Raw genomic sequence first — 54,786 nt, forward strand, 5'->3', positions numbered from 1 at the left:
TGCCCATGGGCGTGCTGGTGGACCGGCTGTTCGAGCACAAGCGCAAGGGCTTCGCCTTCGCCATCGTCACCAACGGCACCTCCATCGGCTTCATCGTGCTGTCGCCACTGTGGATCGCGCTGCAGCCGCGCCTGGCTTGGACCGAGGCCTTCGCGGCGGTGGGCGTGCTGCTGGCGGGGCCGGTGGCGCTGCTGGCCTGGTTCGGCGCGCGCTCGATGCAGCAGTCCGGCCTGGCCCAGCCGCCGGCCATCGCCGCCAGCCAGGGCGGCGTGTGGCGCCAGGTGTGCCGGGACCCGGGCTTCTACGTCCTGGGCCTGGGCTTCCTGGGTTGCGGCGCGACCATGGCCTTCATCGACGTGCACCTGGTGGCCTTCTGGCAGGACGGCGGCGCGCCGCGCGCGCGCATGGGCCTGAGCCTGAGCCTGCTGGGCGTGCTGGAGCTCGCCAGCGGCCTGTTCACCGGCTGGCTGGCCATGCACTGGAAGAAGCACTCGCTGCTGGCGGGCTTCTATCTGATGCGCTCGGTGGCGATGCTGCTGCTGCTGGCTAGCGGCAGCGAGTGGCAGACCGTGGGCTTCGCGGTGGTGTTCGGTGCCAGCTACCTCGGCACCGTGGTGGTCACGTCGATGTACTGCTTCGAGCGCTACGGCGCGGCCATCAAGGGGCAGGTGTTCGGACTGCTGTTCCTGATGCACCAGGTCGGCGCCTTCGCGTCGGTGCAGCTGGGCGCCTGGGGCTACGACCGCGGCGGCAACTACGACGGCGTCGTGGCCGCGCTGGCCCTGCTCACGGCGCTGGGCGGGCTGGCGAGCTTCCTCGGCCTGCGCGACCGCGCCGAGGCCGCCGCCGGGCGGCCGGTCCTGGCGCGCACCCGCACCGAGTAGCGGCCGGCCCTGGCTTTCGTCTTCCGTCACCACTTCCCACCCACTGGCAGGGGTCAGACATGAACGCATACCGCAGGGCCACCCGGGCCGTCCACGAGGCGCATTACCAGGATCTGTCCGACGCGCATTGCGAGCCCGTCGCCATGACGTCGGCCTACGTCTTCCGGTCGGCGGCCGATGCCGCGCGCAAGTTCAACGGCAGCGCCAAGGGCAACGTCTATTCGCGCTTTTCCAACCCGACGGTGCGCGCCTTCGAGCAGCGCCTGGCCGCCATGGAGGGGGCGCAGGACGGCGTGGCCTTCGCCTCGGGCATGGCGGCCATCGCGGCGCTGGGGCATGCCTGGCTGGAGGCGGGCAAGAACGTGGTGGTCTCGCGCGACGTGTTCGGCACCACGCTCACGGCCTTTCGCAACTACTTCGGCAAGCTGGGCGTGCAGGTGCGCACGGTGGACCTGACCAAGCTCGACGCCTGGCGCCGCGCCATCGACGCCAACACCCGGCTGGTGTTCCTGGAGTCGCCCTCCAACCCGTTGCAGCAGGTGGGCAACATCCGCTCCATCGCGGCGCTGGCGCATGCCTGCGGCGCGCTGGTGGCGGTGGACAACACCATGCTCACCCCGGTGTTCCAGAACCCGCTGGAGCAGGGCGCCGACGTGGTGGTGCACTCGGCGGGCAAGTACATCGACGGCCAAGGCCGCTGCGTTGCCGGCGCCGTGCTGGGCAGCGAGCGGCTGATGGCCGAGCTGCGGGGCGTGCTGCGCACGCTGGGCGGCACCCTGAGCGCCAGCAACGCGTGGATGCTGCTCAAGAGCCTGGAGACGCTGGAGCTGCGCGTGCGCGGCGCCAGCCGCAGCAGCGAGCAGCTCGCGCGCTGGCTCGGCGCGCACGGCCGCGTGGCCCGCGTGTACTACACCGCCATGGCCGAGCACCCGCAGCGCCCGCTGATCCTGCAGCAGCAGAGCGGGCACGGCGCGGTGTTCAGCTTCGAGGTGGGGCAGTCGCAGGAGGACGCCTGGCGCTTCGTGGACGCGCTCAAGCTGGTGGCCATCGCCACCAACATCGGCGACACCCGCTCCATGGTCACGCACCCGGCCTCCACCACGCATTGCCGGCTCACGGCGGAGGAGCGGCGGCTCAGCGGCATCCGCGACAACCTGGTGCGGCTGTCGGTGGGCCTGGAGGACGCGGCCGACCTGATGGCCGACCTCGACGAGGCGCTGAGCGTGGTGCCCATGCGCGAGCCCGAGCCCGACGAGTACGAGCGCGGCGCGGCGGCCTGCATGGAAGAGGAGGAGGACGGCCTGCACGTGCCGTCCTGAGCCCGGGGTCGCGCGATGCTGCTCGAAGCCCTGGTCAGGCTGATGCTGGCGGCCAGCCTGGCGCTGCCCTTCCTGCTGCCCGCGCGGCGCTGCCGCTCACCGCGGCACGCGCGCGCCTGGCTGCTCACCATGGCGCTGGCCTTCGTGGCCGGGCTGCTGGTGGACCCGCTGGCGCTGGGCCGCCTGCGGGCGGACGACGGCGTGCTGATGCGGGCGGCTTGCGCGTATTGAGCGTCGTCATTCCGGCGAAAGCCCAGTGCCGTCTCTGGCCCAGCACCTGGCCCAGGCGCGGCGCGATCAGCCGCGCCATCATGTCGGCGCCGCCGCCAGGCGGGTAGCTCACGACCAGGGTGACGGGCTTGCCGCCGGCCGCGCGCGACAGTCCGGGAGCGGCCTGCAAGGCGGTGGCGGCCAGCAGGCGCCGGCGCGAGCGGGAAGCGGGGGCAGCCTTTCCTGTCAGGCGCCGGGCATCGCCTCCCCCGGCAGCCACAGCTCGAACACCGCCCCGCTGTCCCCGTCGTCCCGGTTGCGCGCCCGCAGCGCTCCGCCGTAGCGCTCCACCAGCCCGTGGCTGATCCACAGCCCCAAACCCGTGCCGTCGTGCTTGGTGGTCATGAAGGGCTTGAACAGGTCTTGCAGCACCTCCGGCGCCAGCCCGGGGCCGCTGTCGGTCACGGCCAGCAGCACGCCGTCGCTTTCGTCGCGGGTCGAAAGCGTGAGCACGCCGCCGTGGGCCATGGCCTGCAGCGCGTTGAGCAGCAGGTTCACCAGCACCTGCTGCAGCTCCTGGCGGTTGATGGCGGCCGTGCGGGTGTGGCTGAAATCCTTGCGTACCTGCACCCCGCTGCGCGCGAGCTGCGGGCCCACCAGGCGCAGGCAGTCCTGCAGCGCCTGCGAGGGCTCCACCGCCTGCACGTAGCCGGCGTACTCGGTGGGCCGGGCGAACTGCAGCAGCTGCGCCACGATCAGCCGCATGCGCTCGACCTGCTCGTCGGCCAGCTTCAATTCGTCGCGCACGCTGTCCACGTGCTCGCCCAGCAACTCGCGCATCAGGTCCAGGTTGCCCTGCAGCACGGCAATGGGGTTGTTGACCTCGTGCGCGATGCTGGCCGTGAGCTGGCCGATGGCGGCCATCTTCTCGCTGCGCAGCAGCTGCCGCTGCGCCGCCTGCAGCTCGCGCGTGCGCGCCTCGACCTTGGCGTCCAGCTCGGCATTGGCCTCGCGCAGCGCGCGCGTCTGCGCGTCCACGGTGTCCAGCAGCCCGTCCAGGTGCGCGCCCAGGGCATCCAATTCCTCGCTGCCCTGCAGCGGCCCCACGCGCGCCGGCTGGCCGGCCTGCACCGCGCGCATGGTGCGCGTCATGCGCCCCAGCGGCCGGTACAGGTCGCGCGCGCGGCGCAGCGACAGCCAGGCCGCCGCGCCCATCACGGCGAAGAACAGCACGCCGATGCCCAGCAGCGCGCCCGCCTTCAGCCGCGTGAAGGGCTGCTCCAGGAAGCCCACGTACAGCATGCCCACGCGCCGGCCCTGCCCGTCGGTGAGGGGGGCGTAGGCCGAGACGTACCAGTCGTCCACCACGAAGGCGCGGTCCAGCCAGGTGCTGCCGCGGCCCAGCACCGCCTCGCGCACCTCCCGCGACACGCGCGTGCCGATGGCGCGGCGCGCGCCGTCGCCGTCGAAGAGCCGCACGTTGGTGGTCACGCGCAGGTCGTCCAGGAACAGCGTGGCCGTGCCGCGGCTGCCGAAAGGCAAGGCGCCCTCGGGATAGACGATCTCGTTGAGGTGGTCGATGAAGTCCAGGTTGCGGTTGAGCAGCAGCCCGGCTTGCAGGTAGGCGCGCACGCGGCCGCGCTCGTCCGTCACCGGCGCGCGGCCCATCAGCACCAGGGCGCGCTCCTCGGCCGTACGCTCCGTGGGCGCGGCGTTGCGCGTGGGCAGCAGCGGCACCGCCACGCGCGACTGCAGCGTGGGCGCGAGCAGCCCGAAGTCCTGCGGCGCGAGCACCTCCACCGCCGCGCGTTGCGCCGGGCCTTCGAACCAGCCGGCGCGGCTGTCCACCGGCGGCGCGCCGAAGTCCGTGACCAGCAGCCGGCCCTCGGCGTCGCGCAGGTTGACGAAATCCAGCTTCTCGCGCGCCTTGAAGCGCTGCAGCAGCGCGCCGAGCTCCGCCGTCGAGGCGCCGCGCGCCAGGGCCGAATGCAGCGCCTGCGACTCCGCCAGCGCCGTGGCGCTGCCGCTCATCTCGGAGCGCACGCGCTCGAAGTAGCCGTGCGCCACCGCCAGGTCCGAGCGCACCTTGGTCACCAGCAGGGCATCCAGCGCCTGGTTGCCCCACAGCCACAGCGCCAGCCCCAGCAGCGGCAGCGCCACGCCCGCGGGCAGCAGCGCCAGGGTCAGGAGCTGGCGGCGGATGGAGGGGGGGTGAGTCATGCGGGCGGCCGTATGACCGAATTGGCCGAAGCGCACATGTCGTCATCCCGTTGCGGGCCCATGGCTGTCTGGGGCAGGTGGGCGGCTGTAGTCAGTTCGTGCATGACGATGCTTTTTCTCCGGCCCACCCTACGGCGCGCGGTTGGCCCTCACACCCCCGCCTGCCACTCCGCCCAGCGCCGCTCCAGCGTGCGCCGCGAGATGCCCAGCAGCGCCGCCGCGCGCGTCTTGTCGCCGCCCACGGACTCCAGCACCGACAGGATGTGCCGCTTCTCCAGCGTCTGCAGGTCGGTGGGCGCGGCGCCGGAAGCCGTGCCAGCGCCCGCGCGCGGCTGCGGCGCGGGCTCCAGCCCGGGGTAGAGCGCCTGCACGTTGAGCGCGCCCAGGATCAGCGAGCGCTCCACCAGGTTGCGCAGCTCGCGCACGTTGCCCGGCCAGTCGTACTGCAGCAGGTAGGCCATCTGCGCGTCGCTGACCTCGATGGGCTCCAGCCCCAGCTGCGGCGCCAGCGTGGCGATGAAGTGCGACACCAGCGCCGGTAAATCCTCCTTGTGCGCGCGCAGCGGCGGCAGCGTGATCTCCATCACCTGCAGCCGGTAGTACAGGTCCTTGCGGAAGCGCCCGGCGCGCACCTCCTCGGCCAGCGCGCGGTTGGTGGCCGCGACGATGCGCACGTCCACCGGGATCTGCTGCTCGCTGCCCACGGGGCGGATGCGCCGCTCCTCCAGCACGCGCAGCAGCGCCGCCTGCTGCGGCAGCGGCAACTCGCCGATCTCGTCCAGGAACAGCGTGCCGCCCTGCGCGTAATAGAACAGGCCGTCGCGCGCCTTGGCCGCGCCGGTGAAGGCCCCGCGCGCGTGGCCGAAGAGCTCGCTGTCGATCAGCTCGGGCGAGAGCGTGGCGCAGTTCACCGGCACGAAGGGCCCGGCCGCGCGCGGGCTGCGCGCGTGCAGCGCCAGCGCCGCCAGCTCCTTGCCGGTGCCCGATTCGCCCGACAGCAGCACGGTGCTGGGCACCGCGGCGGCCCGCTGCAGCGCGTGCTGCAGCGACGCCATGGCCGTGGAGTTGCCCACGAAACCGTCCAGCGGCGAGGGCGGCGTCTTCTCCGACAGCGTGCGGCGAAGGATGAAGTTCTCGCGCGCCAGCCGGGAGCGCTCCAGGCACTGCGCCATCGCGTTGAGGATCTGCGCGATGCGAAAGGGCTTGAGGATGAAGTCCGATGCGCCGGCGCGCAGGGCTGCGATGGCGGTGTCGAGGTCCGCGAAGGCCGTGATCAGGATGACTTCGCCGGAGTGGCCCTGCTCGCGCAGCTCCCGCAGCAGCTCGATGCCGCTCTTGCCCGGCAGCGCGATGTCCAGGATCAGCAGGTCGAAGCGATGCTGCGCGCAAAGCTGCGCCGCCTCCTCGGCGCTGCCCGCGGCCAGCACCTGGCCGCAGCGCGTGGCCAGCGTTTTGGTCAGGAAGTTGCGCATGCCTTCCTCGTCGTCCACCACCAGCACGCTGGCCAGCGGCCAGCGCTCGGCGGGGGAGGGAGGCAGGGAATCAGGGGTCACTTCAGAACTTCAGGAAAAGCCGGCAGGCGGTGAAAGGGAGGGGCGCCGGGGCGCGCCGCGGCGGGCCGGATTGTAGGAAGCCCCCCCGAAATGGGTAGCCGGGTTGGCGCAACGGCGCCGGGACGCGTCGCGACAACTTGTCGCGCGCCATCGCGCCAAGTTGTCGCGCTGCTGCGCCGCAGCAAGCCTTGAACCGCCGCAAGTCCTTGACGCCAAAGGGCTTATGGGCCGCACGCAACTTGGTACGGGCCGTGCAACAGCTTCCGTCGCCAACCTGCCGCCGCCTCTTAGGCACGGCCTTGCATAGCCCTGAACCCCGCCGCGCCCCGTGCCTGGAGCGCGGCACACCGAGACGGCCCAAGCCCGATGCGCTGCCGGCCGCACCCCGAACGACGAACCGCCGAGGAGAAGCCATGAGCGAGCCCCAATCCAAACTGTCGCGCCGCCGCGCGCTGGCCGGCGCCGGCACCGTGGGTGCCCTGGCCGCCGCTGCGGCCGTGCTGCCCAAGGGCGATCCCGCGCCCGCCCCGGTGGCCGCTGCGCAGCCCGCCGCCGAGCCCGCCAAGCGCGACGGCTACCAGGTCACGCCGCACGTGCTGCGCTACTACCAGACGGCGCGCATCTGATCCGGCTCCCGGATCGCAGCTGAAACATTTCCTCGTCATGCCCGCGCAGAGCCTGCCCCCGTGCAGGCGGGGGCGGGCATCCACGCATCGCCGGGATGCAAGCCCGGTCCACGTGGACACCCGCCTGCGCGGGCGTGACGGGACATTGAAGAGGTCCCTCTCCATGTTGCTCACGCGCAAGAGCGCCACGCCGGCCGCCGCCGGCCAACCGTCCTCGGGCCTGGTCTCCAGCCTGACCCGTGGCATCGACGCCTTCAACCGCCGCGCCATCGGCACCCTGGACCGCCGCGCCTTCCTGCGCCGCTCGGGCCTGGGCGTGGGGGCGGGCATTGCCGCCTCGCAGCTCAGCCTGGTGCAGAAGGCCCAGGCCGCCGACAAGCCCGCCGCCGCCGCGGCCGACGGCAGCCGCAAGGTGGAAGTCAAGCGCACCGTGTGCGGCCACTGCTCGGTGGGCTGCGCGGTGGACGCCGTGGTCGAGAACGGCGTGTGGGTGCGCCAGGAACCGGTGTTCGACTCGCCCATCAACATGGGCGCGCACTGCGCCAAGGGCGCCGCGCTGCGCGAGCACGGCCACGGCGAGTACCGGCTCAAGTACCCGATGAAGCTGGTGGACGGCAAGTACCAGCGCATCAGCTGGGACCAGGCCCTCGACGAGATCAGCGCCCGCATGCTGGAGCTGCGCAAGCAGAGCGGCCCGGACGCGATGTACGTCGTGGGCTCGTCCAAGCACAACAACGAGCAGGCCTACCTGCTGCGCAAGTGGATGAGCCTGTGGGGCAGCAACAACTGCGACCACCAGGCGCGCATCTGCCACTCCACCACCGTCGCGGGCGTCGCGAACACGTGGGGCTACGGCGCGATGACCAACTCCTACAACGACATGCAGAACGCCAAGGCGGCGCTCTACATCGGCTCCAACGCGGCGGAAGCGCACCCGGTGTCGATGTTGCACCTGCTGCATGCCAAGGAGAACGGCTGCAAGGTGATCGTGGTCGATCCGCGCTTCACCCGCACCGCGGCCAAGGCCGACGAGTACGTGCGCATCCGCTCGGGCACCGACATCGCGTTCCTGTTCGGCGTGATGCACCACATCTTCAAGAACGGCTGGGAGGACCAGCAGTACCTCCACGACCGCGTCTACGGCATGGAGAAGGTGCGCGAGGAAGTGCTGGCCAAGTGGACGCCGGACAAGGTGCAGGAGGTCTGCGGCGTTGATGGCGAAACGACCTTCAGGGTCGCCAAGACGCTGGCCGAGAACCGCCCCGGCACCATCGTGTGGTGCATGGGCCAGACCCAGCACAGCATCGGCAACGCCATGGTGCGCGCCTCGTGCCTGCTGCAGCTGGCGCTGGGCAACGTGGGTAAATCGGGCGGCGGCACCAACATCTTCCGCGGCCACGACAACGTGCAGGGTGCCACCGACGTGGGCCCCAACCCCGACTCGCTGCCCGGTTACTACGGCCTGGCCGAGGGTGCGTGGAAGCACTTCGCCAAGGTCTGGGGCCTGGACTTCGAGGACATCAAGAAGCGCTACGCCCCGGGGATGTTGACCAAGCCCGGCATCACCGTCTCGCGCTGGATCGACGGCGTGCTGGAGAAGAACGAGCTCATCGACCAGGACCCGAACCTGCGCGGCGTGATCTTCTGGGGCCACGCGCCCAACTCCCAGACCCGCGGCCTGGAGATGAAGCGGGCGATGGACAAGCTCGACCTGCTGGTCGTGATCGATCCCTTCCCCAGCGCCACCGCCGGCATGGCGGCCATGCCGGGGCGTCCCGAGGACGCCAACCCCAACCGCGCCGTGTACCTGCTGCCGGCGTGCACGCAGTTCGAGACCAGCGGCTCCTGCACCGCCTCCAACCGCTCGCTGCAGTGGCGCGAGAAGGTGATCGAGCCGCTGTGGGAGAGCCGCACCGACCACATGATCATGGCCCAGCTGGCCGACAAGCTCGGCTTCGGCAAGGAGTTCACCCAGGGCTACAAGATGGTCCCGGGCAAGGGGAACATGCCGGAGATCGAGCCCGAGTCGGTGCTGCGCGAGATCAACCGGGCCGTCTGGACCATCGGCTACACCGGCCAGAGCCCCGAGCGGCTGAAGGCGCACATGCGCAACATGCACGTCTTCGACGTCAAGACGCTGCGCGCCAGGGGCGGCATCGACAAGGCCACCGGCTACAGCCTCGACGGCGACTATTTCGGCCTGCCCTGGCCCTGCTACGGCACGCCGGAACTGAAGCACCCGGGCTCGCCCAACCTCTATGACACCAGCAAGCACATCATGGAGGGTGGCGGCAACTTCCGCGCGAACTTCGGCGTGGAGCGCGAGGGCGTGAGCCTGCTGGCCGAGGACGGCTCGTATTCCAAGGGCGCCGACATCACCACCGGCTACCCCGAGTTCGACCACCTGTTGCTCAAGAAACTGGGCTGGTGGGGCGAGCTGACCGAGGCCGAGCAGAAGGCCGCCGAGGGCAAGAACTGGAAGACCGACCTCTCCGGCGGCATCCAGCGCGTGGTGATGAAGAACCACGGCTGCCACCCCTTCGGCAACGCCAAGGCGCGCGCCGTGGTGTGGAACTTCCCCGATCCGATCCCGCAGCACCGCGAGCCGATCTACTCCAACCGCCCGGAGCTGATCGCCAAGTACCCGACGCACGACGACAAGAAGGCCTTCTGGCGCCTGCCCACGCTCTACAAGAGCGTGCAGGAGAAGAACAAGGACATCGGCCAGCGCTTCCCGCTGATCATGACCAGCGGCCGCCTGGTGGAGTACGAGGGCGGCGGCGAGGAGACGCGCTCCAACCCGTACCTGGCCGAGCTGCAGCAGGAGATGTTCGTCGAGCTCAACCCCAAGGCCGCCAACGACCGGGGCATCCGCAACGGCGAATTCGTGTGGGTGAGGACGCCGACCATGGAAGCGGTGCCGGGCTTCAAGGGCATCCGCGTCAAGGCGCTGGTGACCGAGCGCGTCAACGAGGAGACGGTCTTCCTGCCCTTCCACTTCTCCGGCCGTTGGGGTGGCATCGACCTCGCGCGGTACTACCCGCAGGGCGCCATGCCCGTGGTGCGCGGCGAGGCGGTCAACACCGCCACGACCTACGGCTACGACAGCGTGACCATGATGCAAGAGACCAAGACGACGCTCTGCCAGATCGAGCGCGCCTGAGGCCTGCAGCCATAGAAAGAAGGACCTGACATGGCCCGAATGAAATTCCTGTGCGACGCCGAGCGTTGCATCGAGTGCAACAGCTGCGTCACCGCCTGCAAGGCCGAGCACGAGGTGCCCTGGGGCGTGAACCGCCGCCGCGTGGTCACGCTCAACGACGGCGTGCCCGGCGAGAAGAGCATCTCCGTGGCGTGCATGCACTGCTCCGACGCGCCGTGCATGGCGGTGTGCCCGGTGGACTGCTTCTACCGCACCGACGAAGGGGTGGTGCTGCACGACAAAGACGTGTGCATCGGCTGCGGCTACTGCAGCTATGCCTGTCCCTTCGGCGCGCCGCAGTTCCCCACCAACGGCACCTTCGGCCTGCGCGGCAAGATGGACAAGTGCACCTTCTGCGCCGGCGGCCCCGAGGCCAACGGCTCCGAAGCCGAGTTCGAAAAGTACGGGCGCAACCGTCTGGCCGAAGGGAAGCTGCCGATCTGCGCCGAGATGTGCTCGACCAAGGCGCTGCTGGGCGGCGACGGCGACGTGGTGGCGGACATCTTCCGCCAGCGCGTGGTGCAGCGCGGCAAGGGCAGCGAGGTGTGGGGCTGGGGCACGGCCTACGGCAAGCCCTCGCAGCCGCAGCAGGGCAGCGGCGGCCCCAAGGCCGAGCCGGTGAAGGCGGAGGTGAAGTCGTGAGCGCGCGCCTGATGCTCATCGTGGCCGCCGCGGCGGCGCTCTCGGCCCTGGCGGCCTGCGGCGAGCGCTCGCAGGAGCTGGGCGCCAAGCGCGTCAAGGCCGACACGCCGGCCCACACCGGCGGCCAGGCCGCGTACAACGCCCCGGGCTGGAACGCCGGCGAGCGCGCCAGCTGGGAGCAGCAGCTGCGCACCCGCGCCCAGGGCCAGAACGAGTATTCGCGCTCGCCCGCCGCGGCGCCGCAGCAGTGACGCCATCCAAGGAGAGGCCATGCGAGGCTTGATCCAGAAACTCCTGCTGGCCGTGGCGCTGGCCGGTGCCGGCCTGCCGGCGCTGGCGCAGTCCGCGGCCGGCGCGGGCGCCTCGGCGCCGGCCGGCTTCGTCGCGCCGGCCGAGCCGCGCGCCGATGAAACCAACGCCGAGCGCGCCAGGAGCCAGCCCGGCAACAACGCGCCGATGTGGCGCGGCGTGCGCGAGAGCGGCGTCGTCGAGGGCTTCACCACGCTGCCCGGCGTGGAGAAGGGCGTGCTGATCCAGCGCTTCACGCAGTACCCGGGCTCGACGCTGACCAACGCCGGCGAGGCCTGGCGCCAGGTGCGCAACCGCTGGCTCATCCCCTACGGCGGCTCGCTGCTGCTGATCGTGGCGGTGGCCATCGGGCTGTTCTACTGGAAGCGCGGCCCCATGGGCCACGACGACCACGCGCCCCCGACCATCGAGCGCTTCACGCCGCTGGAGCGCGCCACGCACTGGGTCAACGCCGGCGCGTTCCTGCTGCTGGCCGTCTCGGGCATCGTGATGGCCTTCGGGAAGTTTTTCCTGCTGCCCGTGATGGGCACGGCGCTGTTCGGCTGGCTCAGCTACGCGCTCAAGACCGCGCACAACTTCGCCGGCCCGGCCTTCGCCGTGTCGATGGTGGTGATGCTGCTCATGTTCGCGCGCGACAACTGGCCCAGGGCCTGGGACTGGCAGTGGGCGCTCAAGGGCGGCGGGCTCTTCACCGGCCGGCACGTGCCCTCGCACCGTTTCAACGCCGGCGAGAAGACGCTGTTCTGGGTCGGCATGTTCTGGCTGGGCAGCATGGTGGTGGGCTCCGGGCTGGTGCTGGACAAGCTCATCCCGGACATGGACTACACGCGCGGCCAGATGCACTGGGCGCACATGCTGCACGCCGCCTCGACGATCCTGATCATGTGCCTGTTCATGGGCCACATCTACATGGGCTCGATCGGCGTGAAGGGCGCCTACCGCGCCATGCGCACCGGCTACGTCAGCGAGGACTGGGCGCGCGAGCACCACGAGCTGTGGTTCAACGACGTCAAGGCCGGGAAGATCCCCGCGCAGCGCTCGGCCGGCGCCACGCCGCCCGCGACCCCCATCGCCACGCCCCGCGCGTGATGCGTTCAGGAATCCAGACCATGAAGAAAGCATTCATTCCCGCCCTGGCGCTGAGCCTGGCCGCCGGGGCCGCATGGGCCAAGCTGCCGCCGCCGTCCGACGAGGCCAAGGCCAAGGCCGAGGAAGCCAGGGCCAAGGCGGCGTGGAGCGACAAGGTTGCCGCTTATCAACTGTGCAAGGCCAGCGACCGCGTGGCCGCGCGCACCCTGGACGAGCAGAAGAAAGCCGGCAAGCCGGCGGGTGAGGTGGTGGCGACACCGGCCTGCGCCGACCCGGGCCCCTTCGTGTACACGCCGGCCGAGGCCGCCGCTGCCGCACCCGCGGCCCCCGCGACGACGGCTGCTGCAGCGCCCGCCGCCCCGGCAGTGCCCCCCCAGAAGCCCTGAAAGCCGAGGGCCCGTAGCATGGCTGCCATGCAACCCGTCTCGAAGATGCCCTTGCTGCCGCGCCTGACCGACACCGGCGCGGCGCTCACGCGCGAGGTCGAGGTGCTGGACGAGTACGGCCAGCGCCGCGTGCTGCACATGCCCAACGAGCGGGCGCTGACCGTGTTCGTGGACAAGCGCGAACTGGTCACGCTCATGACGCTGGGCGCGGCGCCGGAGCTGCTGGTGCTGGGCTACCTGCGCAACCAGCGCCTGGTGGCCTCGGTGGAGGAGGTGGAATCGATCACGGTGGACTGGGAAGTCTCGGCCGCCGCCGTGAGGACGCGCGAGGGCGTGCGGGACTTCGAGCGCAAGACGGCCAAGCGCATCGTGACCACCGGCTGCGGCCAGGGCACGGTGTTCGGCGACGCGATGGCGAGCTTCGAGGAGCTGCGCCTGCCCTCGGCGGCGCAGGCGCGCATCCGCCAGTCCACGCTGGCGGCGCAGCTGGAGCGCATGCGCCAGATGCAGATGGAGAGCATCCACCGCAAGGCGGGCTCGGTGCACGGCTGCGCGCTGTTTCGTGGCAGCGAGCTGTTGTGGTTCGTGGAGGACGTGGGGCGCCACAACGCCATCGACGCCATCGCCGGCTGGATGTGGATGCATGGCGTGGACGGGGCTGACAAATGCTTCTACACGACCGGGCGGCTGACCAGCGAGATGGTGATGAAGGCGGCGCAGATGGGCGTGCCCATCGTGGTGAGCCGCAACGGCGTGACGCAGATGGGCCACGAGCTGGCCACGCGGCTGGGCATGACGCTCTTCGGGCGCGCGGCCAACCGCCATTTCCTGTGCTACTCGGGCTTCGAGCGCTTCGACGCCGAGCCCGAGCCCGCGCCGCCGGTGGCGCGGGTGGTGCGGTCGAGCTGAACCGCACCCGCAGGCCCAACGGGCCTGCCTGACATCACATCCAGCACTCGCCGGGGCATTCGGCCCGGCAAGGTCGCACGGAGCGCTGCTCCCGCGCCGTGCTTCGGCTTGCTGTTCCCGCGCACCCGCGTCGAACGCGGCTGCAGTCGCTTTGGCGGCTGCCGATCAAGTCCCGTCCCAATGGCGCACTTCTCGGGTGCATTCCTGGCCGTGATTTGCATCAGCCAGCCAAAGCGCTGGTAGCCTTGCTTACACCTCATGTATCCAAATGAGTTTGTCAAATTTCACACACGGCAGCGCGTTGCCAAGAGATATGCAGGGGGAAAAGACACCAGTACGGCTTTACGATGCAGCATTCCAGGGTGCTAATATTGATACTGAAGTATCCATTTAGTATCAGCACTGGCTTTTACTAACAATCCCCCCTGCATCCCTGCCTCTGAGGACTTTGCCCATGTTCATCTGCAAGAAAGCCCCGCTCGCTGCTGCCGCTGCCCTCGTTGTCGTTGGTCTCGCCGGATGTTTCGGTGGGGGCGGGGATGGCCCGGCCCATACGGAAGGTTGGATGGTCGATGGCTACGTCGAGGGTGGCACGGTCTTCTGCGACCTGGACAAGGATGGCGTGCTCGACTCCGGCGAGCCCTCCACCACGACCGACGCGAATGGCAAGTTCGCAGTCCATTACTGCGAAGCGCCCCTTGTGGGCTTCGGTGGCAAGAACACGGACACCGGCTTCGACTTCACCGGCGTGATGAAGGCCCCCGCGCAGAGCCAGTACCTCACGCCGCTGACCACGCTGATCGTCGAGGGCGTGAAGGAAGAAACCCTGGTGGCGCTGCTGGGCCTGCCCCCTGGCACGAAGCTGACCGCCACCGACCCGACCACGAACCTGGCGGTCTACACGGCCACGCTGGCCGTGCAGCAGTACATCGCCCAGCTGGCCGCGACGCTCGCCGGTGATGCTGACCCGCAGGCGTTCTACGCCAAGGTGGCCTTGTCGCTGGCCACCGTCTTGAAGAACGCGCCGGCGGGCACGACGCTGATTTCGGCATCGGGCCTGAACTCCACGCTGCTGGAGGAGGCGGCCAAGAGCGCCGCGGGCTCCGCCATCGACCTCGCCAACCTCAAGGCCGTGCTGGCCGACATCAAGGGCCAAGCTGACCAGTTTCTGCGCGCGGCCTCGCTGGATGCTCTGACGACGCTGTCCAAGGCGCTGCAGGACCCCGCCGTCAAGATCGATCCGGCTGCGGGCACGAAGTTCTTCGCCCTGCAGGATGACTCCATCCAGTTCGGTGCCGAATCCAAGACGCTGGCCGAGCTGGGTTCTGGTATCACGCTGAGCAACTTCGACAAGATCAGCCTGAAGGCCGTCGTCACCGGCGCGCCCACCGTGGGCACCAGCGCCGTGGGCCTGTCGCTGGTTGAGCAGGGCGGCCAGAACCGTGCCCTGCAGGTGGTGCTGGACAAGGTCAACTTCACGCTGAGCGCTGGCCAACTGGCCATGACGGTGGCTTCCGACGCCAACATCCACCTGCACGGCAAGAAGGCCAATGGCGGCACCGTCAGCTACACCGGCCCGCTGGGCACCATCCAGAAGCCGGTGACCGTCACCGACAACACCCTGACGCTGGATTACAGCGCCATGGTGAAGAAGGCGCTGGAGACGGCTACCGATGAGAACAAGCCGACGCTGGAGAGCTACCTGAACGTCACCGGCACCTTCCAGGTCACGGCCGCCATCTCCAACTTCAACCTGCGCAAGGCCGACGGCGGCGCGCTGGCGCAGACCGTGGTGAGCGTCCCCAACACCACCGGCAACGTCGCCGGCGCGGGCTTCACCGGCAAGGTCACGGTGCTCGCGAACTGATCGCCGTACCCGGTCTCTGACCCCCTAGCGCAAGAAGCGGCTTGGTCCCAAGCCGCTTCTTTTTTTGTTCCACGATGAAGTGCCCCCGTGCGGGTGCTCCAGGCCCGAACCGCTGCCGTCTGCATCATGTCGTTCCTCAAACGTCGCGTCGTCCTCAATGTGCGCCCACATCGCTGCCACGGTGTGCGGACCCTGGGTGCATTGGTCGCTTTCTCGGCGCTGTCCTGCGTGGCAGTGGCTGCGCCGCTGGATGCGCTGCTGAGCACGCAGCCTGCGCATGTGGGCGCGCCGGATTCATCGGTCGAACTGGAACTGGGCTACGACGTGGCGAACGACCGGGTGGACTTCCTGCACCTGCGTCCCGACGGCGCCTCCACCTCCTCGGGCGACTACTACGGCCGTACCCTGCGTGCAGCCTGGGACCTGACGCCGCGGCTGCGCCTGGAAGGCGGACTGGCCAAGCGCCGGCTGGTGTTCAAGAGTTTCGATGCGGACGTGACGACCTGGCAGGTGGCCGCGCAGTATCTGGTCCTGGGCGCCGATCCGAAGCCTTACGAGAGCCTGCGCCAGCCCCAGCTCGCGCTGCGCGCCAGCGCCTGGGGCGACAGCGCATCCGGGTTCGACCGTGAGCTCAACTACAAGGTCGGCGGCACGACCTTCCGCTCGCTGCATGCCGACAAGCCCGGGGATACGCAACTGCAATTCGATGTGATCGGCGGCTGGCCGGTGACCGCGAACCTGCACCTCAACGGCATCGCGGGCATCGGCTACAGCAGGGTCACGCTGGACAGCGTCTCGGGTCAGGCCGTCCGCAGCAATGGCGACCTGTGCGATGTGCTGCTCACACGGGCGGAGCTCCGCGCCGTCTGTGTCAAGAAAAACGGGGGCAGAACGACGCTGATCGAACCCAGCGGCGACAACGAGTTCGGCGTGGACATCAACAAGGAAGCGCGCTACCACGCGCTGACCTACCAGGCCGGCATCAATGCCACGTGGCGCAGCGGGGACTGGCTGTTCCGCGGCGGCCTGCTGCACATGACGCACCGGCGCAGCGACGTGGAGGACGCCGTCAAGACCCGCGGCGGCTCGCCCGTGCGCAGCAACCAGGTGCTCGTGCTGGAGGCCGGCTACAAGCCCACGGCCAAGTCGCTGGTGTTCCTGCGCGGCCAGATGATGACGCACCAGTTCGCGGGCGAGTTGCCCATGACCTACAACAGCGTTAGCGCCGAGCAGTTCGACAAGCGCTACGGCTTCCTGACCCTGGGCCTGGCCCTCGCGTTCTGAGCCTCGGCGCCCACCGCGGCCCGTGGTGCCGCGCCCGTGCCTGACCCGCAAAAAAGCCCGGCAGTGCCGGGCTTTTTCATGCGCGGGTGGCGCGGAACGAGGCTCAGGCCAGCCGCGCCTTGTGGCGCTCGATCTGCGCGCGCACCTGCACCGGCGCCGTGCCGCCGAGCACCTGGCGCGCCTGCAGCGAGCCGCGCAGCGTCAGCACCTCGTACACGTCCTCGCCGATGGCGGCATGGAACTGCTGCAGAACGTCCAGCGGCAGCTCCGACAGGTCCACGCCGCGCTGCAGGCCGACCTTCACCGCGTGCGCCACCACCTCGTGCGCGTCGCGGAAGGGCAGGCCCTTCTTGACCAGGTAGTCCGCCAGGTCGGTGGCGGTGGCGTAGCCGCGGCGCGCGGCGCTCTCCATCGCCTCGGGCTTCACCAGGATGCCCTCGACCATCTCGGCCATGATGCGCAGCGTGTCGCGCAGCGTGTCCACGGCGTCGAACAGGGGTTCCTTGTCCTCCTGGTTGTCCTTGTTGTAGGTGAGCGGCTGGCCCTTCATCAGCGTCAGCAGCGCGGTCAGATGACCGTACACCCGCCCGGTCTTGCCGCGCGCGAGTTCCGCCACGTCGGGGTTGCGCTTCTGCGGCATGATCGACGAGCCCGTGCAGTAGCGGTCGGCCAGGTCGATGAAGGCGAAGTTCTGGCTCATCCACAGCACGATTTCCTCGGCCAGGCGCGAGACGTGCATCATCGTGATGGAGGCGAAGGCCGTGAACTCGATGGCGAAGTCGCGGTCGCTCACGGCGTCCAGGCTGTTCTGCGTCACGGCGTCGAAACCCAGCAGCCGCGCCACCATCTCGCGATCCAGCGGGTAGCTCGTGCCGGCCAGCGCCGCCGAGCCCAGCGGCAGCCGGTTGACCCGCTTGCGCAGGTCCGCCAGGCGCTCGGCGTCGCGGGCGAACATCTCCACGTAGGCCAGCATGTGGTGCGCGAAGCTCACTGGCTGCGCGACCTGCATGTGCGTGAAGCCCGGCAGGATGGTGTCCACGTTCTTCTCGGCCACGCTCACCAGCGCGCGCTGCATGCCCGAGAGCAGCGGCTGGAGCTGGTCGATCTCGCCGCGCAGCCACAGCCGCACGTCGGTGGCGACCTGGTCGTTGCGGCTGCGACCGGTGTGCAGCCGCTTGCCGGCGTCGCCCACGAGCTGCGTCAGCCGCGCCTCGACGTTGAGGTGCACGTCCTCCAGGTCCAGCTTCCACTCGAAGCTGCCGGCCTCGATCTCGGCGCGGATCTGCGCCATGCCGCGGCGGATGTCGGCCAGGTCCTGCTCGGAGATGATGCCCACGGCCTGCAGCATGGCCGCGTGCGCGAGGCTGCCCTCGATGTCGGCCTGCCACAGCCGCTTGTCGAAGTCCACGCTGGCCGTGTAGCGCTTGACCAGCTCGCTCATCGGCTCGGAAAAGAGGGCGGACCAGGCTTGCGCCTTCTTGTCGAGTTGGTTCGAGGACATAAGACCTTCAGGAAGCGTGAGGCAAACCCGCAATTTTAGTCGGCGGGTTCGCCCGGTCCGGCTGGAAGCTCGGGCAGCTCAGCCGGTATTGCGCAAGCCCGCCGCCACCCCGTTGATCGAGATGTGGATGCCGCGCTTGAGCCGCTCGTCGTTGTGCGCGGTCTCGCGCCGCCAGCGCCGCATCAGCTCCACCTGCAGGTGGTTGAGCGGGTCCAGGTACGGGAAGCGGTGCTCGATGGAGCGCGCCAGCGCCGGGTTGCTGGACAGGCGCTGCCCCTGGCCGGTGATGAGGTTCAGCGCCTCGCAGGTGCGCTGCCACTCGGCCTCGATGGCGGCGAAGATCTTCTTGCCCACGCGCTTGTCCTCCACCAGGTCCACGTAGCGCCGCGCGATGCCCAGGTCCGTCTTGGCCAGCACCATGTCCAGGTTGGACAGCAGCGTGCGGAAGAAGGGCCACTGCTTGTGCATGCGCCGCAGCAGCGCCAGCCGCTTGGCCCGCTCGGCCTCGTCCGTGCCGAGGAAGGCTTCCACCGCCGAGCCGAAGCCCGCCCAGCCCGGCAGCGCCACGCGGCACTGGCCCCAGCTGAAGCCCCAGGGGATGGCCCGCAAATCCTCGATGGCGCGCGTGGCCTTGCGCGACGCGGGGCGCGAGCCGATGTTGAGCTCGGCGATCTCGCGGATCGGCGTGGCGGCGAAGAAGTAATCGACGAAGCCCGGGGTTTCATAGACCAAATGCCGATACGCCTCGAAGCTGGCCAGGCTGAGCTCGTCGGCGGCCTGCAGGAAGGCCTTGCTGGCCCCTTTGGTCGGGTGCAGCAGCGTGGCCTCCAGCGTGGCGGCCACCAGCGTCTCCAGGTTGCGGCGGCCGATCTCGGGGTTGGCGTACTTGGAGGCGATGACCTCGCCCTGCTCGGTCAGGCGGATCTGCCCGTTCACCGTGCCCGGGGGTTGCGCCAGGATGGCCTGGTAGCTGGGGCCGCCGCCGCGGCCCACCGTGCCGCCGCGGCCGTGGAACAGGCGCAGCGTCAGGCCGTGCTGCTGGCGCAGCGGCCCGAACAGCTCCACCAGTGCGGTTTCGGCCTGGTAGAGCTCCCAGTTGCTGGTGAAGAAGCCGCCATCCTTGTTGGAGTCGCTGTAGCCCAGCATCACGTCCTGCTCGGCGCCGGAGCGCTTGACCATCTCCAGCACGCCCGGCAACGCCAGGTACTCGCCCATGATGGGCGCGGCGCGGCGCAGGTCGCCGATGGTCTCGAACAGCGGGCTGACGATGAGCTCGGCCGCCGCGTCCTCGGCCAGCAGCCCGCGCAGCAGGCCCGTTTCCTTCTGCAGCAGCAGCACTTCGAGCAGGTCGCTGACCTCCTCGGTGTGGCTGATGATGTAGTGGCGCAGCGCCGCGGGGCCGAAGGTCCGGCGCATCCGGCGCGCGGTCTCGAACACTGCCAGCTCGCTCTGCGTCCAGGGCGTGTACTCGTGTCCCATGACGCGCAGCGGGCGCGCGTCATTGAGCAGCTTCAGCAGCAGCTCGCGCTTGGCGGCCTCGTCCAGGCTGGCGTAGGCGGGCTCCAGCCGCGCGACCTTGAGCAACTCGGCGATGACGGCCTCGTGCTGGTCGGAGCTCTGGCGCAGGTCCACGGTGGCGAGATGGAAACCGAAGACCTGCACCGCGCGCATCAGCGGCGCCAGGCGCGGGGCGATCAGCGCCTCGGCGTGGTGGGTCTTGAGCGAGGCCTCGATCACGCGCAGGTCGGCCAGGAATTCATCGGCGCTGAGGTAGGGGTTCTGCGGCGCCACGGCATGGCGCAGCGCCTCGGTGCCGGTGAGTTCAAACAGCGTCGCGGCCAGCCGCGCGTACATGCCGGTGAGGGCGCGGCGGTAGGGCTCGTCCTCGCGGTGCGGGTTGTGGTCGGGCGAACGCTCGGCCAGGGCCTGCATCTCGGCCGACACGGGCGCGAGCATCTGCGAGATGGACAGTTCGGCGCCGAGCTCGTGCACCTCCACCAGGTAGTGGCGCAGGGCAACCTCCGATTGGCGCGCCAGGGCCAGCTTGAGCGTCTCGGCCGTGACGTTGGGGTTGCCGTCGCGGTCGCCGCCGATCCAGTTGCCCATGCGCAGGAAGTTGCCGACCTGGTAGCCGGGCAGCATGTCCTCGATCTCGCGGTACAGGCGCGGGATCTGGCGCAGGAAGGTGGTGCGGTAGTAGGACAGGGCGTTGTCGATCTCGTCGGCCACCGTGAGCTTGGTGTAGCGCAGCATGCGCGTCTGCCACAGCTGCGTGATGCGCCCGCGCAGCAGCGCCTCGTTCTCGGCCAGCTCGCGCGACGTGCTCAGGTGGTCGCGCTGCGCCACCAGCTCGGCGATGGCGCGCTCGGCGTCGAGGATGCTCTTGCGCTGCACCTCGGTGGGGTGCGCGGTGAGCACCGGCGAGACGTAGGCCTGCTGCAGCGTGCGGGCGATGTCGCCGGCGCGCACGTCGGCAGCGGTGAGCTTGTCGAAGCTCGCGGCCAGCGAGCCCTCGTGCGGCGGATGGCCTTGCTGCGTCGCGGCCTGGCGCTCGTGGAACTCGCGCCGGCGCACGTGGTGGCGATCCTCGGCGATGTTGGCCAGGTGGCTGAAGTAGCTGAAGGCGCGGATGACGCTCACCGTCTGGTCCGACGACAGGTTCTTGAGCAGCTTGTCCAGGCTCTTGCCGGCACTGGTGTCGTTCTTGAGCCGGTAGGCGACCGAGAGCTGGCGCACGCGCTCGACGAGCTCGTAGGCGGCCGATCCCTCGTGTTCGCGAATCACCTCGCCCAACAACCGGCCCAGCAGTCGAATGTCTTCGACCAGCGGGCGGTTCTTCTCAGCGGCGTCGTCAGCGGGAGCAGGGCGGCGGGGCATGGGGTGGGGCTCGCAAGAAACAAAAGCGCAGATGCTAAAGGGTCGCGGTGCCGTGTCCTTTTCACGCCAGTGGCGGCTATGGCCGGGGAGGCCGTAGCGGGCGCCGATAATCCGGCCTCATGAGCAATTCACTGATCATCGCCACGCGCGAAAGCCGCCTCGCCCTGTGGCAAGCCGAGCACATGCGCGCGCTGCTGCAGCAGCGCCTGGGCGCCAGCGTGACGCTGCTGGGCATGACCACCCGGGGCGACCAGATCCTGGACCGCACGCTGTCCAAGGTCGGCGGCAAGGGGCTGTTCGTCAAGGAGCTGGAGACGGCGCTCGAAGAGGGCCGCGCGCACCTGGCGGTGCACTCGCTCAAGGACGTGCCGATGGTGCTGCCCGAGGGTTTTGCTTTGGCAGCCATCCTGGAGCGCGAGGACCCGCGCGATGCCTTCGTCTCCAACCAGTTCGAGAACCTGGATGCGTTGCCGCAGGGCGCGCGCGTGGGCACCTCCAGCCTGCGCCGCGTGGTGCAGTTGCGCGCGCTGCGTCCGGACCTGCGCATCGAGCCGCTGCGTGGCAACCTCGACACGCGGCTGCGCAAGCTCGACGAGGGGCAGTTCGACGCCATCGTGCTGGCCGCCGCTGGCTTGAAGCGCCTGGAGCTGGCGCATCGCATCCGCTCGGTGTTCGACGAGAAGCAGATGGTGCCTGCGGCCGGGCAAGGCGCGCTGGGCATCGAGGTGCGCAGCGACAACGTGGCGCTGATCCAGCAGCTTTCCACCTTCATCGACCGGCCGACCTGGCTGGCCACCATCGCCGAGCGCGCCGTCTCGCGCGCGCTGGGCGGCAGCTGCAGCATGCCGCTGGCCGCGCACGCGACCCTGGCCGGTGACCAGATGCACATCGACGTGCTGCTGGGCGAGGACCGTCCCGAAGGCGCCCGCGCACCGCTGCGCGCGCAACTGCAGGCGGTGGTGGGCGACGAAGGCCAGGCCGAGGCGCTGGGCATGCAGGCCGCGCAGGCGCTGCAGCAGCAGGGCGCGGCCGACTACCTCGGCGCTGCGCACTGAACGCCGTGGCGTCTTCCTTGCGCGTGCTCGTCACGCGCCCGCAGCCGCAGGCCGACGAATGGGTGGCGCGGCTGCGCGGCGCGGGCTTCGATGCGCTGGCACTGCCGCTGCTGCACATCGATGCGGCCGCAATGGAGCCGCTGCGCGCGGTCTGGCAGGCGCTGGCGGATGTGGCGGTCGATGCGCTGGTCTTCGTCAGCCCCAACGCCGTGAGCCACTTCTTCGCCGCGCGGCCGCCGGGGCAGGCCTGGCCGGCACCGGTGTGGGCGGCCGCACCGGGGCCCGGCACGGCGCAGGCACTGATCGATGCCGGCGTGCCGGCGGCAAGCGTGCTGCAGCCCGCGATGGATGCCGAGCGCTTCGACTCCGAGTCGCTGTGGGCGCAGATGCAGGCGCTGCCCTGGTCAGGCCGGCGCGTGGGCGTGGTGCGTGGTGAGGGCGGGCGCGACTGGCTGGCGCAGCGGCTGCAGGAGGCCGGCGCCCGGGTGGAATTCATCCAGGCCTATGGCCGCGGCGCACCGCGGCTGGATGCCGCGCAGCAGGCCCTGCTGCGGCAGGCGCTGGCCGATCCTGACGACTTCATCTGGCTGCTCAGCAGCTCGGAGGCCATCGGCCACCTGCCGGCGCTGGCGCCGCCGGGCGCGGACTGGTCCCGCTCGCGGGCACTGGCCTCGCACCCGCGCATCGCGCAGGCCGCGCGCGCGCTGGGTTTCGTGCAGGTCGCTGCCGTGTCGCCCGCCTTCGACGCCGTCTGTGCCGCATTGCGGGACGCGCAAACCCGCTCCCTACAATCCCCGCGACCGTGAATTCATCCGCTTCTCCCGCTGATGCGCCGCCGACGCCGGCGCCCACGACTTCTCCCCACCGCCGTGGCGCTTGGCGCAACTGGGTTCTGATCGGCGCTTGCGCCGTGGCCTTGGGAGCCCTGGGCCTGGGCTGGAACACCCAGCAGCGGCTGCGCGTGCTGGAGAAGGAGCTGGTCAAGCGCCAGCAGGACAGTCAGGGCGAGGCCGCGCAGGCGCTGCTGCTGGCCAAGCAGGCGCAGGATGCCTCGCGCGAGGCCGGCGCGCGCGTGGCGCTGCTGGATGCGCGCGTATCCGAGGCGGCGCTGCAGCGCACGCAGATCGAGGAGCTGATCCAGTCACTGGCGCGCTCGCGCGACGAGAACGTGGTGGCCGACGTGGACGCCGGGCTGCGCGTGGCGCTGCAGCAAAGCGCCATCACCGGCAGCACCGAGCCGCTGCTGCAGGCACTGCAGCAGGCCGACGAGCGGCTGGCGCGCTACAACCAGCCGCGCCTGGAGCGCGTGCGCCGCGCGCTGGCGCGCGACCTGGGCCGCGTCAAGGCCGTGGGCGTGAGCGATCTCTCCAACCTCACGCTGCGGCTCGACGAGTTGGTGCGCCTGGTGGACGAGCTGCCGCTGCTGGCGGCTACCGAATCGCGCCGCACGGTGCCGAGGCCGGCGGCGCGCGGCGCTTCGGCGGCCGAGGCCGGCACTTCCGGCGCGTCCTGGAACGACCAGCTCGACGCCTGGTGGCAGGCCTGGCCGGTGCGGCTGTGGGAAGAGGTGCGCTCGCTGGTGCGCGTGGCGCAGGTGCAACAGCCCGAGGCGCTGCTGCTGGCGCCGGAGCAGATGTACTTCCTGCGCGAGAACCTCAAACTGCGGCTGCTCAACGCGCGGTTGGCGCTGCTGTCGCGCCAGTACGCCACGGCGCAGTCGGATCTGCGCGACGCGCAGGCGGCGCTGGATCGCTACTTCGACTCGGGCTCGCGCCGCGTGCAGGTGGCCGCGGAGCTGCTCAAGCAGGTGACGGGGCAGGCGCGGCAAGTATCGCTGCCGCGGCCGGACGAGACGCTGGCGGCGCTGGCCGCGGCGGCGGCGGGTCGCTGATGCGCGCGGTCGTCTGGCTGGTGCTGCTCTTCGTGGCAGCCGTGGTGGCGGCCACCACGTTGGGTGCCAATGATGGGATTGCCTCGTTCTACTGGCGCGGCTGGCGCGTGGACCTGTCGATCAACCTGTTCCTGCTGGGGCTGCTGGCCGGCGTGGCGGTGTTGGTGTCAGCGTTGCAGGCACTGCGCGCGCTGGTGGGGCTGCCGCAGCGCGCGCGAGAGTGGCGCGCCCTGCGCCGCGAGCGGGCCGTGCAGGCCGCGCTGCGCCAGGCGCTGGCCGAGTTCCTGGCGGCGCGCTACACCCGTGCGCAGAAGGCGGCGCAGCGTGCGCTTGCGCTGCGCGACGCTACGCCCGAAGGCGGCGAGCAGGAACTGGCGCAGCTGTCGCACCTGCTGGCCGCCGCCAGCGCGCACCGGTTGCAGAACCGCACCGAGCGCGACGAGCAGTTGCGCCAGGCGCTGGCCACGCGCCGCGTTGCCGTGGCGCGCCCGGGTGACGATGCCGCGCTGCTGCTGGCCGCGGAATGGGCGCTGGACGACCGTGACGCGGCGCAGGCGCTGGTGCTGCTGTCGGAGCTGCCGCCCGGCACGGCCCGGCGCACGCAGGCACTGCGGCTGCGGCTGCAGGCCCAGCGTTTGGCGCAGCAGCCGCTGCAGGCGCTGCCCACGGCCCGGCTGCTGTCCAAGCACCAAGGCTTCTCCAAGCTGGCGGCGCAGGGGCTGCTGCGCTCGCTGGCCTTTCAGGCGCTGGACCAGGCACACGACCAGGACCAGCTGGAGCAGGTCTGGCAGAGCTTCGATCCGGCGGACCGGCGCGATGCCTTTGTGGCCGCGCGCGCGGCGCAGCGGGCCGCGGCGCTGGGCTCGCATGGCGACGCGCGCGCCTGGCTGCGTCCGCTGTGGGAGCGTCTCGACGAGCTCGGTGCGGACGAACGTGAGCAGATCGCGCTGGCGTTGCTGCACGCGCTGCCCGGCATGGGTGCCGACTGGCTGCCGCGGCTGGAATCGGCGTTGCAGTCTTATGCACAGGAGCCGGCAGTGGTGGTGGCGGCCGGTGCGGCCTTTGCCGAGCGCCAGCTCTGGGGCAAGGCGCGGCGACCGCTGGAGCAGTCGGCACGCGATGTGCGGCTGGACACGGCGGCGCGGCGTCGCGCCTGGCGCACGCTGGCGCAGCTCGCGCGCGAGGAGGGTGACGAGCCGCGCGCTCATGAATGCACTGAATTCGCGGCAGCACTTGATTGATGTGTGAAACTTAGTATAGAATTCAAGGCTTCGCGGCTGTAGCTCAGTTGGATAGAGTACTTGGCTACGAACCAAGGGGTCGTGGGTTCGAATCCTGCCAGCCGCGCCAATGTTTCGAAAAGCCAGCACTGGGTGCTGGTTCGTTGAACAAGTCAAGACCAGTACGCAAGTGCTGGTCGGTAAAGAAGAAAAAGCTCTCGCGTGAAAGCGCAAGGAGCTTGCAACAACAAGAAGCCCGTTGCCTGCTCAACAACAAGAGCGACGGGACGCAGCTGGGAACCGGTGCTGCGCCGGTTCTCGGTTTTGATTGACGCCCTGCCAGGTGTCACGGTTTTGGCAGTCGCCAGCGACTGAGAAAACTGACCAAAATGATCGGCTTTGAGTGGTAAAGACTTCAAAAAGCAGGTTATACTGGCGGGCTCGCAGCGGCTGTAGCTCAGTTGGATAGAGTACTTGGCTACGAACCAAGGGGTCGTGGGTTCGAATCCTGCCAGCCGCGCCAAACTAGCAAGGGCCAGCACGAAAGTGCTGGCCCTTTTGCTTTGTCTCCCACTTTTCCGGGTCTGCGTTCGGGTACGCGGCCCTTGAACTTCACGGGCACTTACCTTGCTGCCAGGGCATGACGCTCAACCGCAGGAGATTCCCATGAAAGGTGTCCACGACGAGGCTTCCTTCGCCGCCATCGACGGTATCTACCGCCAGCTCAAGAAGGGCTTGGGACGCGAGCTGGTCGATGACGGCAACGTGTTCGCGCTCATCGAGATGGCCAATCGCGATGGCGAGCAGGTGCTGGAGCAGGAACTGCGCGAATGGCAGTCGTTGTGCGGTAGCGGCATACCCAGCGGACCGACAAGGTCGGCACCGACGCCGGGCTTCAACAAGCTCAACGCCAAGCACTGACGAACGAGGGCGCACCCGTGCCACCGGCGCCGGGCGTCGGAGCGGTGTTCCCGTGCTGAAGAAGGCGCACTGCGGCGCACGCACAATCGCGCCATGAGCAAGGCATTCACGAAGGAAAGCGACGGCGACGAGGACGACGACCTGGCGCTGCCGCCGCTGCCCGCAGGCGTACGCAACTACATCACGCCGCAGGGCTACGCAAGGCTGCGCATGGAGCTGCTGCAACTCATCGACGAGGAGCGGCCCAAGACGGTGGAAGTGGTTTCCTGGGCCGCCAAGAACGGCGACCGCTCGGAGAACGGTGACTACCTGTACGGCAAGAAGCGGTTGCGCGAGATTGACCGCCGCATCCGCTTCCTGACCAAGCGCTTGGACATCGCCGAGGTCGCCGACCCATCGGCGCATTTCGGCAAGGATCAGGTGTTCTTCGGCGCCACCGTTACCTACGCCGATGCGCAGGGCGATGAGCACACCATCACCATCAAGGGCATCGACGAGGTGGACAGCCTGCACGGCGAGGTGAGCTGGATTGCTCCCATCGCGCGCGCGCTGCTCAAGGCGCGCGAGGGCGACGAGGTGCAGTTCATGTCGCCCGGTGGGCTGCAGGTGCTGGAGGTGTTGGAGGTGCGGTACCCCGAGCCGGGAAAGGCGTGAGGCGCGGCGATCCGGCTGAGCGGGCCGAAGCCAGCCGCAGCTCAAGGCTTCAGGGCTTGACCCGCTGCGCGCGCAGCACCGCCGGTGCGCGCTTGAGCGTGCGCAGCACGTCGGCTAGGTGCAGCCGGTCGCGCACGCTCAGCAGCAGCCGCATCTCCACGCTGTCGCCACCGTGCTCGTCGCCCATGTCGATGTGGGTGATGTCGGCCTCGGCGGCGCTCACGGCCGAGGCTACGCGTGCCAGCACGCCTTTGCCGTTTTGCACCAGCACCAGCACCGCGGCCTCGAAGGGACGGGTGATGTCCTCAGCCCACTCCACCGGAAGCCAGTGCTCGGCGTCGCGCTCGTGCAGTCGCCGCGCCACGGCGCACTCTGCGGTGTGCACTGTCAGGCCTTCACCACGGCCCAGGTAGCCGACGATGGAGTCGCCGGGGATGGGACGGCAGCAGCGCGCCAGCTGCACCGAGGTGCCTTCGTTGCCGTCGATGGTGACGACGCCCTGTGAGGGCGCGCCTTCCTCGCGGGCGGCAAAGCGGCCCATCGTGAGCGTGACGGCGTCGGGGCGCTGGCCCTGCTCGGCCATGAGCTGCGCCAGCCGCTTGGCGACGATGGTGGCGATCTTCTTGCCCAGGCCGATGTCCGTGAGCAACTCGGCCGGGCCGCGGTTGCCGCTCCAGCGCGTGAGCGTCTGCCACAGCGCCGTGGCCTGCTCGTCGGGGCTCTCGATCGGCGGCAACGGCAGCCCTTCGGCGCGCAGCGCCTGTGCCAGCAGCTTCTCGCCCAGTGCCCGCGACTCCTCCTGCTCCATGTTTTTGAGGTAGTGGCGGATCTTGGAGCGTGCGCGCCCCGTGCGCACGAAGTTCAGCCAGGCCGGGTTCGGGCGCGCGCCCGGCGCGGTGACCACCTCCACCACGTCGCCGCTCTTGAGCTCGGTGCGCAGCGCCACGGGCTCGCCATTGACGGTGGCGGCCACGGTGTGGTCGCCCACGTTGGTGTGGATGGTGTAGGCAAAGTCCACCGGCGTGGCGCCGCGCGGCAGCGCCAGGATCTTGCTCTTGGGCGTGAAGACGTAAACCGCGTCGGGGAACAGGTCGATCTTGACGTGCTCCAGGAACTCGCTGGCGTCGCGCGTCTCGTCCTGGATGTCCACCAGCGACTGCAGCCAGCGCGAGCCCAGGCGCTGCGCCTCGTTGAGCCCATCCTCGTCCTTGACCTTGTACATCCAGTGCGCGGCGATACCGCTCTCGGCCACGGCGTGCATGGGCTCGGTGCGGATCTGGAACTCCACTGCCGTGCCCAGCGGGTTGACGAGCGTGGTGTGCAGCGACTGGTAGCCGTTGGCCTTGGGGATGGCGATGTAGTCCTTGAAGCGCCCGGGCACCGGCTTGTAGAGCTGGTGCAGCACGCCCAGCGCGTGGTAGCAATCGTAGAGCTCGGGCACCACGACGCGGAAGCCGAAGATGTCGTTGACCTGCGCGAAGCCCGTGTGCTTCTCACGCATCTTCATGTAGATGGAGTAGACGGTCTTCTCGCGCCCGGAGATGCTCGCCCGGAGCTTGACGGTGGCGAAGGCCTTCTCCACGTCGCCGCGGATGCGGTCCACGATGTCGCGCCGGTAGCCCCGCGCGCGCTGCACCGCCTTGGACAACGCCGCGTGGCGCCAAGGATGCAGGTACTGGAAGCTGAGCTCCTGCAGCTCGCGGTAGCTCTGGTTCAGACCCAGGCGGTGCGCGATGGGCGCGTAGATGTCCAGCGTCTCCCGCGCGATGCGGCCGCGCTTGTGCGGTGCCATCGCCGCCATGGTGCGCATGTTGTGCAACCGGTCGGCGAGCTTGATGAGGATGACGCGCACGTCGCGCGCCATGGCCAGCAGCATCTTGCGGAAGGACTCGGCCTGAGACTCCTCGCGCGTGCTGAAGTGCAGCTTGTCGAGCTTGGTCAGCCCGTCCACCAGGTCCGCCGTGGCGGCGCCGAAGCGCTCGATGAGCTCGGGCTTGGTAATGCCGCAGTCCTCCATCGCGTCGTGCATGAGTGCGGCCATGATGGCCTGCGCATCGAGCCGCCAGTCGGCGCACAGGCCGGCCACGGCGATGGGGTGCGTGATGTAAGGCTCGCCGCTGGCACGGAACTGGCCCAGATGCGCTTCGTCGGCGAACTTGTAGGCCTCGCGTACCTTCTTCAGATCGGCCTTGCTCAGGTAGGCGAGCTTGTCGGTAAGCGCGGCAAAGGATGCGACGTCGGCCGGGCGCGAGGTGCTAGGCGACGGCGCGCGCGAGCCCAGGTGGAGCGCGGAAGGCAAGAGATCGGCGGCGAAGGAACGGATGCCCATGGAGCGAATTTAGCGTGTCATCGCCCCCGCATCTGCGGCAGGCCCAAATGAGAACGGGCGCCCAAGGCGCCCGTCACGGGAAGAACCGTCAGCCGATCACGATCAGGTCGGCACCTTGCGCAGCATCTCTAGGCCGACTTCGCCGGCGGCGATCTCGCGCAGCGCCGTCACGCCGGGCTTGTTCTTGCTCTCGATCTTGGCGGCGTGGCCCTGGCTCAGCATGCGCGCGCGGTACGTGGCCGCCAGCACCAGCTGGAAGCGGTTGGGGATCTTCTGGAGGCAGTCTTCGACGGTGATGCGGGCCATGCGTGCTAGTCCTTCAGATGGAAGCTTTGGGAGGGTTCAGATCAAGTCCAGCGCGGCGAACACCTGCGACTTGCTGCGCTGCTGTGACGCGTATTTCAGACGCTGGGAGTGGACGACGGTCTTCAGGTCAAAGAGCGCCGTCTCGAAAAGGGCGTTGATTATAACGTAGTCGAAATGCCGGGCCTGCGCGACCTCGTGCCGGGCGTTGATCATGCGCTGCGCGATCACCTCCGGGTGGTCCTCGCCGCGGCGCTGCAGGCGCTGGCGCAGCTCTTCCCAGCTCGGCGGCAGGATGAAGATCAGCACCGCATGGCTGAAGATCTGCTTGATCTGCAGCGCGCCCTGGTAGTCGATCTCCAGCACCACGTCCTCGCCGGCCTGCAGCCGGCGCTCGATGGCGTTGCGCGAGGTGCCGTAGCGGTTGCCGTGCACCTCGGCCCATTCGAAGAAGTCGCCGTGCTCGATCATGGCGTCGAACTGGGCGTTGCTGATGAAGTGGTACTCGCGCCCGTCCTGCTCCTGCCCGCGCGGCGCGCGCGTGGTGTGCGAGACCGACACCGCCAGGTGCGAGTCCAGCTCCAGCAGCGCCTTGACGAGGCTGGATTTGCCCGCGCCGCTGGGCGCGGCGACGACGAAGAGATTGCCCGGGGTTTCCATGCCTGTGCCTTCCTGTGCTGCCGACCGTCTTTGCCTGGTTCTTACTCGATGTTCTGGACCTGCTCGCGCATCTGCTCGATGGCTACCTTCATCTCCACCGACACCGCCGTGAGTTCCAGCGCCGCGGACTTCGAGCCCAGCGTGTTGGCCTCGCGGTGCAGTTCCTGGATCAGGAAGTCCAGCCGCTTGCCCAGCTCGCCGCCCTTGCCCAGCAGCCGCTCGATCTCGTCGAGGTGCGCCTTCAGCCGCGAGAGCTCCTCGGCCACGTCGATGCGGATGGCGTAGGCCGCGGCCTCGGCCAGCGCGCGCTCGGCCTGCGCCTCGGCGCTCACCGACGCCCCGGCGCCCGCCGTCTGCAGCGCCTCGTGCCAGCGCTCCAGGAAGCGCTGCTGCTGCCGCTGCACTACCTGCGGCACCAGCGGCTCGGCCTGCGCGGCCAGCTCGCGCAGCCGCTGCACCCGCTCCATCAGGATCGCCACCAGCCGCGCGCCCTCGCGCTCGCGTGCCTCGCGCAGGCCCTCCACCGCGGCGCGCGCGGCTTCGAGCACCACCTCGTCAGGCTGCTCGCTGCCGCCACCGCTGCGGCACCACTGCAGCACCTCGTGCACCGACAGCGGCGTCGCCTTGGACAGCCAGCCCTGCACCGTGCTCTCCAGCCGCGACAGCGTGCTCAGCTGCTCGGTCGTGGGCCGCGGCCAGGCGCCGTCGCCCTCGCGCCCGGTGCTCAGGCGCAGCTCGATCTTGCCGCGCTTGAACACGCCGCTGACCAGCTCGCGCAGCGCCGGCTCCAGCGCGCGCAGCTCTTCGGGCAGCCTCAGGCTCAAGTCCAGGAAGCGGCCGTTGACCGAGCGCAGCTCCACGCTGGCCGTGCCCGTCACCACGCCCGTTTCCGGATTCGTGGACCCGCCGGCGCTGGCGCTGGCGTAACCGGTCATGCTGTAAACTGGCATCGCGTTTATCGCATTGCAAAATTCGATTATGTCAAAGCCCAAGCCGGCCCCGTTGCCAGCCGGCACCGTGGTGGGCGGCTACCAGATCATCAAGAAGCTGGCAGCCGGGGGCTTCGGGGTGGTGTACCTGGCCGAGGATGCGCAGCGCCATCTCGTTGCGCTGAAAGAGTATTTGCCCTCCTCGCTGGCCGAACGCGCCCCCGGCGAGCTCGCCCCGCGCGTGCGCCAGGACAAGCAGTCGCTCTATCGTCTGGGACTCAAGAGCTTCTTCGAAGAAGGGCGTTCGCTCGCGCAGATCAGCCATCCCAGCGTGGTATCGGTACTCAATTTCTTCCGAGAAAACGAGACCGTGTACATGGTGATGAATTACCTGCAGGGCGACACGCTGCAGGACTTCATCGTCACCGCGCGCGACCTCAAGCGCGACAAAGTGTTCCGCGAGTCCACCATCCGTAGCCTGTTCGACGAGGTGCTGCGCGGGCTGCGGATCGTGCACCAGCACAAGATGCTGCACCTGGACATCAAGCCCGCGAACATCTTCATCACCGACGACAACCGCGCCGTGCTGCTGGACTTTGGCGCCGCGCGCGAGGTGCTGTCCAAGGAAGGTGATTTCATCCGCCCGATGTACACCCCTGGCTTCGCCGCGCCCGAGATGTACCGCCGCGACGGCACGCTGGGCCCCTGGACCGACATCTACGCCATCGGCGCCTGCGTCTACGCCTGCATGCAGGGCTACCCGCCCAACGACGCGCCGCAGCGCATCGAGAAAGACCGCCTGGCACTGAGCCTTTCGCGGCTGCGCAACATCTACTCCGACAACCTCATCGAGGTCACGGAGTGGTGCATGTCGCTCGATCCGCTGTCGCGTCCGCAGAGCGTGTTCGCGCTGCAAAAGGAGCTCGGCCGCGAAACCGAGCGCCGCTATACCAAGCTGTCCTTCAGCGAACGGCTGAAGCTGCAGATCGAAAACCTCAAGACCGGAAGCAAGGTGTGAGCGCCGCCGTGCGGCGCGGGGTAGCCACGGTGGTCGTGCAAGCATGAAGTTCAGCGTCTACCAGCTCAGCCGCAAGGGCGGGCGGCCCCGCAACGAGGACCGCATGGGCTACTGCTACACGCGCGACGCGGGCCTCTTCGCCCTGGCTGACGGCATGGGCGGCCATCCCGAGGGCGAGGTCGCGGCGCAGTTGGCGTTGCAAACCCTGGCCGGCATGTTCCAGCGCGACGCCCAGCCGCGGCTGCCCGATCCGCAGCGCTTCCTGCAGGAGTCGCTGCTGGCGGCGCACCAGCAACTGTTGCGCTACGCCGGCGAGAACGGCCTGTCCGACACGCCGCGCACCACCATCGTGGCCTTGGTGCTGCAGGGCCGCCACGCCTACTGGGCGCACTGCGGCGACTCGCGGCTGTACCTGCTGCGCGAGGGATCGCTGCTGGCCCGCACGCGCGACCACTCCTACGCCGAGCTCGCGCGCGCGCTCGCGCCGGACGGCGCCGCGCGTCGCAACCGCAACGTGCTCTTCACCTGCCTGGGCAGCCCGGGCAAGCCGGTGGTGGACGGCGGCGGTCCGCAGCGGCTGCAGCGCGGAGACCGGCTGCTGCTGTGCTCCGACGGCCTGTGGAGCGAAGTGGCCGACGAGCAGATCGTGCACGCCCTGGCGTCCACGCAGCCGCTGGCCGAGGCCGTGCCCACGCTGGTGGAGCGCGCGCTGCGGGCGGCAGGTCCGCGCGCCGACAACGTCACCGCGCTGGCGTTGCAGTGGGATGCGGTCGAGGACCCGCTGCAGGCGGCCATGCCCACCACCAGCGTTGCCTTTTCCACCACCATCCAGCCGCCCGAAGGACTGCCCGGACTCCACGACGACTTCGACGACGAGGAGATCGAGCGCTCCATCCGCGAGATCAACGAAGCCATCCAGCGCACCGCCCAGCGGCGGCGCGCCAAGTAACCCTCACCACCCCCTGGAGAAGCATGACCGTGTTTGAACGCACGCAAGCCCGTGCCGCGGACGCCCTGCGCCCGGTGCGCATCGTCCGCCGCTACACCCGCCACGCCGAAGGCTCGGTGCTCGTCGCCTTCGGCGACACCCAGGTGCTGTGCACCGCTTCGGTCGAGGAGCGCGTGCCGCCGCACAAGAAGGGCAGTGGTGAAGGCTGGGTCACGGCGGAGTACGGCATGCTGCCGCGCGCCACCCACACCCGCGGCGCGCGCGAGGCCGCCAAGGGCAAGCAAAGCGGCCGCACGCAGGAAATCCAGCGCCTCATCGGCCGCTCGCTGCGCGCGGTGTTCGACCTGGCCGCCCTGGGCGAGCGCAGCATCCTTATCGACTGCGACGTGCTGCAGGCCGACGGCGGTACCCGCACCGCGGCCATCACCGGCGCCTGGGTGGCCGCGCACGACGCGGTGAGCTGGCTGCTGGAGCGCGGGCTCATCGAGCGCTCGCCGCTGCGCGACGCGGTGGCCGCCGTCTCGGTGGGCCTGGTCGAGGGCACGCCGCTGCTGGACCTGGAGTACGTCGAGGACGCCGCCTGCGACACCGACATGAACATCGTTATGACCGGCAGCGGCGGCATCGTCGAAGTGCAGGGCACGGCCGAGGGCGCGCCCTTCAGCCGCGAGCAGCTCGACGCGCTGCTGGCGCTGGGCGCCCAGGGCATCGCCGAGCTGGTCGAGCTGCAGCGCCGCGCGCTGGCGGAAAAGGTGCCGGCATGAGGCTGGTCCTCGCCTCCAACAACGCCAAGAAGCTCGCCGAGCTGGGCAGCCTCTTCGGCGACCTGCCGGTGGAGTTGGTGACACAGGGCTCGCTGGGCATCGCCGAGGCCGAGGAGCCGCACATCAGCTTCGTGGAAAACGCGCTGGCCAAGGCGCGCCACGCCGCGCAGGCCGCGGGCGGGCCGGCCATCGCCGACGACTCCGGCCTGTGCGTGGACGCGCTGGGCGGCGCGCCGGGCGTGATCTCGGCGCACTATGCGGACGCGCCGCTGCCGCCGGGGCTGCCCCGCGAGGAGCACCGCGCGCGCCAGGACGCCGCCAACAACGCGCTGCTGCTGCAGCGGCTGCAGGGCCAGGCCGACCGCCGCGCGCGCTTCGTGTGCACGCTGGTGGCGCTGCGCCACGCGCAGGACCCGGAGCCGCTGATCGCCTTCGGACGCTGGGAGGGCGAGATCCTGCAACAGCCGGTCGGGGAGGGCGGCTTCGGCTACGACCCGCTGCTGTTCATCCCGGCGCTGGGCTGCGCGGTGGCGCAGCTCGATGCCAAGGTGAAGAACCAGCACAGCCACCGTGCGCTGGCCGCGCGCCAGATGGCGTCGCTGATGCGGGAGGCTTGGCACCTTGGCTGATTCCGCCCCCATCCGGCTGCTGCGCCCCGGCGCCGTGGCGCTGCAGGCGCTGCCGCCGCTGTCGTTGTACGTGCACTTGCCCTGGTGCCTGCGCAAGTGCCCGTACTGCGACTTCAACTCGCACGAGGTGCGCGGCGGCGCCGGGCTGACGCCGGAACTGCAGCGCGACTACCTCGACGCGCTGGTGGCGGACCTGGAATCCGCGCTGCCGCAGATCTGGGGCCGGCGCGTGCACAGCATCTTCATCGGCGGCGGCACGCCCAGCCTGTTCGAACCCGAGGCCATCGACCGGCTGCTGGCCGACATCCGCGCCCGGCTGCCGCTGGAGCCAGGCTGTGAGATCACACTGGAGGCCAACCCCGGCACCTTCGAGAAGGACCGTTTCCGCGGTTACCGGGCTGCCGGCGTGACGCGGCTGTCGGTGGGCGTGCAGAGTTTCAATGACGCGATGCTGCAGGCCGTTGGGCGGGTGCACGACGCCGAGCAGGCGCGCGCGGCGGTGGCCGAGGCGGCCTCCGCCTTCGACACCTTCAACATCGACCTGATGTACGCGCTGCCCGGGCAGAGTCTGGAGATGCTGGCGCGCGACCTGGACGAGGCGCTGTCCTTCGCGCCGCCGCACCTCTCCATCTACCACCTGACGCTGGAGCCCAACACGCGCTTCGCCACGCGGCCGCCCGAAGGGTTGCCCGACGACGATCTGGCTTCGGACATGCTGGACCTGCTGGCGCAGCGCACGGCCGAGGCCGGGCTGCAGCGCTACGAGGTGTCGGCCTTCGCGCGGCCGGGCCACCGCTGCGTGCACAACCTGAACTATTGGGAGTTCGGCGATTACCTGGGCATCGGCGCCGGCGCGCACGGGAAGATCAGCTTCCCCGACCGCATCCTGCGCCAGCAGCGCTGGCGGGAGCCCGCGACCTACATGGCCAAGGTGCGCGAGGGGCAGGCGGTGTCCAACGAGCAGACCGTCATGCCCAAGGAGCTGCCCTTCGAGTTCGTGCTCAACGCGCTGCGGCTCAAGGACGGCTTCGAGCTCACGCGCTTCAGTGAGCGCACCGGGCAGCCGCTGCAGGCCATCCAGCGCGCGCTGGCCGAGGCCGAGCGCCGTGGCCTGCTGGAGCGCGAAGGCGACATCGCGCGGCCGACGGCGCGCGGATTCGACTTCCTGAGCGATTTGCAGGCGCTGTTCCTGCCGCCGGACTGACCGGCGGCAGGGCCGGGGGTCACACCCGGTGCGTCGGCCCGCTGGAGGTGGCGGCGAGCTGTTCCATCAGGCGTGCGCCGATGCGCTGCAGCGGCAGCACCTCGTGCGCGGCGCCGGCGGCGATGGCTTCGCGCGGCATGCCGAAGACGACGCAGGTGGCCTCGTCCTGGCAGATGTTGTAGGCCCCGGCGTCGCGCATGAGCTTCATCGCCTTGGCGCCGTCGGCGCCCATGCCGGTGAGCATCACGCCGAAGGCGTTGGGGCCGGCCACGCGCGCGGCCGACTCGAACAGCACCTCCACCGAGGGCTTGTGGCGGTTCACCGGCTCGCCGTCGCGCACCCGCGCGATGTAGTTGGCGCCGCTGCGCTCCACGCTCAGGTGCAGCCCGCCCGGGGCCAGGTAGGCGTGGCCGGGCAGCAGCCGCTCGCCGTCGGTGGCCTCGCGCACCGTGAGGCGGCACAGCGAGTTCAGCCGCGCGGCATAGCTGCGCGTGAAGCCCGGGGGCATGTGCTGCGTGATCAGCACCGCCGGCGAGTCCGGCGGCAGGCTCACCAGCACCTCGCGCGTGGCCTCGGTGCCGCCGGTGGAGGCGCCGATGAAGATCAGCTTCTCGGTGGACAGCCGGCCCAGCGGGCGCGCGGCCGGGGCCGGAGCGCGCGGTGCATCCGCAGTGGCGGCCGGCGCCGCGGTGGGCGCGGCCGCCACGCGGCGGTGGATGCGCGAGCGCGCGGCGGCGCGGATCTTGTCGCAGATTTCCTCGGCGAGATGGTTCAGCCCCTCGGCCACGCCCAGGCGCGGCTTGCTCACGAAGTCCACGGCGCCCAGTTCCAGCGCGCGCATCGTCGCCTCGGCGCCGCGCTCGGTCAGGGTGGAAACCATCACCACCGGCGTGGGCCGCAGCTTCATCAGCCGCGACAGGAATTCGAGCCCGTCCATGCGCGGCATCTCGATGTCCAGGGTCACCACGTCGGGCGAGACCTCGCGGATGAGCTCGCGCGCCGCAAAGGGATCGGCCGCGGTGCCCACGCACTGCATGTCGGGCTGTCGGTCGATGAAGGTCTTGAGCAGCGAGCGCACCAGCGCCGAGTCGTCCACCACCACCACACGAATAGAAGCCATCGCTGTTCCAGTCAGAAAAGTTCGATCGAGCCCGTTTCGGTGGGCACGGTCTTGGCCGCCGCGCGCTCCTGCGCCAGCAGCTGTTCGCCCATGGCCGTGGGTGCCAGGCGCTTGACCTTGGCGCGGCCACTGGCGGGTTCGAAGCAGACCTTGCGCGGGTACACGTCCATCACGTCCTGGCTGATGACGGGAATGCGCTCGGTCTTGAGGTAGTCCAGCACGAAGCGCGTGTTGCGCTCGCCCACGTTGAGCGTGCTCATGTTGCCCAGCACCGCGCCGCCGCCGAAGACCTTGGCCTCCAGCGAGGAGCGCGTGGCGCCGCGCTTCATGAGCTCGTTGATGAGCAACTCCATCGCGTACAGACCGTAGCGCGCGCCGTCACCGGCGTCGGGCAGCATGAAGTGGTTCATGCCGCCCAGGTGGCGATCGCGGTCCCACAGGCACGCCGCGATGCACGAGCCCAGGGTGGTCATGATCAGGATGTCCTGGTCGTACACGAAGTACTCGCCGGGCAGCACCTTCACGGCCTCGCGGCGGAAGTGCGCGTCGAAGAAGAAGAACGAGGCTTCGTGCGGCTTGCGCCGCTCGGCACGCAGCTTCTCCAGCAGCGCCGTGCTCTGCAGCCGCGCGGAGATGGCCTGGAGGGGAGGACGTACCGACATCACAGGCGCTCGTAGATGGTCTTGCCGCGCAGCTTGAAGAGCGTGCGGGCATCGCCAAAGTTTTCCGAGTGCCCCACGTACAGCAGCGCGCCAGGTCGCATGGTGCGGTGCAGGCGCTGCAGCACCTGCATCTGGGTCGGGGTGTCGAAATAGATCATCACGTTGCGGCAGAACACCGCGTCGAAGGGCTCGCCCAGGTCCCAGGATGGGCTCATGAGGTTGAAGGCGAAGAAGCTCACCAGCCGTGCCAGCTCGGGCTTGACCTTCATGCGCCCGGCGTTGGTGCCGGTGCCGCGCAGGAAGTGGCGCCGCAGTCGCTCGGGGCTCAGGCCGCGCGAGCCCGCGTCGTACACGCCGCGCTGCGCGGTGCCCAGTACCTTGGTGTCGATGTCGCTGGCCAGGATGCGCACGTTCTGCGGACTCGGCGCGTGCTCCAGCACCGTCATCGCCAGCGAGTAGGGCTCCTCGCCGGTGGAGGCGGCACAGCACCAGATGCGCTGGATGTGCGCGCCGGGCTTGCGCAGTTCCTCGGCCAGGGCGTGGAAGTGGTGCTCCTCGCGGAAGAAGGCGGTGAGGTTCGTCGTCAGGCAGTTCACGAACTCCTGCCACTCCGACTCGGCCGCCGCGCCGCGCGCCGTCTCCAGTGCCTGCAGGTAGGAGGCAAAGCTGCGGTGACCCGTCTCGCGCAGGCGCCGCGACAGGCGGCTGTACACCATGGCCTGCTTGCCGTTGTGCAGGCTGATGCCGGCGCGCTGGTAGATGAGTTGGCGCACGCGCTCGAAATCCGCACTGCCGAAAGCGAATTCGCCATCGGGCTGCACGGCGGCGGGAGACGAGGAAAGGCTCATGGCGAGGTCAGGTGACGATTCCGTTGGCCGGGTGTGGTTGCACCTGGATACATCAAGGACGCAGTTCGCCAGTCTGCACCGGCCGGGGCCGCATCCGGCGACCCCAGCGTGCCGGCAAGGTGGCGGAATTCACGCACCCGGCGCCCGCACGCAGCGGCACGCGGTCCCTCGCCGGGGCCGCGGTGCCGAAAGAGGGAGGATTCAGTCGCGGAAGTTCTCGAACTTCAGCGGCAGGTCGATGTCCTTGCGCAGCAGCGCGATGACGGCCTGCAGGTCGTCGCGCTTGCCGCCGCTGACGCGCACGGTGTCGCCCTGGATGGAGGCCTGGACCTTGATCTTGCTCTGCTTGACCAGGCCCTGGATCTTCTTGGCCGTCTCGGCATCGATGCCAGCCTTGAGCTTGACCAGTTGCTTGAGCTTGTCGCCGCCAATCTTCTCGGGCTTGGCGCTGTCGTCCAGGAAGCGCACGTCCACGTTGCGCTTGGTCAGTTTGGCCAGCAGGACGTCCTTGACCTGGCCGAGCTGGAAATCGCTGTCGGCGTAGAGCGTGAGCTCCTTGTCCTTGCCCTTGTCGGAGAACTCCACGCGGGCGTCGGAGCCCTTGAAATCGAAGCGGGTGCCGATTTCCTTGTTGGCTTGGTCGATGGCGTTGCGCACCTCGACGAGTTCGGGCTGCAGGACGGTGTCGAAACTGGGCATGGCTAAGGTCAGGAAGGGATCGGCGAAAATTCTCTCATGCAGCAATCCCTGTCCATCGAGCGCGGCCTGAGCCTGCGCCCCTACAACAGCTTCGGATTGCCGGCGCAGGCGCGCCAGCTGGTGCGCATCCGCGGCGATGCCGACGTGCGCCGCGTGCTGGACCACCCCGATCTCGGCCGCGAGCAGAAGCTGGTGCTGGGCGGCGGCAGCAACCTGGTGCTCACGCGCGACGTCTCGGCGCTGGTGCTCAAGGTGGAGGTGGCCGGAATCCGCTTGGTCGAGACGCGCGAGGACGCCTGGATCGTCGAAGCCGGCGCCGGCGAGAGCTGGCACGCCCTGGTGCAGTGGACGCTGGACCACGGCCTGCCCGGCCTGGAGAACATGGCCCTGATCCCCGGCACCGTAGGCGCCTCGCCGGTGCAGAACATCGGCGCCTACGGCCTGGAGCTCAAGGACCGCTTCGAGTCGCTGGACGCGGTGGACCTGATCACCGGGCGCAGCGTGACGCTGGACGCGCACGCCTGCCGCTTCGGCTACCGCGACAGCGTTTTCAAGCAAGGCGGCTTCGCCGGCCTGGCCGGCAAGAGCCTCATCACCCGCGTGCGCCTGAGGCTGCCGCGGCCCTGGCGCCCGGTGCTGGGCTACGTCGATCTGGAGAAGAAGATGGCCGAGACCGGCATCCGCGACCCGGACGCTCGGCAGATCTTCGACTGGGTCTGCGCCGTGCGCCGCGCCAAGCTGCCTGACCCGGCGGCGCTGGGCAACGCCGGCAGCTTCTTCAAGAACCCAGTGGTCAGTGCCGAGCAGTGTCGCGACATCATCACTCGCGACCCGCACATCGTTCACTACCCGCTGGCCGACGGCAGCGTCAAGCTCGCCGCGGGTTGGCTCATCGACGCCTGCGGCTGGAAGGGCAAGAGCATCGGCCGCGCGGGCGTGTACGAAAAGCAGGCGCTGGTGCTGGTCAATCGCGGCGGCGCCAGCGGCGCCGAGGTGCTGACGCTGGCGCGCGCGATCCAGGAAAGCGTCTACGGCCGTTTCGGCATCCGGCTGGAGCCGGAGCCGGTGGTGGTCTGACCGCCTGTCATCACGGTTCCCGGCGGCCGGAAACAAGCCCCGTCATGCCTGCCTTCGCGGGTGTGGCAACGGATGCCTGAAGTCGGCATCCATCCAGAGCGGTCTCACACCGTCGCCCCCGGCGTCACCTCCAGCAACCCGCACTGCTGCAGCGCCTCGCGCGTAGCGGGTAGCAGCGTGTCCCAGCGCTGCAGCGCCGCCAGCAGCGTGGCGGGTTCGGCGGTGGAAGCGTTCTTCTCCACCTCCAGCGCGGCCTGCGCCAGGCCCGTGAGACCCAGGTTCAGCGCCGCGCCTTTGGCCGCGTGCGAGGCTGCGCGCAGCGCGCTGCGCATCTGCGGCTCCTGCGCCCGCACTTCGTCGGCGGCGGCCAGATCCACCTGGGCGCCGGCCGCCGCGGCCTCCTCGGCCCCCAGCGCCTCCTGCAGCGACTGCACCTGGGCGCTCAACTGCGGCAGCTGCGCGCCCAGGTCGTCCAGGTAGCGCTGCGCCAGCGAGCGGTAGTGCGGGGTGGTGAGCACCTGCGCCACGCTGGTGGCGGCGGCCTCGTCCACCAGCGCTGCGGCGGGGGGCGTGGCCGGGGCTGGCGCGGCGCCGCCCTCGGGGCTGGTGCAGGCGTGGTTGCGGGCGCGCACCTGGTTGCGCATCACTTGGGCGAGTTGTTGCAGGGTCACGGGTTTGGTCAGCACGTCGTTCATCCCTGCGCTGAGGCAGCGCTGGCGGGTTTCGGGCAGGGCATCGGCGGTCAGCGCCACGATGGGCACCTGGCCCGCCGCCGCGGGCAGTGCACGGATGGCCTGCGTGGCGCCCGCGCCGTCGAGCACGGGCATGTGCAGGTCCATCAGCACGAGGTCGAAGCGCTGCTCGGCCACCGCTTGCACCGCGTCCACGCCGTTGCGCACGATGCGCGCGCGGTGGCCCAGCCGGTCCAGCAGCGCGCCGAGGTAGCGGCGGTTGATCTCATGGTCCTCGGCCACCAGCACGCGCAGCCCCGCCACCGGCAGCCGCTCGTCGGCCTCGGGCTCTACGGGCTCCTGCGCCTCCACCAGCGGCAATACCAGCGTGAAGGTACTGCCCGCGCCGGGGCTGCTCTGCACCAGCAGGTCGCCACCCATGAGCCGCGCGAGGTGGCGCGAGATCTCCAGCCCCAGTCCGGTGCCACCCTGGCGCCGCGGCCCGCCGGGCTGCACGAAGCGCTGGAACAGCCGGCTCAGGGTGTACTCGTCCATGCCGATGCCGGTGTCGGTGACGGCGCATTCCATCGTGCCGCTGACGTTGCCCAGGCGCACGTTGAGCGTGACCGAGCCGCTGTCGGTGAACTGGATGGCGTTGTTCATCAGCTTGTTGAGCACCTGCTTGAGCCGCGTGCCGTCGATCTCGATCGCGGCCGGCAGCTCCGGCGCCACGTGCACGCGCAGCGCCAGCCCCTTGGCCATGGCGCGCGGACGCATCACCTGCTCGACCTCGGCCACCAGCGCGCGCAGCGGCACCGGCTCGCTCAGCAGCGCCAGCGTGCCGGCCTCCAGCTTGGACATGTCCAGGATGTCGTTGAGGATCGACAGCAGGTGGTCGGCCGCCTCGTTGGCGGTGCGCAGGTACTCCTGCTGGCGCGGCTCCAGCGGTGTGTCGCGCAGCAGCGCCAGCATGCCCAGCAGGCCCTGGAAGGGCGTGCGGATCTCGTGGCTCATGTTGGCCAGGAAGGCGCTCTTGGCCTGGCTGGCGGCTTCGGATTCCTGGCGCGCTTCGCGCAGCCGCTGCGCCAGCAGCTCCACGCCAGCGCTGCGCTGGTCGAGCTGCTGACGCTGGCGCAGCAGCAGCAGGCCCATGCCCAGGCCGCCCAGCACCAGGATCAGCGTCAGCGCCAACTCCACCTGCCCGTGTTCGTCGATGGCGGCGTGGCGCTGCGTGATCTGCAGCGCCGCCTCGCGCGCGCCGTCGCGCGCCAGGGCGCGCACGGGCTCGTCCAGTGATTCCAGCTCCTGCTGCAGCGCGCGGTGCGATTCCTCGCTCAGCCGCGCCCGCGGCTGAGCGCCGAGGTAGAGGTCGGCGCGGGCGACGAAGTCGCGCAGCGTGCGCGCCGCCTGTTCGAGCCCGGGGCTGCGTGACAGCAGCCGCTGCCCCTGCGGGCTTTCGAGCAGCTCCACGCGGTTGACGAAGCTCCGGTAGCGCTGCTGCAGCGAGTCGTTCTCGCGTGTCGGCCCCGGCGGCGCGCGCCACTGGCCGCGCAGCTCCAGGTACGCGGCGTGCAGTTGCGGCAAGCCCAGCAGCAGCACGGTGTCGTCCTTGACATCGGCCGCGCTGTGCAGGCGCTGGATCTGGTGCCACTGCACCACACCCACGCTGGCCAGCAGCACCAGCGCCACGGCCAGCCAGCGCAGCAGCCGCGCGCGCTGGGTGTTGCGCGCGGTGGCGTTCACGGCATCGCTGCCCGCAGCGGCGGGCGTTCAGGATGGAAGAGCGGTGCCCGAAGGGTCGCGTCCGGGGGCGCGACACGGGCCGGGGGATGGAGGCTGCAACACGGCGGGGCTGTCAAGGCTCGGGACTCCAGGCGCACGGCGCGCGTGCGTGTAACTCCCTGATTATCGCGCCCGGCCATGGTGCATCCGCACAACGGCGCTCTGGCCCCGTGCTGGGCAGGCAATTGGCGCGCCGCGGCGGCGGCTACCGCCGCGGCCCTGGACCCGGATCAGCGCTTTCAGGCCGCGGCGGGGGCGGGGGACGGCTGGGGCTTGATCACGCCGTCGGCGATGAGCTTGTCGACCACCGTCTTCTGCATGCCGAAGGCGCGCAGGAAGCCGTCCAGCGGCATGACCAACTGCTGTGTCGGCGTGGCGAGCAGCTCCTGCTTGCCGTCTTTGGTCTGGCTGAGGACGGTGCCCAGGTCCAGGCGCACCAGCGGGCCGGTGACGGTGATGTTGATGATGGCGTCGGCGAAATTGGTTTGCATGGTCGTTGGCAGTGGGTTGCGGTTCCTCGGCGCTTTGCCGCCGATGGCGCGGGCGGCATTGTCCGGCCGCGAACCGCCGCCGTCGTGCCCGACCGGGCACGGCATGGGCCAGGCAAGCACGTCCGTCATGCCGGGCGTGAAAAAGTCGGCGCCGGTGCCGCCCCGAAGCTGGCCCCCGGCTCAGCCACCACGCACCGCCGCCAGCAATTCCAGCTCGACGGTGGCGTTCTTGGGCAGCTGGTACGCACCCACCGACGTGCGCGCATGCGCGCCCACCGTGTCCCCGAGCACCAGGCACAGCAGGTCCGAGGCGCCGTCGGCCACCTCGCTGTGCTGGGTGAAGTCGGCCGTGCACTGCACGTGCACGGTCAGCCGCAGGATGCGCTCGACCTGCTCCAGCGAGCCCAGGCTGCGCTGCAGCAGCGCCAGGGCGCGCATGGTGCAGATGCGCGCGGCCTCCTGCGCGCGCTCCAGCGGCACCTCGGCGCCGGCGCGACCGGTCACGACCACGGTGTCGCCCACGCGCGGGATCTGGCCGCTGAGGTGGACCACGTCGCCGTGGCGCACCAGCGGCACGTAGTGGCCGCCGATCTTGATCTCGCCGTCGAAGCGGTGGCCGAGCCGCTGGGCGGCCTGCTGGAAACGTTCGTCTGCGGACATGTGAAGCCTCTCCCTCGTGCCGTTGCTGGTGCTGTCAGAACCGTGACCCGGGCAACTTCAGGAATTCGATTTCCTCGGGCGTCGAGGCCCGGCCCAGGATGGCGTTGCGGTGCGGGAAGCGCCCGAAGCGCTCGATGATCACGTGGTGCTTGCGCGCCCACTCCTCGTTGTCCGCCAGCGAGGCTTCGGCGGCGGTGAGCGCGGCGTACAGGCGCAACGATTCCTCTTGTGCCTGCAGATCCTCGGCGTGCTCGAAGGGCAGGTAGACGAAGACGCGCTGCAGCGGCGCCAGCGCCTGGTCGAAGCCGCGCGCCACCATGGCGCGCGCGCCGGCCAGGGCCTGCGCATCGCCGGCGAAGGCGCGCGGCGTGTCGCGGAAGGCGTTGCGCGTGAACTGGTCCAGCAGCAGCACGCGCGCCAGCGCGGTGTCCGGCGCCGCCTGCCAGGCGTCAAGGCCGCCGCGCAGGGCGGCTTCGATCAGCAGCGTGAAGCGCGCGCGGATCTCGACGTCGAAGACCGGGTCCTTGGTGAACCACTGCGGCCGCGCCACCAGCGGCGGCTCGCCGAACCAGAAGCGCAGCACGGCGCGCGCATCGGCAGCCGGGCTCATGGCCGCGGCTCCAGCAAGTCCTGCGTCTCGGGATGGCGGCGCATGTAGGACGCCACGTAGCTGCACAGCGGGCGCACCTTCAGCCCTTCCGCGCGAGCCCATTCCAGGGCTTGGTGGACCATCGCCGCGGCCACGCCCTGGCCGTTCATCGCCTCGGGCACCTCGGTGTGGACGAATTCCACCGTGCCGCCGTCGCGGCGGTAGGCGCACTGCGCCAGCGCGCCCTCCAGGCGGCACTCGAAGCGGCTCTCGGCCGGGTTGTGTCGTACGGGGTGATTCATGGGGACGGTGGCTCCTCGACCAGGGTCGGGCCATTGTGGCGCCGGCCCGGCCGCCCCCATGGCGGCTCAGGCTGTGAGCTTCACAGGCTCGATCTGCACCGAGCTCTGCCCGTCGCCGACCCACACGATGCCGTCCTGCACCGTCACCTGCAGGTTCATGCCGCGCTGCGCCAGTGCCGCCAGCGCCTGGCTCTGCTCGGCCGGCACCTGCCACACCGTCACGTTGGGCACGCGGGTGAGCTTGCCCTGCAGCGGCGCCCACCACACCGGCGTGGAGCTGGCGTAGGAGATCACCGTGACCCGCTCGGCGCGCCCGGCAGCCTTGAGCAGCCGGCGCTCCTCGGGCTGGCCCAGCTCGATCCAGTGCAGCAGCTGCCCGGTGAGGTCCTTGTGCCACAGCGCGGGCTCGTCCACGTCCGACAGGCCCTTGGTGAATTCGAGCTGGCCGTGGCTGTCGTCGGCGGCCACGTGCAGCGCGAAGGCCAGCACCCGCATCATCAGCCGCTCCTCGGTCTCGGAGGGGTGGCGCGCCAGCGTCAGCGAGTGGTCGGCGTAGACATGGCGGTCCATGTCGGCCAGCTGCAGCTGGGCCTTGTAGATGGTGGACTTCAGCGCCATGCGCGCGCTCCGGCGATACGGGACATCGGAAAAACTCTTCTGGGTTTGCGAAAGGGCAGCGGGGCGCGACTGTGCCACAGCCGAAAATCCGGCCCTGCAGTCGCCGTTCGTTCATGGATCACAGCACCACGCCCTTCACGCCCGTCGTCCCGGATGCCCGGCGCCTGGGCCGGCCGCTCTCAGGCTGGAAGCTCAAGCTCTACACCGTCGTCTTTGAGGCCGACACCCCGGCCGGCCGCGCCTTCGACCTGGTGCTCATCGGCCTGATCGTCGCCAGCGTGGTGGTGGTGATGCTCGACAGCGTGGAGAGCCTGCACGCGCGCTGGAAGCCGGTCTTCGACGCGCTGGAGTGGGCCTTCACGCTGCTGTTCACGCTGGAGTATTTCGCGCGGTTGAGTTGCGTGCAGCGCCCGCTGCGCTACGCGCGCAGCTTCTTCGGCGTCATCGACCTGCTGGCGATCCTGCCCACCTACCTCTCGGTCCTCGTGCCGGGGCTGCACGCGCTCATCGACGTGCGCGTGTTGCGGCTGCTGCGGCTGTTCCGGATCCTCAAGCTCGGCGAGTACGTGGCCGAGTACGGTGCGCTGGGCCGGGCGCTGATGGCCAGCCGGCGCAAGATCCTGGTGTTCCTGTCCTTCGTGCTCATGGTGGTGGTGGTCATGGGCACGCTGATGTACGTGGTGGAAGGGGCGGCCAACGGCTTCACCAACATCCCGGTCTCGGTGTACTGGGCCGTCACGACCATGACCACCGTGGGCTTCGGCGATCTCACGCCCAAGACCGATCTGGGCCGCCTCATCGCCTCGGTCATGATGCTGCTGGGCTGGGGCACGCTGGCCGTGCCCACGGGCATCGTCAGCGCCGAGTTCACGGCCCAGCGCACGCGCCACCGCCCCACCACGCGCACCTGCCCGAGCTGCCTGAGCGAGGGCCACGAGCCCGACGCCCATTTCTGCCGCGACTGCGGCGCACCGCTCACGCCCTACCGCCACGACCGCTGAGGCGCCGCGCCGCGCGCTCTATCCTTGTCCGTTTTCCTGCCTGAAAGGTCCCCATGCTGGCCCCGCCCTTCACCGACCCCGCCCGGCTCGACGACGTCCTGTGCACGCAGGGCCACGCGGTGCTGTCGCCGCAGGCGCTGCAGTCGCTGCTGCATGCCGCGCCCGACGCGCTGCAGGCCTGGCAGCCGTTTTGGGACCGCCTGCCGCCCGATGCCTACCTGCGCGACGGCGGCCGCTACCGGCGCCGCCGCCATGCCAACTACGTGATCACCGAGGGCCGCGTGCAGCCCGTGCCGCACCGCGCGCACTGGCAGCCGGTGGAATACAACGCGCTGCATGGCGGCATCGAGCGCTGGTTCGAACCGCTGGAGCCCGCGCTGGAGGCCGACCCGCTGTGGATGGCGCTGCTGCGGCTGCTGGCCGCGCGCGCCGACGCGCTGCGCGGCGTGCAGCCCTGGTTCGTCGAGGCGCACGTGTTCCGCATCGATACCACCGACGGCATCGGCCGGCCCACCCCCGAAGGCGCGCACCGCGACGGCGTGGACCTGGTGTCGGTGCTGCTGCTGCGGCGCCACGGCGTCAAGGGCGGCGAGTCGCGCGTCTTCGACATCAACGGCCCGCAGGGCCTGCGCTTCACCATGAGCGAGCCCGGCACGCTGCTGCTGCTGGACGACACCCGAGTCATCCACGAAACCACCCCCATCCAGCCCGAAGGCGAGCTGGGCTGGCGCGACACGCTGGTGGTGACGCTGCGCAAGGGCGGCTTCCAGGGGCCGGAGGACCCGCTGCACCGCTGAGAACCTTTTCCCGTTCGCCCTGAGCTTGTCGATGGGCTCAGTCCGAACGGGATGCGGCGGCGACACCTCCCGTTGCACCCGCACATGCTGCGCTGCGGCAAAGTCGGCGGCCCCCGATCAGCCCGCAGCGTCATGGAGAGTTTCGTCACCGCCCCCTGGGCCCTGCGCCCGGACACCCTGCTGGGTGCGACCCTGGTGCTGATCCTGGCGGCGCTGCTGGGCGAGGGCTTGTGGCGGCTGCTGCACTGGCCGCGGCTCATGGGCTACGGCGCCGTGGGCTGCCTGCTGGCCATTGCCGGCCTGGGCGCCAGCGGCGGCGAGACCGCGCTGCGCCTGGTGGTGGACATGGCGCTGGCACTGCTGCTGTTCGAGGCCGGCGCGCGGCTGAACCTGCACTGGCTGCTGCGCAACCCGGCGCTGCTGGCCACCAGCGTGATGGAGTCGCTGCTCAGCGCGCTGGCGGTGTACTCGGTGGCGCTGTGGCTGCAGGTGCCGCAGTCCGTGGCCGGGGTGCTGGCGCTGATCGCGGTCAGCGTGTCGCCGGCGGTGGTGCAGCGCGTGATCGCCGAGTGCGACGCCGCCGGGCAGGTCACGGAGCGGCTGAGCACGCTCAGCGCGCTCAACACCCTCTACGCCGTGCTGCTGCTGCAGGCCTGGAGCGCCGGACTGCGCCTGAGCGACCCGGCGTGGCAGCAGGCGCTGCTGCCGGTGCTGCTGAACTTCGGCGGTTCCATCGTGCTGGGCACGCTGCTCGGGTCGGCGCTGGGCCTCATCGCGCGGCGGCTGGACCTGCGCCAGGACAACGCCGTGGCGCTGCTGCTGGGCTGCATGTTGCTGGCCCTGGCGCTGGCCAAGACGCTGCAGCTCTCCACGCTGCTGGTACCGCTGCTGGCGGGCATCTGGCTGCGCAACCGCCATCCGCGGCCCTGGGTGTGGCGGCGCCAGTTCGGCAGTGCCGGCGGGGTGCTGGCGCTGGTGCTGTTCGTGGCGGCGGCCTCGGCCTGGTCACCCTCGGCGCTGCCCGAGGCCATCGGCATTGCCGCCGCGCTGCTGCTGGCGCGTGCTCTGGCCAAGCTCGCCGCGGTGGCGATGCTGGCGCCTGCCAGCGGGCTGAGCTGGCGTCAGGCCGGCTGCCTGGGCGCGGCGCTGCTGCCCATGTCCGGCACCGCCTGGCTGCTGGCGCTGGACTTCGCGGCGCAGCACCCGGGCATCGCGCCGCAGCTCATGCCGCTGCTGCTGAGCATGGTGGCCCTGCTGGAGCTGCCCGCGCCGCTGGTGCTGCTGTACGGACTGCGCCTTGCCCGGGAAACCGAGGTGCACGAGCAGCCGCGCTGAAGCCCGCCTTCGTCCCGGTCCACCGTTGGAAGGAGAACCGCCATGAGCCTGCCGCCCTTCGCCAGTTCCGAGTCCTTCACGCTGGGCGTGGAACTGGAGCTGCAGATCGTCAGCCGCCACGACTACGACCTCACGCCCGGCTCGGACGACCTGCTGCGCCTGGTGAGCCGCCACAAGCTGGCCGCGGACGTGAAGCCCGAGATCACCAGCAGCATGATCGAGCTCTCCACCGGCGTGTGCCGCGAGCACGCGCAGGTGATCACGCAGCTGCGCGAGGTGCGCGACACGCTGGTGGAGTGCGCGCAGCAGCAGAACCTGCGCCTGTGCGGCGGCGGCACGCACCCCTTCCAGGACTGGAGCCGGCGGCGCATCTACGACACCCCGCGCTATCGCCAGGTTTCCGAGCTCTACGGCTATCTCAGCAAGCAGTTCACCGTCTTCGGGCAGCACGTGCACATCGGCTGCCCCGGCGCGGACCAGGCGCTGTGGCTGCTGCACGCGCTGCAGCGCTACGTGCCCCACGCCATCGCGCTGTCGGCCTCCTCGCCCTATGTGCAGGGCAGCGACACGGGTTTTCAGAGCGCGCGGCTGAACTCGGTGTTCGCATTCCCGCTCTCGGGCCGCGCGCCGTGGGTGCTCACCTGGAAGGAGTTCCAGACCTACTTCGGCAAGATGCACCACACCGGCGTGGTCGAGTCGATGAAGGACTTCTACTGGGACATCCGCCCCAAGCCCGAGTACGGAACGATCGAGGTGCGCGTGATGGACACGCCGCTGAGCATCGAGAAGGCCGCCGCCATCGCCGCGTACCTGCAGTGCGTGGCGCGGCGCCTGGTGCTGGAGGAGCCCTTCCAGCCGCGCGAGGACGACTACCTCGCCTACACCTACAACCGCTTCCAGGCCTGCCGCTTCGGGCTGGACGGCGAGGTGGTGGACCCGCGCAGCGCCGAGCGCCAGTCGCTGCGGGCGCAGATCGCGCAGACGCTCAAGGAGATCGAGCCGCACGCCATCGAGCTGCGTGCCGAGCCCGCGCTGCTGTTGTTGCGCGACATGCTCGGCCGCGACGACGGCAGCGACGCCACCTGGCTGCGCGCCGTGCAGGCGCACGAGCGCTACCTGCCCGAGGTCGTGCGGCGGCAGTGCCTGCGCTTCGAGGGGAGGGCGGCGACGCTGTGAGGACTCCGCCTCAAGGCGCCGATGCCTGCAGCCGGTCGCGCTGCGCCAGTGCCGGGAAGAGGCGGAACCACAGCCCCACCACCACCAGCGTGCCCACGCCGCCCAGGATCACCGAGCCGACCGGGCCGAAGGCCGCGGCGGTTGCGCCGGACTCGAACTCGCCGAGCTGGTTGCTCGCGCCGATGAAGATCGAATTGGCTGCCGCCACGCGCCCGCGCATCTCGTCGGGCGTGTCCAGTTGCACCAGCGTCTGGCGGATCACCACGCTCACCATGTCCGCCGCGCCCGACACCAGCAGCGCCACGAACGAGACGATGAAGCTGGTGGACCAGCCGAACACCAGCATGCACAGCCCGTACACGCCCACGGCCTGCAGCATCACGCGTCCCACGCGGCGCTCGATGGGCACGTGCGTGAGCCACACCGACACGGCCAGCGCCCCCACCGCCGGCGCCGCGCGCAGCAGGCCCAGGCCCCAGGGCCCGGTGTGCAGGATGTCGCGGGCGAAGATGGGCAGCAGCGCCGTGGCGCCGCCCAGCAGCACGGCGAAGAGATCCAGCGACAGCGCGCCCAGGATGGCCTGGCGATGCCAGATGAAGCGCAGGCCCGCGAGCATGGTGTTCCAGCTCGCCGGCTCGCGGTGCGCCGAACGCGCCACCGGCGTGATGCGCAGGATCAGCACACAGCCCAACGCGAACAGCGCCGCGCACACGCCGTAGACCACCGTGGCCCCAGCGGCGTAGAGAAAGCCGCCCAGCGCCGGCCCGGCCACCACCGCCGCCTGCGTCGCGCCGGAGCTGAAGGCCAGCGCCCGCGGCAGCACGGCCGCCGGCACCAGCGTGGGCGTCAGCGCCTGCTGCGAGGGCATCTGGAACGCGCGCGCCACGCCCAGCAGCAGCGACAAGCCCAGGATCAGCTCGCGCCCGATCCAGCCGCCGGCCGTGCCCAGTGCCAGCAGCAGGCCCACCAGCAGCTGCAGCGCCAGGCACATCGCCAGCAGGCGGCGGCGGTCGTGGCGGTCCACGATGTGGCCGGCCGGCAGCGTCAGCACCAGCGCCGGGATGAACTGCAGCAGGCCCACCAGGCCCAGGTCCCAGGCGCTGGCGGTGGTGTCGTACATCTGCCAGCCCAACGCCACCATGAGCATCTGCTGCGCGGTGGTACCGGCCAGGCGGCCCCACCAGAAAAGCATGAAGGGGCGAAAAGAGCGCAGCGCCGCGGTGGGCACCACCTCGGCGGCGGGAGGAAGGACAGCAGTCATGACTGACGGCCGGCCACCGCGCGCGGCGGCCGGGAACAACGGTGTGGGGTGGGTGCTCGATGCGGCGGGCGCCGGTGAGGCGGGCCGCGATGCCTGCGCACGGCAGGGAAATGAGCAGTAACAGCTTACGCGAAGCGCGCGGGCCGGCTAGGGTAGGGGGCATGCAACCGTTCGAAGCCTCCGCCGTGCAGTCCGATAACAACTCCACTTCTCCGGCCGCAGCCCAGGCGCGGCTTTTCATAGGCTTGTGGCCTGATGACGCGCAGCGCTGGGAAGCGCGCTCGCACCAGCAGCTCTGGCGCTGGCCGCCGCAGGCGCGGCCCACGCCGGCGTCCAAGCTGCACCTGACGCTGCACTTCATCGGCGAGGTGCCGCAGTCCGCGGTGGAGGGTGTGGTGCAGGCGATGCCCGCTTCCTTCAGCGCCGCGGAGCTGACCTTCTCGCACCCGGCGCTGTGGCGCGGCGGCATTGCGGTGCTGGAGCCCGAAGCGGTGCCACCGTCGCTGCTGTCGCTGCATGCGCAGCTGGGGCTGCGGCTGCGCCAGCTCGGGATCTCGCTGGAGGCGCGTCCCTGGCGTCCGCACCTGACGCTGGCGCGCCAGGCCCAGGGTGCCAAACCCCCCACCAACCCGCCGCCGCTGCACTGGCGCTTCTCACAGATGGCGCTGGTGCAGTCGGACGGCGGCTTCTACAAGGTGCTGAGGACGGCGGAGGCGGTGTGAGGGATCAGGGCTCCCTCACATCCGCCACCGGCTGCGCCCCGTAATCCAGGCGCTCCAGGTACGCCAGCAGCTTGGCCGCGGCCTGCTCCGGGCTGTCCAGCAGGCCCTGTTCGCGCAGCTGCACGAAGCGGTCGCGATCGGGGAAATGCGTGGGATCGGCGCCGCGCAGTTGCACCTGCATGTCGGTATCGATCACGCCCGGCGCCAGCGACACCACGCGCGCCCCCCGGGGCTTGAGCGCCTCGTCCAGCGCCAGCGCGCGGGTGAAATGGTCCAGCCCGGCCTTGACCGCGCAGTAGGGCGCGCTAGCCGCCATGGCGCGCCGGCCCAGGCCCGAGGAAATGTTCAGCACCTTGCGCGCCGCGCTCCAAGGCTCGGTGGCGCGCAGGAAGGCGCGTGTGAGCAGCACCGGCGCCTCCAGCCCCACGCGCAGCGCGTCCGACAGCAACGGCGCCTCCACGCCCTCCACCGGCCCGGGCGGCGTCAGCAGCGCGGCGTTGTTGACCAGCACAGCCTCGGCCACGGGCGTGCCGGCCTGCGCCCGCAGCCAAGCCTCCAGCCGCTCGGCGGCCGCCACGGGCTGCGCCAGGTCCTGCGCCCACTGCTCCAGCGCCACGCCCTGGGCGCGTGCCTCGCCTTCCAGCGTCGCGTCGGGACGGCGCGACAGCGTCAGCAGCCGCGTGCCTTCGCGCCGCAGCAGCGCCACGGCCAGGGCGCGGCCCATGCCGCGCGAGGCGCCGGTGAGGATGACCAATCGGTTCTGGTTCGTGCTCATGTCTTGTCCCCCATCGAATGGGCCTGCACCTGCTCGCCGCAGAGGAAGAAGCGCCCGCCGGCGATGTGGTGCAGCGTGCGCAGGGCGTCCAGCGCCGGGTCCGCGTCGGGGCCGTCGCGGAACTGCCAGCGCCCGTGGGCATAGGCGCGCGCGTCGGCCTGCGCCGCCACCACCTCGGCCAGGAAGAGATCGTGCTGCGCCTGCAGCGCGGGCTGCGGCAGCAGCCGGCACTCCAGCCAGGCCACGCAGCCTTCGATCAGCGGCGCCTGCGTTGCCTGCCCGGCGAAGCTGCCGATGCCGAAAGCCTCGAACTTGTCCAGCGCCTCGCCGCCGCAGCTGCCCACGGTGTAGGCCATGTCGGCCTGGGCGCGGCAGGGCAGGTTGAGCGCGAATTCGCCGGAGCCCTCGATCAGCCGCCTTGTAAAAGTGCTCTTGTCCAGCACCACCGCCACCTTGGGCGGATCGAAGTCCAGCGGCATGGCCCAGGCGGCGGCCATGAGGTTGCGGCGGCCGCCGTGGGCGGCGCTCACGAGCACGGTCGGCCCGTGGTTCATCAGGCGGTAGGCCTGGGGCAGGGGAACGTCTTGACGCATGGCGCCATGATGCCGGCGCTCAGAAGGGCGCCGGATCGGCGAAGCGCATGACCGTGCCATCGCCCGGGTGCGGCAGCGCCAGCTCCGCCGCGTGCAGGAGCAGCCGCGGCGCGCGCGCCAGCACCGCCGGCGGCGCATACAGCTCGTCGCCCAGGATCGGATGCCCCAGTGTCGCCAGGTGCACGCGCAGCTGGTGCGAGCGCCCCGTCACCGGCTCCAGCTCCACGCGCGTGGCCTGGTCCTCGTGCGCCAGCACGCGCCAGCGCGTCAGCGAGGGTTTACCAAGCGCGTGATCGACCATCTGCCGCGGCCGGTTGGGCCAGTCGCAGCGCAGCGGCAGCGCGATCTCGCCCCAGCCGCCGGGCGGCGCTTCCAGGTGCCCGTCCACCACCGCCACGTAGCGCTTGTGCACGCGGCGTTCGGCGAAGGCGATGCTCAGGAAACGCTGCGCCTCGGCGCCCCGGCCCATGGCGATCAGTCCCGAGGTCGCCATGTCCAGCCGGTGCACCACCAGCGCGTCGGGAAATTGCGCCTGGGCGCGGGCCGCCAGGCAATCGGGTTCGGTGCGCCCCGGTACCGCCAAAAGCCCGGAAGGTTTGACGAGGATCAGAAGATATTCGTCAGAATGGAGTAAGGAAATTCGATCCATATGAGTTTGTGAGCATATAGGTCCGATTTCTTGTCCTGGCGGCACAAGGGGGCGTGTGTAGAATGGTCCACGCAGAAATGTTTAGACACGTCATGGCGTGGCTTTCCTCCTGAGCCCCGCGGCGTCCTTGCGGATGCCGCTGCGGCCGGCCCGGTTTGAATTTCCATGCTGCGTTTTCTGAGCGTTTCCGCTCCGGCCTCGGGAGGAACACCGGCCGGGTTTCAATGCATCCACGAAAAAGGTTTTTCTCATGAGCATCCAACAATCCGGCATCGTCAAGTGGTTCGATGACGGCAAGGGCTTTGGTTTCATCACGCCAGATGGCGGCGGCAAGGACGTTTTCGCCCATTTCAGCGAAATCCAGGCCGACGGCTTCAAGAGCCTCAAGGAAAACCAACGTGTGGAATTCGAAGTGCGTGAGGGGCCCAAGGGCCTGCAGGCTGCCAAGATCCGCGCCCTGTAAGCGGGTTCTCCTCCCATGAAAAAACGCGGCCCTGGGCCGCGTTTTTCGTTGGAGTCGGGTGCGGGCCGTCTCAGAAGCGCTCGACCAGCCCCGTCTGCTGTGCCGTCTGCGGATTGGAGCCCGCCTCCCGCACGCGCTGCAGCGCTTGCACTGTGGGCAGGCCCAGCGCCTTGAGCACGCAGGCTGCGGCGCTACCGGTGCGCCCCAGCCCAGCGGCGCAGTGCAGCAGCACCGCGTCGCCCGCGCGCAGCGCCTCGGTGGCTTGCGCGATGCCGGCATGGAACTCCGGCAGATCCGGCGGCAGCCCGAAATTGCGCATCGGCAGGTTCAGCCAGCGGAAGGGCAGCGTGCCCTGCGCCACGGCCGAGCGGTAGGCCGGCGACAGCTCCGCGAGCTCCTCCACGGGTGCCAGGCACAGCACCAGCGACAGCCGTCGCTGCCGGGCCTCGGCCAGGAAGCGCTTCATCGGCTCGAAGCGCCCCGGCATGGCCGACAGCCACAGCTGCCCCGGCACGCCGGGCGGCAGCGCCACGCCGCGCATCACCGGAACGCTGCCGTCGCCTGCCAGGGGCGTGCTGGACGGCTGCCCCGCGCTCGCGGTCGTGGTGATGGACGGGGCGTTCATGCGCCGTGGCTCCCGATTCAGTGCGAGTACTGCTGGATGCCGGCAATGGCCCAGTCGCGGCTGCCGTCGGCCGGGCGCACCAGGTGCCAGACCTCGTCGAAGTCGGCCGCCGGCGCGTCGCGCTCCTCGCGGACCAGGCCGCTGTAGCGCACGCTCACCACCTGCTGGTCACGCTCCTGCACCCAGTCCAGCACTTGCGCGTCCACGCGCACCACGTCGGTGGTCTGGGCCTTGCCGCCGCGCTCCTGCAGGTCCAGGCGCAGGTGGGCGAACAGCTCCGGCGTGGTGAACTGGCGCAGGTCGTTGAGGTCGGCGGCATCGTTGGCGGCCTGCATGCGGATGAAGATCATCTTGGCCGCGCGCTCGAAGGACGCCTGGTCGAAGTCCGCCGGCAGGTTCGGGCCGGAGGCCGCCGGCGCCACCGCGCTGCCGTCCATGCCGGCCGTGGTGAAGCCCGTGCCCGGCT

General features: G+C 70.1%; 54 protein-coding genes and 2 tRNA genes (2 of these 56 only partly in view). 32 read left to right on the forward strand and 24 right to left on the reverse strand.

Translation table 11 applies throughout. From position 1 onward, the window contains the following. The 3 genes in view from Q0741_RS04560 to Q0741_RS04570 are tightly spaced (at most 59 nt apart) and all read left to right on the forward strand, a layout consistent with a single transcriptional unit that may run on beyond the window. Positions 1-884, forward strand: partial view of an MFS transporter gene (locus Q0741_RS04560; protein WP_298232006.1) — the 3' portion only. It extends 361 nt beyond the left edge of the window; 884 of the gene's 1,245 nt are visible here — the last part of the coding sequence; its start codon lies beyond the left edge, outside the window; the stop codon is at positions 882-884. 59 nt (positions 885-943) lie between these two features. Beyond that, positions 944-2,203 carry an aminotransferase class I/II-fold pyridoxal phosphate-dependent enzyme gene (locus tag Q0741_RS04565; RefSeq protein ID WP_298232007.1) on the forward strand — a complete coding sequence of 420 codons (1,260 nt, stop codon included), beginning with the start codon at positions 944-946 and terminating at the stop codon, positions 2,201-2,203. 15 nt (positions 2,204-2,218) lie between these two features. Further along, the gene (locus Q0741_RS04570) at positions 2,219-2,434 is read left to right on the forward strand and encodes a hypothetical protein (protein ID WP_298232008.1); all 216 of its coding nucleotides are present in this window, start codon (positions 2,219-2,221) and stop codon (positions 2,432-2,434) included. Positions 2,435-2,659: 225 nt separating this feature from the next. Here the strand turns inward: Q0741_RS04570 and Q0741_RS04575 are convergent, their stop codons facing one another. Next, complete coding sequence (locus Q0741_RS04575; protein ID WP_298232009.1) at positions 2,660-4,633, reverse strand: cache domain-containing protein; 1,974 nt, start codon at positions 4,631-4,633, stop codon at positions 2,660-2,662. 149 nt (positions 4,634-4,782) lie between these two features. Continuing rightward, positions 4,783-6,186 carry a sigma-54 dependent transcriptional regulator gene (locus Q0741_RS04580; RefSeq protein WP_298232010.1) on the reverse strand — a complete coding sequence of 468 codons (1,404 nt, stop codon included), beginning with the start codon at positions 6,184-6,186 and terminating at the stop codon, positions 4,783-4,785. A gap of 413 nt (positions 6,187-6,599) precedes the next feature. Here Q0741_RS04580 and Q0741_RS04585 point away from each other — a divergent pair, with 413 nt between their 5' ends. The 9 genes from Q0741_RS04585 to Q0741_RS04625 all read left to right on the forward strand — a co-directional run bounded on the left by Q0741_RS04585 (position 6,600) and on the right by Q0741_RS04625 (position 16,500). After that, positions 6,600-6,812, forward strand: coding sequence for a formate dehydrogenase (locus tag Q0741_RS04585; RefSeq protein ID WP_298232011.1), 213 nt, complete (start codon positions 6,600-6,602; stop codon positions 6,810-6,812). 163 nt (positions 6,813-6,975) lie between these two features. Beyond that, positions 6,976-9,975, forward strand: a complete 3,000-nt coding sequence (locus Q0741_RS04590; RefSeq protein ID WP_298232012.1) for a formate dehydrogenase subunit alpha — start codon at positions 6,976-6,978, stop codon at positions 9,973-9,975. A gap of 30 nt (positions 9,976-10,005) precedes the next feature. Next, entirely contained in the window at positions 10,006-10,656 is a 651-nt protein-coding gene (gene fdh3B, locus Q0741_RS04595) for a formate dehydrogenase FDH3 subunit beta (RefSeq protein WP_298232013.1), read from the forward strand. Beyond that, positions 10,653-10,907: a hypothetical protein gene (locus tag Q0741_RS04600; RefSeq protein ID WP_298232014.1), complete on the forward strand. Its 255-nt coding sequence runs from the start codon at positions 10,653-10,655 to the stop codon at positions 10,905-10,907. The genes fdh3B and Q0741_RS04600 overlap by 4 nt, the downstream gene beginning before the upstream one ends. A gap of 19 nt (positions 10,908-10,926) precedes the next feature. Next, complete coding sequence (locus tag Q0741_RS04605; RefSeq protein WP_298232015.1) at positions 10,927-12,054, forward strand: formate dehydrogenase subunit gamma; 1,128 nt, start codon at positions 10,927-10,929, stop codon at positions 12,052-12,054. A 20-nt stretch (positions 12,055-12,074) separates the two neighbouring features. Then, positions 12,075-12,440 carry a hypothetical protein gene (locus tag Q0741_RS04610; protein WP_298232016.1) on the forward strand — a complete coding sequence of 122 codons (366 nt, stop codon included), beginning with the start codon at positions 12,075-12,077 and terminating at the stop codon, positions 12,438-12,440. Positions 12,441-12,485: 45 nt separating this feature from the next. After that, positions 12,486-13,349, forward strand: coding sequence for a formate dehydrogenase accessory sulfurtransferase FdhD (locus Q0741_RS04615; RefSeq protein WP_298232065.1), 864 nt, complete (start codon positions 12,486-12,488; stop codon positions 13,347-13,349). 565 nt (positions 13,350-13,914) lie between these two features. Then, a complete protein-coding gene (locus Q0741_RS04620) occupies positions 13,915-15,216 on the forward strand; it encodes a hypothetical protein (RefSeq protein ID WP_298232017.1) in 1,302 nt (433 codons plus the stop codon). Positions 15,217-15,444: 228 nt separating this feature from the next. After that, the gene (locus tag Q0741_RS04625; RefSeq protein WP_298232018.1) at positions 15,445-16,500 is read left to right on the forward strand and encodes a hypothetical protein; all 1,056 of its coding nucleotides are present in this window, start codon (positions 15,445-15,447) and stop codon (positions 16,498-16,500) included. 103 nt (positions 16,501-16,603) lie between these two features. On the opposite strand, the gene argH is transcribed toward Q0741_RS04625, so the two are convergent. Both argH and ppc read right to left on the reverse strand, forming a co-directional pair. Continuing rightward, entirely contained in the window at positions 16,604-18,001 is a 1,398-nt protein-coding gene (gene argH / locus Q0741_RS04630) for an argininosuccinate lyase (protein ID WP_298232019.1), read from the reverse strand. A 78-nt stretch (positions 18,002-18,079) separates the two neighbouring features. Then, positions 18,080-20,878: a phosphoenolpyruvate carboxylase gene (ppc, locus tag Q0741_RS04635; RefSeq protein ID WP_298232020.1), complete on the reverse strand. Its 2,799-nt coding sequence runs from the start codon at positions 20,876-20,878 to the stop codon at positions 18,080-18,082. A 119-nt stretch (positions 20,879-20,997) separates the two neighbouring features. Between ppc and hemC the strand changes: the two genes are divergently transcribed. The 8 genes from hemC (at position 20,998) to greB (ending at position 26,619) form a co-directional block, all read left to right on the forward strand. Then, positions 20,998-21,933 (forward strand): hydroxymethylbilane synthase, encoded by a 936-nt coding sequence (hemC, locus tag Q0741_RS04640; RefSeq protein ID WP_298232021.1) that lies wholly within the window; start codon positions 20,998-21,000, stop codon positions 21,931-21,933. Positions 21,934-21,938: 5 nt separating this feature from the next. Next, a complete protein-coding gene (locus Q0741_RS04645; RefSeq protein ID WP_298232022.1) occupies positions 21,939-22,739 on the forward strand; it encodes a uroporphyrinogen-III synthase in 801 nt (266 codons plus the stop codon). A gap of 104 nt (positions 22,740-22,843) precedes the next feature. Then, positions 22,844-23,824: a uroporphyrinogen-III C-methyltransferase gene (locus Q0741_RS04650; RefSeq protein WP_298232023.1), complete on the forward strand. Its 981-nt coding sequence runs from the start codon at positions 22,844-22,846 to the stop codon at positions 23,822-23,824. Next, complete coding sequence (locus tag Q0741_RS04655; protein WP_298232024.1) at positions 23,824-25,065, forward strand: heme biosynthesis HemY N-terminal domain-containing protein; 1,242 nt, start codon at positions 23,824-23,826, stop codon at positions 25,063-25,065. The genes Q0741_RS04650 and Q0741_RS04655 overlap by 1 nt, the downstream gene beginning before the upstream one ends. A gap of 32 nt (positions 25,066-25,097) precedes the next feature. Then, positions 25,098-25,174, forward strand: a tRNA-Arg gene (locus Q0741_RS04660). Between the two features lie 316 nt (positions 25,175-25,490). After that, a tRNA-Arg gene (locus tag Q0741_RS04665) sits at positions 25,491-25,567 on the forward strand. 143 nt (positions 25,568-25,710) lie between these two features. Beyond that, positions 25,711-25,965 carry a hypothetical protein gene (locus tag Q0741_RS04670; RefSeq protein ID WP_298232025.1) on the forward strand — a complete coding sequence of 85 codons (255 nt, stop codon included), beginning with the start codon at positions 25,711-25,713 and terminating at the stop codon, positions 25,963-25,965. A gap of 93 nt (positions 25,966-26,058) precedes the next feature. Further along, the gene (gene greB, locus Q0741_RS04675) at positions 26,059-26,619 is read left to right on the forward strand and encodes a transcription elongation factor GreB (protein ID WP_298232026.1); all 561 of its coding nucleotides are present in this window, start codon (positions 26,059-26,061) and stop codon (positions 26,617-26,619) included. A gap of 49 nt (positions 26,620-26,668) precedes the next feature. Here greB and Q0741_RS04680 read toward each other — a convergent pair whose 3' ends face one another. From Q0741_RS04680 to Q0741_RS04695, 4 genes are all read right to left on the reverse strand, one after another. Further along, complete coding sequence (locus Q0741_RS04680) at positions 26,669-28,948, reverse strand: bifunctional (p)ppGpp synthetase/guanosine-3',5'-bis(diphosphate) 3'-pyrophosphohydrolase (RefSeq protein WP_298232027.1); 2,280 nt, start codon at positions 28,946-28,948, stop codon at positions 26,669-26,671. 102 nt (positions 28,949-29,050) lie between these two features. Beyond that, positions 29,051-29,254, reverse strand: a complete 204-nt coding sequence (rpoZ, locus tag Q0741_RS04685; protein ID WP_298232028.1) for a DNA-directed RNA polymerase subunit omega — start codon at positions 29,252-29,254, stop codon at positions 29,051-29,053. Between the two features lie 36 nt (positions 29,255-29,290). Next, positions 29,291-29,911: a guanylate kinase gene (gene gmk, locus Q0741_RS04690; protein ID WP_298232029.1), complete on the reverse strand. Its 621-nt coding sequence runs from the start codon at positions 29,909-29,911 to the stop codon at positions 29,291-29,293. A gap of 41 nt (positions 29,912-29,952) precedes the next feature. Further along, a complete protein-coding gene (locus Q0741_RS04695; RefSeq protein WP_298232030.1) occupies positions 29,953-30,861 on the reverse strand; it encodes a YicC/YloC family endoribonuclease in 909 nt (302 codons plus the stop codon). Between the two features lie 28 nt (positions 30,862-30,889). Between Q0741_RS04695 and Q0741_RS04700 the strand changes: the two genes are divergently transcribed. Genes Q0741_RS04700 through hemW form a run of 5 tightly spaced genes read left to right on the forward strand, consistent with a single transcriptional unit; the run spans position 30,890 to position 35,404 of the window. Next, complete coding sequence (locus tag Q0741_RS04700) at positions 30,890-31,858, forward strand: serine/threonine-protein kinase (RefSeq protein WP_298232031.1); 969 nt, start codon at positions 30,890-30,892, stop codon at positions 31,856-31,858. Between the two features lie 43 nt (positions 31,859-31,901). Then, positions 31,902-32,807, forward strand: coding sequence for a PP2C family serine/threonine-protein phosphatase (locus Q0741_RS04705; protein ID WP_298232032.1), 906 nt, complete (start codon positions 31,902-31,904; stop codon positions 32,805-32,807). Positions 32,808-32,830: 23 nt separating this feature from the next. Continuing rightward, a complete protein-coding gene (rph, locus tag Q0741_RS04710; protein WP_298232033.1) occupies positions 32,831-33,571 on the forward strand; it encodes a ribonuclease PH in 741 nt (246 codons plus the stop codon). Next, positions 33,568-34,200 carry a non-canonical purine NTP pyrophosphatase gene (locus tag Q0741_RS04715; RefSeq protein ID WP_298232034.1) on the forward strand — a complete coding sequence of 211 codons (633 nt, stop codon included), beginning with the start codon at positions 33,568-33,570 and terminating at the stop codon, positions 34,198-34,200. Before rph ends, Q0741_RS04715 begins: the two co-directional genes overlap by 4 nt. Next, entirely contained in the window at positions 34,193-35,404 is a 1,212-nt protein-coding gene (gene hemW / locus Q0741_RS04720) for a radical SAM family heme chaperone HemW (protein WP_298232035.1), read from the forward strand. The genes Q0741_RS04715 and hemW overlap by 8 nt, the downstream gene beginning before the upstream one ends. 19 nt (positions 35,405-35,423) lie before the next feature. On the opposite strand, the gene Q0741_RS04725 is transcribed toward hemW, so the two are convergent. The 4 genes from Q0741_RS04725 to Q0741_RS04740 all read right to left on the reverse strand — a co-directional run bounded on the left by Q0741_RS04725 (position 35,424) and on the right by Q0741_RS04740 (position 38,733). After that, positions 35,424-36,524 carry a chemotaxis response regulator protein-glutamate methylesterase gene (locus Q0741_RS04725; protein ID WP_298232036.1) on the reverse strand — a complete coding sequence of 367 codons (1,101 nt, stop codon included), beginning with the start codon at positions 36,522-36,524 and terminating at the stop codon, positions 35,424-35,426. Positions 36,525-36,535: 11 nt separating this feature from the next. Continuing rightward, positions 36,536-37,186, reverse strand: coding sequence for a chemoreceptor glutamine deamidase CheD (gene cheD / locus Q0741_RS04730; protein WP_298232037.1), 651 nt, complete (start codon positions 37,184-37,186; stop codon positions 36,536-36,538). Beyond that, positions 37,186-38,034 (reverse strand): CheR family methyltransferase, encoded by an 849-nt coding sequence (locus Q0741_RS04735; RefSeq protein WP_298232038.1) that lies wholly within the window; start codon positions 38,032-38,034, stop codon positions 37,186-37,188. The genes cheD and Q0741_RS04735 overlap by 1 nt, the downstream gene beginning before the upstream one ends. 201 nt (positions 38,035-38,235) lie before the next feature. Then, entirely contained in the window at positions 38,236-38,733 is a 498-nt protein-coding gene (locus tag Q0741_RS04740; RefSeq protein WP_298232039.1) for a YajQ family cyclic di-GMP-binding protein, read from the reverse strand. A gap of 36 nt (positions 38,734-38,769) precedes the next feature. Here Q0741_RS04740 and murB point away from each other — a divergent pair, with 36 nt between their 5' ends. Further along, entirely contained in the window at positions 38,770-39,810 is a 1,041-nt protein-coding gene (gene murB / locus Q0741_RS04745; RefSeq protein WP_298232040.1) for a UDP-N-acetylmuramate dehydrogenase, read from the forward strand. 104 nt (positions 39,811-39,914) lie between these two features. Here murB and Q0741_RS04750 read toward each other — a convergent pair whose 3' ends face one another. The 6 genes from Q0741_RS04750 to Q0741_RS04775 form a co-directional block, all read right to left on the reverse strand. Further along, positions 39,915-42,224, reverse strand: coding sequence for an ATP-binding protein (locus Q0741_RS04750; protein ID WP_298232041.1), 2,310 nt, complete (start codon positions 42,222-42,224; stop codon positions 39,915-39,917). 278 nt (positions 42,225-42,502) lie between these two features. After that, a complete protein-coding gene (locus Q0741_RS04755) occupies positions 42,503-42,883 on the reverse strand; it encodes a hypothetical protein (RefSeq protein ID WP_298232042.1) in 381 nt (126 codons plus the stop codon). A 51-nt stretch (positions 42,884-42,934) separates the two neighbouring features. Then, positions 42,935-43,414 carry a RidA family protein gene (locus Q0741_RS04760; RefSeq protein WP_298232043.1) on the reverse strand — a complete coding sequence of 160 codons (480 nt, stop codon included), beginning with the start codon at positions 43,412-43,414 and terminating at the stop codon, positions 42,935-42,937. A 34-nt stretch (positions 43,415-43,448) separates the two neighbouring features. Further along, the gene (locus Q0741_RS04765) at positions 43,449-44,024 is read right to left on the reverse strand and encodes a DUF924 family protein (RefSeq protein WP_298232044.1); all 576 of its coding nucleotides are present in this window, start codon (positions 44,022-44,024) and stop codon (positions 43,449-43,451) included. Continuing rightward, a complete protein-coding gene (locus tag Q0741_RS04770; protein WP_298232045.1) occupies positions 44,021-44,305 on the reverse strand; it encodes a GNAT family N-acetyltransferase in 285 nt (94 codons plus the stop codon). The genes Q0741_RS04765 and Q0741_RS04770 overlap by 4 nt, the downstream gene beginning before the upstream one ends. Before the next feature lie 66 nt (positions 44,306-44,371). Next, a complete protein-coding gene (locus Q0741_RS04775) occupies positions 44,372-44,923 on the reverse strand; it encodes a YaeQ family protein (protein ID WP_298232046.1) in 552 nt (183 codons plus the stop codon). Between the two features lie 113 nt (positions 44,924-45,036). Between Q0741_RS04775 and Q0741_RS04780 the strand changes: the two genes are divergently transcribed. The 4 genes from Q0741_RS04780 (at position 45,037) to Q0741_RS04795 (ending at position 49,232) form a co-directional block, all read left to right on the forward strand. After that, a complete protein-coding gene (locus Q0741_RS04780; protein WP_298232047.1) occupies positions 45,037-45,924 on the forward strand; it encodes an ion transporter in 888 nt (295 codons plus the stop codon). A gap of 53 nt (positions 45,925-45,977) precedes the next feature. Beyond that, the gene (locus Q0741_RS04785) at positions 45,978-46,721 is read left to right on the forward strand and encodes a 2OG-Fe dioxygenase family protein (protein WP_298232048.1); all 744 of its coding nucleotides are present in this window, start codon (positions 45,978-45,980) and stop codon (positions 46,719-46,721) included. 132 nt (positions 46,722-46,853) lie between these two features. Beyond that, the gene (locus Q0741_RS04790; protein ID WP_298232049.1) at positions 46,854-48,056 is read left to right on the forward strand and encodes a cation:proton antiporter; all 1,203 of its coding nucleotides are present in this window, start codon (positions 46,854-46,856) and stop codon (positions 48,054-48,056) included. 42 nt (positions 48,057-48,098) lie between these two features. Then, complete coding sequence (locus tag Q0741_RS04795; RefSeq protein WP_298232050.1) at positions 48,099-49,232, forward strand: YbdK family carboxylate-amine ligase; 1,134 nt, start codon at positions 48,099-48,101, stop codon at positions 49,230-49,232. Positions 49,233-49,242: 10 nt separating this feature from the next. On the opposite strand, the gene Q0741_RS04800 is transcribed toward Q0741_RS04795, so the two are convergent. After that, positions 49,243-50,424, reverse strand: a complete 1,182-nt coding sequence (locus Q0741_RS04800) for an MFS transporter (RefSeq protein WP_298232066.1) — start codon at positions 50,422-50,424, stop codon at positions 49,243-49,245. 230 nt (positions 50,425-50,654) lie between these two features. On the opposite strand from Q0741_RS04800, the gene Q0741_RS04805 reads away from it, so the two are divergent. Then, positions 50,655-51,215 (forward strand): 2'-5' RNA ligase family protein, encoded by a 561-nt coding sequence (locus tag Q0741_RS04805; RefSeq protein ID WP_298232051.1) that lies wholly within the window; start codon positions 50,655-50,657, stop codon positions 51,213-51,215. 4 nt (positions 51,216-51,219) lie between these two features. On the opposite strand, the gene Q0741_RS04810 is transcribed toward Q0741_RS04805, so the two are convergent. From Q0741_RS04810 to Q0741_RS04820, 3 genes are read right to left on the reverse strand one after another with little or no spacing between them, the layout of a single operon-like run. Further along, positions 51,220-51,990, reverse strand: coding sequence for an SDR family NAD(P)-dependent oxidoreductase (locus Q0741_RS04810; protein ID WP_298232052.1), 771 nt, complete (start codon positions 51,988-51,990; stop codon positions 51,220-51,222). Then, positions 51,987-52,583 carry a flavin reductase family protein gene (locus Q0741_RS04815; RefSeq protein WP_298232053.1) on the reverse strand — a complete coding sequence of 199 codons (597 nt, stop codon included), beginning with the start codon at positions 52,581-52,583 and terminating at the stop codon, positions 51,987-51,989. The genes Q0741_RS04810 and Q0741_RS04815 overlap by 4 nt, the downstream gene beginning before the upstream one ends. A gap of 19 nt (positions 52,584-52,602) precedes the next feature. Beyond that, positions 52,603-53,232 (reverse strand): pseudouridine synthase, encoded by a 630-nt coding sequence (locus Q0741_RS04820; RefSeq protein WP_298232054.1) that lies wholly within the window; start codon positions 53,230-53,232, stop codon positions 52,603-52,605. Between the two features lie 250 nt (positions 53,233-53,482). On the opposite strand from Q0741_RS04820, the gene Q0741_RS04825 reads away from it, so the two are divergent. Beyond that, positions 53,483-53,695, forward strand: a complete 213-nt coding sequence (locus Q0741_RS04825) for a cold-shock protein (RefSeq protein ID WP_298232055.1) — start codon at positions 53,483-53,485, stop codon at positions 53,693-53,695. A 70-nt stretch (positions 53,696-53,765) separates the two neighbouring features. On the opposite strand, the gene Q0741_RS04830 is transcribed toward Q0741_RS04825, so the two are convergent. Beyond that, complete coding sequence (locus Q0741_RS04830; protein ID WP_298232056.1) at positions 53,766-54,320, reverse strand: tyrosine-protein phosphatase; 555 nt, start codon at positions 54,318-54,320, stop codon at positions 53,766-53,768. Positions 54,321-54,337: 17 nt separating this feature from the next. Beyond that, positions 54,338-54,786, reverse strand: the 3' end of a protein-coding gene (locus tag Q0741_RS04835) for a TIM44-like domain-containing protein (protein ID WP_298232057.1). The gene runs 568 nt beyond the window's last position; 449 of the gene's 1,017 nt are visible here — the last part of the coding sequence; its start codon lies beyond the right edge, outside the window; the stop codon is at positions 54,338-54,340.

Origin of the sequence: uncultured Azohydromonas sp., from assembly GCF_937926365.1 — a bacterium.
Taxonomy (GTDB): domain Bacteria; phylum Pseudomonadota; class Gammaproteobacteria; order Burkholderiales; family Burkholderiaceae_C; genus Azohydromonas.

Bases quoted from the DNA above. Each gene is read 5' to 3' on its own strand.
- Q0741_RS04565 (WP_298232007.1), top strand. From the start codon at position 944: ATGAACGCATACCGCAGGGCCACCCGGGCCGTCCACGAGGCGCATTAC.
- Q0741_RS04570 (WP_298232008.1), top strand. From the start codon at position 2,219: ATGCTGCTCGAAGCCCTGGTCAGGCTGATGCTGGCGGCCAGCCTGGCG.
- Q0741_RS04575 (WP_298232009.1), bottom strand. From the start codon at position 4,633: ATGACTCACCCCCCCTCCATCCGCCGCCAGCTCCTGACCCTGGCGCTG.
- Q0741_RS04585 (WP_298232011.1), top strand. From the start codon at position 6,600: ATGAGCGAGCCCCAATCCAAACTGTCGCGCCGCCGCGCGCTGGCCGGC.
- Q0741_RS04590 (WP_298232012.1), top strand. From the start codon at position 6,976: ATGTTGCTCACGCGCAAGAGCGCCACGCCGGCCGCCGCCGGCCAACCG.
- fdh3B (WP_298232013.1), top strand. From the start codon at position 10,006: ATGGCCCGAATGAAATTCCTGTGCGACGCCGAGCGTTGCATCGAGTGC.
- Q0741_RS04605 (WP_298232015.1), top strand. From the start codon at position 10,927: ATGCGAGGCTTGATCCAGAAACTCCTGCTGGCCGTGGCGCTGGCCGGT.
- Q0741_RS04610 (WP_298232016.1), top strand. From the start codon at position 12,075: ATGAAGAAAGCATTCATTCCCGCCCTGGCGCTGAGCCTGGCCGCCGGG.
- Q0741_RS04615 (WP_298232065.1), top strand. From the start codon at position 12,486: ATGCCCTTGCTGCCGCGCCTGACCGACACCGGCGCGGCGCTCACGCGC.
- Q0741_RS04620 (WP_298232017.1), top strand. From the start codon at position 13,915: ATGGTCGATGGCTACGTCGAGGGTGGCACGGTCTTCTGCGACCTGGAC.
- argH (WP_298232019.1), bottom strand. From the start codon at position 18,001: ATGTCCTCGAACCAACTCGACAAGAAGGCGCAAGCCTGGTCCGCCCTC.
- ppc (WP_298232020.1), bottom strand. From the start codon at position 20,878: ATGCCCCGCCGCCCTGCTCCCGCTGACGACGCCGCTGAGAAGAACCGC.
- hemC (WP_298232021.1), top strand. From the start codon at position 20,998: ATGAGCAATTCACTGATCATCGCCACGCGCGAAAGCCGCCTCGCCCTG.
- Q0741_RS04655 (WP_298232024.1), top strand. From the start codon at position 23,824: ATGCGCGCGGTCGTCTGGCTGGTGCTGCTCTTCGTGGCAGCCGTGGTG.
- Q0741_RS04670 (WP_298232025.1), top strand. From the start codon at position 25,711: ATGAAAGGTGTCCACGACGAGGCTTCCTTCGCCGCCATCGACGGTATC.
- greB (WP_298232026.1), top strand. From the start codon at position 26,059: ATGAGCAAGGCATTCACGAAGGAAAGCGACGGCGACGAGGACGACGAC.
- Q0741_RS04680 (WP_298232027.1), bottom strand. From the start codon at position 28,948: ATGGGCATCCGTTCCTTCGCCGCCGATCTCTTGCCTTCCGCGCTCCAC.
- rpoZ (WP_298232028.1), bottom strand. From the start codon at position 29,254: ATGGCCCGCATCACCGTCGAAGACTGCCTCCAGAAGATCCCCAACCGC.
- gmk (WP_298232029.1), bottom strand. From the start codon at position 29,911: ATGGAAACCCCGGGCAATCTCTTCGTCGTCGCCGCGCCCAGCGGCGCG.
- Q0741_RS04695 (WP_298232030.1), bottom strand. From the start codon at position 30,861: ATGCCAGTTTACAGCATGACCGGTTACGCCAGCGCCAGCGCCGGCGGG.
- Q0741_RS04700 (WP_298232031.1), top strand. From the start codon at position 30,890: ATGTCAAAGCCCAAGCCGGCCCCGTTGCCAGCCGGCACCGTGGTGGGC.
- Q0741_RS04705 (WP_298232032.1), top strand. From the start codon at position 31,902: ATGAAGTTCAGCGTCTACCAGCTCAGCCGCAAGGGCGGGCGGCCCCGC.
- rph (WP_298232033.1), top strand. From the start codon at position 32,831: ATGACCGTGTTTGAACGCACGCAAGCCCGTGCCGCGGACGCCCTGCGC.
- Q0741_RS04715 (WP_298232034.1), top strand. From the start codon at position 33,568: ATGAGGCTGGTCCTCGCCTCCAACAACGCCAAGAAGCTCGCCGAGCTG.
- Q0741_RS04725 (WP_298232036.1), bottom strand. From the start codon at position 36,524: ATGGCTTCTATTCGTGTGGTGGTGGTGGACGACTCGGCGCTGGTGCGC.
- cheD (WP_298232037.1), bottom strand. From the start codon at position 37,186: ATGTCGGTACGTCCTCCCCTCCAGGCCATCTCCGCGCGGCTGCAGAGC.
- Q0741_RS04735 (WP_298232038.1), bottom strand. From the start codon at position 38,034: ATGAGCCTTTCCTCGTCTCCCGCCGCCGTGCAGCCCGATGGCGAATTC.
- Q0741_RS04740 (WP_298232039.1), bottom strand. From the start codon at position 38,733: ATGCCCAGTTTCGACACCGTCCTGCAGCCCGAACTCGTCGAGGTGCGC.
- murB (WP_298232040.1), top strand. From the start codon at position 38,770: ATGCAGCAATCCCTGTCCATCGAGCGCGGCCTGAGCCTGCGCCCCTAC.
- Q0741_RS04755 (WP_298232042.1), bottom strand. From the start codon at position 42,883: ATGACGGACGTGCTTGCCTGGCCCATGCCGTGCCCGGTCGGGCACGAC.
- Q0741_RS04760 (WP_298232043.1), bottom strand. From the start codon at position 43,414: ATGTCCGCAGACGAACGTTTCCAGCAGGCCGCCCAGCGGCTCGGCCAC.
- Q0741_RS04765 (WP_298232044.1), bottom strand. From the start codon at position 44,024: ATGAGCCCGGCTGCCGATGCGCGCGCCGTGCTGCGCTTCTGGTTCGGC.
- Q0741_RS04770 (WP_298232045.1), bottom strand. From the start codon at position 44,305: ATGAATCACCCCGTACGACACAACCCGGCCGAGAGCCGCTTCGAGTGC.
- Q0741_RS04775 (WP_298232046.1), bottom strand. From the start codon at position 44,923: ATGGCGCTGAAGTCCACCATCTACAAGGCCCAGCTGCAGCTGGCCGAC.
- Q0741_RS04780 (WP_298232047.1), top strand. From the start codon at position 45,037: ATGGATCACAGCACCACGCCCTTCACGCCCGTCGTCCCGGATGCCCGG.
- Q0741_RS04785 (WP_298232048.1), top strand. From the start codon at position 45,978: ATGCTGGCCCCGCCCTTCACCGACCCCGCCCGGCTCGACGACGTCCTG.
- Q0741_RS04790 (WP_298232049.1), top strand. From the start codon at position 46,854: ATGGAGAGTTTCGTCACCGCCCCCTGGGCCCTGCGCCCGGACACCCTG.
- Q0741_RS04795 (WP_298232050.1), top strand. From the start codon at position 48,099: ATGAGCCTGCCGCCCTTCGCCAGTTCCGAGTCCTTCACGCTGGGCGTG.
- Q0741_RS04800 (WP_298232066.1), bottom strand. From the start codon at position 50,424: ATGCTTTTCTGGTGGGGCCGCCTGGCCGGTACCACCGCGCAGCAGATG.
- Q0741_RS04805 (WP_298232051.1), top strand. From the start codon at position 50,655: ATGCAACCGTTCGAAGCCTCCGCCGTGCAGTCCGATAACAACTCCACT.
- Q0741_RS04810 (WP_298232052.1), bottom strand. From the start codon at position 51,990: ATGAGCACGAACCAGAACCGATTGGTCATCCTCACCGGCGCCTCGCGC.
- Q0741_RS04815 (WP_298232053.1), bottom strand. From the start codon at position 52,583: ATGCGTCAAGACGTTCCCCTGCCCCAGGCCTACCGCCTGATGAACCAC.
- Q0741_RS04820 (WP_298232054.1), bottom strand. From the start codon at position 53,232: ATGGATCGAATTTCCTTACTCCATTCTGACGAATATCTTCTGATCCTC.
- Q0741_RS04825 (WP_298232055.1), top strand. From the start codon at position 53,483: ATGAGCATCCAACAATCCGGCATCGTCAAGTGGTTCGATGACGGCAAG.
- Q0741_RS04830 (WP_298232056.1), bottom strand. From the start codon at position 54,320: ATGAACGCCCCGTCCATCACCACGACCGCGAGCGCGGGGCAGCCGTCC.